The sequence below is a fragment of the Pedobacter sp. Leaf250 genome (genome assembly GCF_920984735.1).
Taxonomy (GTDB): Bacteria; Bacteroidota; Bacteroidia; order Sphingobacteriales; family Sphingobacteriaceae; genus Pedobacter.
In genome coordinates this window covers 1-57671 of sequence record NZ_CAKLBU010000019.1, presented here as the reverse complement: position 1 = coordinate 57671, position 57671 = coordinate 1, and the positions used below count along the sequence as shown (strand labels likewise).

The window sequence follows — 57671 nt, the reverse complement described above, 5'->3', positions numbered from 1 at the left end:
CGGGTAAACTGTTGATTCGTAAATTACAATATCACCCTTTTTTAAAACCTTTGACAGCATTTTACTTGCGGATAGTAATGGCTCGAGATTTGGCTGTTTTAATTGATCAATTGGGGTAGGAACAGTTACAATGTAAATTTGAGCATTCTTAATATCCTGAATGTCAGCACTAAGTTTTAACCCTTTGGAACGAAGAACAAAATCAAGATCAAGCAGGTTGGCTTCATTGGTTCCATCATATAAATCATTTAAGGCTTCAACACGTTTAGGATTATTATCATAACCAACAACAGGATATTTTTTCGCAAACTCAATGGCTAAAGGCAATCCAACATAGCCTAAACCAATCACCACGATTTGCTTTTCTAGGTACATAATTCTACTATAAGCTATAAAGATATAGAATGTTTTTTTTAGTCGTCGGATGAATATAGCAAAGCGTGATCGTTCATTCGAATACCCCAAAGGATTTACTACCCTAAAAGACTATGGTTAACAGCCAACCTATTTAGTAGCTTTGCAGAAATGAGTTTAACATCCATTATCTCGGTAAATTATAATCAGCCCAAAGTAACATTAGACTTTTTGGAATCTATTAAGCGAAATCTCAACCTGGATAAATTGGAGGTTATTATTGTTGATAATGCCAGTGTTGATGACCATGGCGAAGACTTTAAAGCATGTTTCCCAAATTTAATTTACGTTCGATCGGAAATTAATTTAGGCTTTGCGGGCGGGAATAACTTAGGCTTAAAATTTGCACAGGGCGATTACATTTTAATGCTCAACAATGATACCGAAGTAATTGATGGCATGGTTGATATACTCATAAAAGAAATGGAGGCCAATTCTCAAATTGGGATCATCTCTCCCCTTATTCTGTATTATGATCAGCCCGAAACCATTCAATACGCTGGTTTCACACCGATGAACTATATTACTTGCAGAAACAAAACAAATGGTTTATACGCACAAAACACCGGGCAATTTTCGGCAGCAAGCAATGAAACTGCATTTTGCCATGGTGCTGCAATGATGTGTAGAAGGGCAGACATTGTTAAAATTGGCATGATGCCTGAAGTTTATTTTTTGTATTACGAGGAACTTGATTGGTGCGAAATGTTCAAGAAAGCAGGAAAGAAAATTTGGTTTACCGGAAAAACCCATATTTTTCATAAGGAATCAATGAGTGTTGGGCGTGAGAGTGCCTTAAAAACATACTTTACAACGCGTAACAGAATTTTGTTTATCAGAAGAAATACAACCTTAGTAAATACCATGCTTTTTGGCCTGTATTTTATTTGCATCGCTACTCCAAAACAAATTTTTAAATATGTGAAAGAGCAGCGCACTGATTTAATTCCTTACTTGCGCAAAGCCATCTTTTGGCACTTAACCAACCCAAAACATAGCAGGGGGTCGATTTAATCGTTAATGAATAATGGAGAAAATCTGCGCCCCAATTGCTATAGCCACTAAACATTTTATTATTTCTTTATGATTGTTTTATTTTGGATGGCATTGGCCATTGTATTTTATACTTTTTTAGGATATGGAATGGTACTATATACCTTAACCAGAATAAAGAGATTATTTGTGAAATCAAAAGTATTTATGCAACCAAAACAGTTGCCAAAAGTAACCCTTTTGGTTGCAGCCTGGAATGAGGAAGACCTGATTGTTGAGAAGATAAAAAATACACTTCTACTCGATTACCCATCAGCACTTTTCCAAATTATTTTTATAACCGATGGATCTACAGACCGCACATTAGAACGTATTCTTCCTTATAAAGAAATTACTTCTTTAAACAATGGGGATCGGAATGGAAAAATGGCCGCTATAAAAAGGGCAATGCCTTATGTTGAAGGGGAAATTATAATATTTTCAGATGCAAACACCTTTTTGAACCGCGAAGCGGTGAAACAACTGGTAAAACATTATCAAAATGAAAAGGTTGGTGCAGTTGCCGGCGAGAAGCGAATTCTGGTAGAGAAACAGGCAGATGCCAGTTCGGCCGGAGAAGGTTTTTATTGGAAGTACGAATCGAAACTTAAAACATGGGATTACGAACTTTATTCTAACGTTGGGGCAGCTGGAGAATTGTTCAGCATCAGAGCATCGTTATACCAACCTGTAGAATCTGATACCATTATTGACGACCACATGATCGCTATGAGAATAGCTGAACAAGGCTACATTATTGCCTATGAACCAAATGCCTATGCATCAGAAACAGCATCGGCAAATACAAAGGAGGAACTCAAACGGAAGATCAGAATAGCAGCTGGAGGGATCCAATCTATTTTAAGACTAAAAAAGGCAGCTAACCCTTTTCGCAATCCGCTGCTTACTTTTCAATACATTTCTCATCGGGTACTCCGCTGGACAATTACGCCCTTTATGCTAATTGTTGCCTTCATTTTAAATATTTTTATTGTAGCAGGCAATCATCCTAAAATTTACACGATTTTATTGCTTGGTCAAATTCTTTTTTATGTTTGCAGCTATATCGGCCTCCTATTTGAGCAAAAAAACATCAAAATAAAATCTTTCTTTGTTCCCTATTATTTCTGTGTAATGAACTATGCAGTTATCGCCGGCCTATTCAGGTATATCAATAAAAACCAAAGTGCCGCTTGGGAACGCTCAAAAAGAAAGTAGCTGAAATACCTCATACTACATCACAATTAGTTTGACTGATATAGCCATTTCACTAAATATGGTTTGCAATCAGATGCATTTAATATATCCAACCTGCCAAGTATTTGGATAATATTTCAATCTCCTTAATAAAAGATCGACTGGTCCAACACATAATATTCCTTAAGCGCTAAACTGTAATTTCTATAAGTATTGCTTAATGACTAATAGCCCTTTTGCACTATTTCATTGATATGATTATTAGGGTACTTTAGTGAGTAAAAAACAAATGAAAAAAATCGCTATATATTGCTATTAAACAGCTGTTTATATTTTTTCTGACAATAAGAAATATTAACGATAATCTAAATTTTGTATGAATACTAATACCCTTAATGCGCTCCTCGCCAGTCAAGTCTATGTAAATCCCGATCGTATTGCTGTAACATATTATAATAAATCTATCAGTTATCAGGAACTTGATTTACAATCAAATCAGCTTGCCAACTATCTAATTTTACAGGGTGTAAAATCTAATTCATATGTTCCAATAATCTTGGAACGTTCTTTTGAAATGATAGTTGCCATTGTAGCGACGTTAAAATGTGGCGCCAGTTATGTGCCAATTGATCCTGCTTACCCAAAAGAGCGAATAAATTATATATTGAATGACATAAGCGCATCGTTTATTATTGCTGCTCATCAAAATACTTATGAGTTAAACGCATCAATCATTTGTTTGAAGCACGATGCAGCAATGATTGCAATCCAAAATACCGATTTACCTTCTGTTACTATTCAGGGACAAGATACTGCGTATATTATTTATACTTCAGGTTCTACCGGAAAACCAAAAGGGGTTGAGATTACGCATGCCGCTGTAAATAATTTTATTGCCGAACAGGGCAAATACTATGGTGTAGAAGCAACAGATAGAATTCTTCTTTTTTCGAGTTTTGCCTTTGATGCCTCAGTTGAACAAATATTTCTGGCATTAAGCACAGGCGCATGTTTAATACTATTATCAGAAGATTTATTGTTGGATACTGAAAAGTTTACAAATTATGTAACCGCTCAAAAAATAAATCATCTGGATGTTACACCAGGCTTTCTGGAAAACTTAAACCCAGTTAAATTTAAAAATTTAAAAAGGATCATTGTTGGTGGGGATGTTTGCCCAATATCACTATACTTAAAATGGCAGTTCTCAGGGACGTTTTACAACGTTTACGGACCAACAGAAGGCACTGTAACCGCAACTGCGCTTAAATGCGATGCTAATAACACCATTTACTCGCCATCGTTACCCATTGGTAAACCTTTAAAAGGAACTACAGTTTTTATTCTAGATGAAGCAAAAGAATTAGTAACCACTGGCTCCAAAGGAGAAATTTACTTAGGCGGTAATCATTTGGCAAAGGGTTATTTAAATAATCAGAAATTAACCGATGTAAACTTTACAAGTGCGCCTTCTATTCACCAAACACGTCTTTATAGAACTGGAGATATGGGCAGATGGTTGGAGGATGGAAACATAGAATACCTTGGAAGAATTGACGACCAGGTAAAAATCAGAGGTTATCGTGTGGAGCTTGGTGAGATTGAAAATGTACTACTAGATATACCCTATGTTAAGCAATGCGTGGTTAAGATCAATAGCAGCAGCGAAAAACAATTGGTTGCCTTTATAGTAGGCAAACCGGGTTTCAATAAAATAGCTGCCGAAAATTATTTAGCCAGCGCATTGCCTGAGTTTATGATCCCTAGAATATGGGTAAATTTATCACAAATGCCACTTACTGTAAATGGCAAAATAGATAAGAAAGCTCTAATTATACCAGATTACTCTGATTTATTACAAAACCCTTATGTAGCACCCAAAAACGACCAGGAAAAGCGGATTTCATCCATATGGAAGGAGGTTTTAGCGGTAAAACGTGTTGGCATAAACGATAATTTTTTCGACTTAGGCGGCGACTCTCTTTTATCACAAAAGCTGATTATTGCACTTGCAGCGCAAAAATTTATATTGCCCATTACAAAACTTTATCAGTACCCCACCATAGCGGGCGTTTTAAAATATTTAAATAAATCATCGGAATCTGTTCGCCAAAAAAATCATCAACATCAAACAGGCGATAGAGATATTGCAGTGATTGGAATGGCGGGTAGATTTCCGGGTGCTGAAACCATTTCGGCCTTATGGCAACTGCTATGCAAAGGCGAGGAAACCACTACTTTCTTTACAGATGAGGAATTGGATGAGCATATACCTGATCAGATTAAAAATGATCTTTTATATATTAAGGCTCGCGGCGTAATAAAAGATACCATGCTTTTTGATCCTGATTTTTTCGGCATTAATAAGAAGTTAGCCGAACTGATGGATCCACAGCAAAGAATATTTTTGGAAATCGCATACGAAGTGCTCGAAAAAACAGGGCACCTCCCATCCAAAGCAGATCATAAAACTGGCGTTTTTGCAGGCTGCGGACCTAATTTATATTATGAAAATAATGTTTTGGCACATCCTGATAAAATCGAAACCATGGGTAAACTTCAGGTAACCACGGTTAATGATAAGGATTACATAGCTTCTAGAACGGCTTACCATTTAAACCTTAAAGGACCTGCCATTAATATTAATTCGGCCTGCTCTACCTCACTGCTTGCAATCTTGGAAGCGGTTAACAGTTTAAGAGCAATGCAATGTGATGTAGCAATAGCAGGCGGAGCAAGCATAAATTCTTGTGCAAATAGTGGCCACATCTATCAGGAGGGAAGTATTTTAAGCAAAGATGGACATTGCCGCCCATTTGATGATGATTCGACCGGCACGGTTTTCAGCGATGGCGCCGGCGTGGTACTGTTAAAAAGACTGGAAGATGCCAAAGCAGATGGCGACCAAATATATGCCGTGATTAAAGGTGTGGGCGTAAGCAATGATGGAAATGATAAGGCCAGTTTCACAGCACCAAGCACTGAAGGGCAGGCCGATGCAGTTTTGGCAGCCATTGCAGATGCAGATGTTGAATCGAGCGATATTTCATACGTAGAAACACATGGTACAGGAACTCCTATTGGCGATCCTATAGAATTTGAAGGACTTGTACAGGCTTTTGGTCAGCAAAACATTAAACAATACTGTGCCATTGGATCTATCAAAAGTAATTTTGGCCACCTCACAGAAGCGGCAGGCGTAGCAAGTTTCATCAAAACCTGCTTATCACTGCACCATAAGAAATTGGTGCCCTCAATTGGTTTCAATACACCAAATAAACACATTGATTTTGATAACAGCCCGTTTTATGTAAACAACCATTTGCAAAATTGGAATGCAGAAACACGTTTAGCTGGTGTAAGCTCATTTGGCGTGGGCGGCACAAATGTTCATGTGGTGTTGGAAGGATATGAAAATACCATGCAAACACCTGTTACAAAAAGAGCGCATGAATTAATTTCGTGGTCGGCAAAATCAATGGAAAGCCTAAAAGATTATGGTAGCAAGCTTGAAGATTTTATCCAGCTGCATCCAGCCGTATTGGCAGAAGATTTAGCCTATTCGCTACACCAATCTCAAGCGGATTTTAATTACAGGGCATTTGGCATTGTAAACACCATGTCGAATTTAGCAGAGGAAATGGCAAATCAAAAGCAATCATTCGCAATCACGCACCAATTACATCAAAAAGCGAATAAGTTAGTGTTTTTATTTCCAGGTCAGGGTGCACAATATTTAAATATGGGTGCCAGCCTATATAAGCAGGAAGCTGTTTACAAGGATGCGATTGATGAATGTGCGGAGTTATTAAAAGAGATCATTCATTTAGATATCAAATCGATTATTTTTTCAGCAAACAATGAACCGAAGACTTTAAATGATACACAGTATGCACAACCAGCTATTTTTTGTACAGAATATGCTTTAGCAAAACTGTGGATGAGTTGGGGATGCAAGGCAGATATATTTTGTGGCCATAGTGTTGGAGAATATGTTGCTGCACACCTGGCTGGAGTGTTTTCATTAAACGATGCGCTTATATTAGTAGCTTTAAGGGGTAAACTAATAAGTAAACTTCCAGGCGGTGGCATGTTGTCAGTTCGTATAAAAAATACGGAGATTGCTGATCTATTGCCTGAAGATTTATCTATTGCGGCAGAAAACACCAAAAACTTATTCGTAATTTCTGGGAACGATCAATCATTATCTATTTTCAAAAAGAAACTGGACAATTTGGGCATGCCTAGTAAATTATTAGCAACAAGCCATGCATTTCACTCGGTAATGATGGATCCGGTTCTTCCTGATTTTAAAAAACTGGTTGAGTCCATCAACCTTCAGAAACCAAAAGTACCTATAGTTTCTTCGGTAACTGGCAAATTGCTTACCAATGAGCAAGCGCTTGATGTAAATTATTGGACAAATCATTTAAGAAATACTGTAAAATTTTCGACTGCAATAACATACATCATTAACCACCACGACCCTCTATTTTTAGAAGTTGGACCAGGGGAGGCTTTAAGTGTATTCACCAAACAAATTTTACTGGAACATGCACACAAAGGCATAGTAATATCCAGCATGATGAGTAGCGCAGTGGAAACACAAAAAATAATTCATTCGGTAGGTGCCTTAGTTTGTGCTGGCTTTCCAATCAACTGGGAACAATACTATTCCGATCAACAAAGAAATTTTGTCGAATTGCCCACTTACGCTTTCAATAAAAAGAAATTTTGGGTAGAACCTGCACAGCCAGCTATAGCCAATAACAATACATCCAAATCAATAACAAAAGCTAATACCCCTAATAATCAAGCTCAAATGAAAAGAAACGTTCTTATTAATCAAGTTAAAACTGTACTCGAGCTTTCATCAGGAATAGAGTTTGATGGGATAGACTTATGCAAAAACTTTTTAGAAATTGGATTTGATTCTTTATTGCTTACACAGGTAGCAACATCACTTAAAAAGGAATTTAAAGTGCCTATTACATTTAGACAATTAAATGAAGAATGCTCATCAATCGATGCTTTAGTTAATTATTTAGCGCCTTTAATCGTAACTGATCCTGTAGTGACGGATGTAATACAAGCATCTCCTATTTCATCACAACCAGTAGTTCCAGCGCAGGAAAACATTGCTTTGGCTTTACTTTCAGCACAATTGGAATTAATTGCTAAACAGATTCAGCTGATCACAAATACGCAGAACAATCCAATTGCTGCACCAGTAAACATTGTGCAAAATACAACGCAGACAAATCCAGTAAAAGACCTTACACCGCTAGCAGCCCTATCTAAAGAGGAACAAAACGAAGTACGCAAGCCATTTGGTGCCACACCAAAAATCGAATTTACCAAAACAGCACTCAGTGAAAAACAACAACAATTTTTATCAGACTTAATAAAAAGATACAATAAGAAAACTGCTAAAAGTAAGGCTTCAACAGCAGAGAGCAGAGGGTTTATGGCCGATCCACGTGTGGTAAATGGCTTTAAACCTGCAATAAAAGATTTAATATACCCTATAATAGTAAAAAAATCGGACGGTAGTAAACTATGGGATTTAGATGGCAACCAATATATAGACGCTTTAAATGGTTTTGGCTCTAATATGCTTGGTTATCAGCCTGATTTTATCAAAGAAGCACTTCACTATCAAATTGAAAAAGGGTTTGAGGTAGGTCCGCAACATGAATTAGCGGCAGAGGTGAGTCGTTTAGTTTGCGATTTCACTGATTTTGACAGAACAGGTTTATGTAGTACCGGATCTGAGGCCGTAATGGGCTGTATCCGTTTGGCTAGGACGGTAACGGCACGTTCTTTAATTGTTGCTTTCACTGGATCTTACCATGGCATTTTCGATGAAGTTCTGGTTCGTGGAACCAAAAAAATGAAATCTTTTCCTGCTGCTGCTGGCATTATGCCAGAGGCAGTAGAAAACATACTAGTGCTTGATTACGGAACAGATGAAACCCTGGCCATTATTAAAGATCGGGCAAGTGAAATTGCCGGCGTATTGGTAGAGCCCATTCAAAGCAGAAGGCCAGAATTCGTACCCATTTCTTTTTTGAAACAACTTCGTCAAATCACATCCGAAAATGGCGTTGCCTTAATTTTTGATGAAGTGATTACAGGTTTTCGAATGCATCCAGGGGGTGCTCAAGCCTTGTTAGGCGTAAAAGCAGATATTGCCGCTTATGGAAAAGTAGTTGGAGCAGGTATACCAATTGGTGTTATTGCTGGCACAAGAACCTTTATGGATGCACTTGATGGCGGAACATGGAATTATGGGGATGACTCTATTCCTGAAGTTGGTATCACCTACTTTGCCGGAACATTCGTTCGTCATCCGCTTGCGCTAGCATCAGCCAAAGCATCCTTAATCTACATGAAAGAACAAGGCCCTTCCTTGCAGCAGAAACTTAACGACAAAGGGAATTTCATCTCTAAATCATTAAATCGTGAAATTGCCTTTAGAAAATTACCCATGCAAGTGGTAAACTTTGGCTCGCTATGGAAACTTAAAATGGAACCGGAAATGATTTACAGTGAGCTTCTGTTTGTGCTGATGAGAGAGAAAGGAATTCATATTCTGGATGGCTTCCCATGCTTTATAACTGAGGCTACGAGTTACCCTGATATCGACAAAATGATCATCGCCTTTACTACTTCAATTGATGAAATGATTGCCAAAGGCTTTTTCCCGAATACGCATAATCAATCGCAAAAATTATTGAATTATAATCCTCATGCCGTTGTAATCGACAACAATCAACCGCCTATTTCGGGAGCAAGGTTAGGAAAGGATCGGTTTGGAAATCCGGCCTGGTTTATTGAGGATCCTGAAAATGATCAAATGTTCTTGCAGGTGCAAACCAATTAATCGATGATGAATACATTAAATTTAGAAACCGATTTAATTTCAATTGACTTCAATCCGTTTGAGCAGGATAGAAATATTGATAAACTTGTATCCATTAATAAAGCGCAACAAGAAATCTATCTATCCTGTTTGATGGGTGGCGATGAGGCAAATATCGCTTATAACGAGTCGGTGTCAATAGCGATTAAGGGGCACTTCGAGCTTGATTATTTCAAAAAAGCTTTTGACCAATTGGTTCAACGACATGAAGCCTTGCGGAGCCACATTAGTGGTAATGGTGAGAAGTTGATCATTTATGATTTTATTCCATACCAGATTATAGCAGAAGATCTCCAGGAATTGTCTCATGATATTAAAAAACAGCACATTGATTCATTTTTAAATACCCAAATGGCCCATCCTTTTGATTTAAATGAGGCACCTTTGTTTCGGGTTTTTATTCATCAACTGGAGGATGATCAAGTGTTGATTACGTTAATTTTGCACCACATTATCTGCGATGGCTGGTCATTAGGCATCATTTTGGAAGAACTCAGTAAACTGTACAGCTCGCATCTCCTGGGCAATTCATTAGTACTTCCTGAAGCTTTTCAAATTAGTCAGTTTGCAATTGCACAAGATAATTATCTTAATAGCGCTGAATTTAGATCTACTGAAAATTTTTGGTTAAAGGAATTTGCGCAGGCGGCTCCTCAAATCGATCTACCCACAGACTTTCCACGAGCAAATCAGCGTACGTATCAATCTAAGCGTATAGATCAGTTATTGCCCAAAAACAGTGTCGAAAATTTACGAAAAGGTGGAGCAAAAATTGGCTGTAGTCTCGTAACCACCATGTTATCCATTTTTGAAGTGTTAATTTTTAAAAAAACACGTCAAAATGAACTGGTAATTGGATTACCCTCAGCAGAACAAGCCGTAACTGCCTTTTATAATTTGGTTGGCCATTGTGTAAACATACTTCCCATTAGAAGTACTATTGATGCAAATTTATCATTAACTGATTATCTAAATGCAAAACGCAGTCATTTAATGGATGTTTATGACCATCAACAATACAGTTTTGGTCAGCTGCTTAACAAATTAAATCCTAAAAGAGATATTTCCAGAGTACCACTGGTTCCCATTGTATTTAATATTGATATGGGTATGGATAGCGACGTTTCGTTCTATGGCGTAGACCACCAAATTATATCAAATGTAAGGCAAAGTGAAACTTTTGAGCTTTTTGTAAATGCAACAGATACTGCTGATGGGCTAACTTTGGAATGGAATTACAATACCCAACTTTTTAAAGCGGCAACTATTAATGAAATGATCAGCGACTTTAAAAGTTTGATCGATATTTTTCTTGAAAACCCCGCTATTAAAATTGTCGATGCGGTAAGTGCAGGCGCCGTAAAGGCAATTGTAGAGGGAGATTCTTTCGTTAACACCAATAGTTTTGTCGATCTATTTAACGAATGTGCAAAGCCGTATTCCAATCGCAATGCATTATCTTTTAATGGTGAGCGACTAGATTACCAAACATTACATCAGCAGGCTGATGCATTGGCATTTTATCTTCAGAATAAAGGGATTGGTAAAGGCCAGACCATCGCGATTGCAGTAGAGAGATCAGCAAAAATGCTGGTTACAATGATCGCTGTTTTAAAAACAGGAGCTGCTTATTTACCCATTGACACCAATTTGCCTGTAGAGCGGATTAATTATATGTTGAAAGATTCTGGTGCTTCGAACATGGTTTCAAGTTCCACCATCCAAATAGATCCTGGAATCAAAAACATATCAATTAATGAAGCCTTTGCCTCCATCCACTTAAACATTAATAAATGGAAAAATATTGCAATTGACCTTAAGGATCCTGCCTATTTATTATACACATCAGGATCAACTGGTTTTCCTAAAGGCGTAAAAATCAGTCATGGTAATTTAGCCAATCTCCTTTTAAGTACGCAGCAAATGCCAGGTTTAACCGATATCGATCGATTGTTAGCGATAACCACAATTTCATTCGATATTGCTGCACTTGAGCTTTTCCTGCCACTAATTTGTGGTGCTGAAGTAGTTATTGCTGACTCAATCACTGCTAAAGATGGAAGATTAATTAACGATTTAATTTCGCTTGCAAATATTACAGCCCTTCAGGGCACTCCCTCCACCCTGTCTATGATTTTGGATGTTGGCCTCAAGACCAATCAATTGAAAGTTATAGTTGGGGGTGAGCAATTGGATATTCATTTGGCCAAAGCGATATTAAGCACCGGGGCCCGATTGTGGAACATGTATGGGCCAACTGAAACCACCATTTATTCCAGTGGAAAAGAGATTTTGCCCTCAGATGAATGGATTACAATTGGAAACCCCGTTCACAATACCCAGGTACACATAATGGATCAATCCCTGAACCCTGTATACAAAGGTGAAGTGGGTGAAATTTGTATCGGTGGCGATGGCGTAAGTTTAGGATATATTAACCAGGAAAAGCTTACCGATGATAAGTTTGTGCGCACAGATCCACATTCAAATTTAATCTTATACAAAACCGGTGATTTGGGTAAAATGTTGCCAAGCGGAGAAATTCTATGTTTGGGAAGAATAGACCACCAAATAAAGGTAAGGGGCCACAGGATAGAGCCTGGTGAAATCGAAAACCAATTGTTGAATAGGGAAGAGATTGCCCAAACATTGGTATTACAAAGAGATGATATCAATAAAAGTGAGGTATTGGTAGCCTATCTGGTGCTGAACCAGAAATTTAAAGATGACCCAAACTTACTGGATGTGAGCCAGCAACATCATGTTGCCAAGGATCAGATAAGTATCAGTAAAAATTATTTGAAATTCTTAAAAGACGATCTTGCCAAGCTATTGCCCTCTTATATGCTACCTCATTACATTGTTGTACTGGAGGCATTTCCAATCACCTCAAATGGGAAAGTTGATCGGGCATTACTTCCAAAGCCTATTTTCAATCCTACCGAAAAAAGCATCAAGGCAAATGGTACACTTACGCCTGCTGAAGAGTTATTAAAAGAGATTTGGTCAACATGTTTAGTGAAAGAAGATATTAATATTACAGATGACTTTTTTGAGCTAGGAGGAAACTCGTTAATAGCTGTAAGCATGATGCTTGCTCTAGAAAAAAAAATAGGCTTTCGTATGCCTCTTACAACATTGCTTAAATATGCTACCATTGAAACATTGGCCCAACAGCTTTCATTCGAGGTAAATGATAAAAAATCGCAGACCATTATTCCCATCCGTACTGGAGGAGACAAAAACCCGGTTTATCTAATTCATGGAAGCGGATTAAATGTATTGTTGTTTAAATCAATTATAGCCTCACTGAACGAAGACCAGCCAATATATGGTGTGCAGGCAATAGGCCTTGATCATGATGAACAAGTTCCAGATAGCATTGAACAAATAGCGGCCCGTTATATTGAAGAATTATTGCTAAGCAATCCAAACGGGCCTTACAACATTGTAGGCTACTCATTGGGCGGTTTTATTGCCTTTGAAATGGCGAAACAACTTAAAGTATTAGGTAAGGAAATTAACTTACTTGGCGTAGTGGATACCGATACTGGCAGAAATGTTTCGAAAGAAGAAAGTCAGAATAACTTAGGATATTTTATAAAAAGACAATTCAAAAAAATCCCGTTTATTGCGGCATCATTTACGAAAACGCCAATCAACACTTTAAAATATCAACTTGATATTACTAAAAAAAGACTGTTTAAAAATAGTGAAACAAAATTGGATTTAGATTGGGCATTGTTTTCAGATCGGGAGAAGGGAATATATATCAAATATGATGAAGCCTTGCAACGATATTTACTCACTGCAGCAAACCTGAAGATCACATTGTTCAGAGTATCTGAACGTCTTTATTTTCTGGATGACTTAACTTATTTGGGTTGGGATCGCTTTGCAAATAAAGGAGTGGAAGTGTGCGAAATACCAGGCGATCATAAAACTTTTATTTCAGCACCGCATCACACTGCTTTTGCTAAAATTTTACAGAACCAGCTCAACAAAAATGCAAACGCCTAGCAATGAGTTACTTATTGAAACCGAGATCAATTGGGACGATTTTGACCATGATCAGAAACTTGATTTACAATCAGACCATGTAATCAAAATTAAGGTTAGCCACTATTTTGAAGCCATTAAAGATAAAATACATCAAATTTTATCAGAGAATGAAATTAATAGATCAAAACGCTTTATGATGCAGCATGACCGCGAACGTTATCTATCTACACGCTATGCGTTAAGAAAAATCATTGCTTTGGGTATTGGTACACCAGCCAATGAATTGCTTTTTAGCGAAGGACATAATAAAAAACCGTTCATTCAAGGCATCGAATTTAACATCAGTCATAGCAGCGATCGCATTGTAATAGCGCTAAGCAAAGAATCTATTGGCATCGACGTAGAACTGATCAACAAAAATTTTGATTTTGAACCCCTTATTACCGAATGTTTTAATAAACAGGAAGAAAAGTTAATACGCGGTTCAATCAATAAAAGAATAGCTTTTTACGGCCTATGGACGCGTAAAGAAGGAATATTGAAAGCAACCGGTGAAGGTTTGCTAAACAATTTAAAAGAACTCGATTGCTTACCTCCTTTCCTTTCAAGAGCAAATCAGAATTATCATTTATCAACAATAAAAACTGACCATGATTATATCATTTCTCTCGTGAGAACCAAATTATCTGCTATTTTATATTGGAATTACGCTTAAAACCTAGCCAATCATGCCACAAATAGAAAAAAGAGATCAAATATCTTACGAGGAATTTATTAACCAATACTTAAAAAAAAGAAAACCTTTGGTGTTTAAGAATGCCTCAAAAGCATGGCCAAGCCACCAATTTGGTCCAGATTTTTTTAGTGATAAATTTGGTGATTATGTAATGGATTTTGAGGGAAAGAATTACAGCATCAACCAGATTCTTGAGTTGACCAAAAATAGTACTCCTGCAAATCCAGCTCCCTATCCAATCAGCTTTGAAATTCCACACGATTTACCCGAATTTATGGCTATGATTAAACCCATCCACATGAATTTTGCAACACCCAACTGGTTTGATTCTAAGATATTCCCTTTTGGTAAATTCGGAAAAAACGTGAATTTATTTTTTGGAGGCCAAGGAAATCAATACTCTTTACATAAAGATTTTTACCACACCAATGCCTGGATAACCCAACTATATGGCGAAAAGAAGTTTATTCTTTTCCCTGGGGATCAGGATGAGTATTTATATGCTGGTAGAAAAGGTTATGCAAACTTTCTATCGCCGGTAAACATTTTAAATCCAGATTTGGGTAAACATCCTAAGTTTAAATCAGCTCAATCCATCGAAGTTACGCTTGAACCTGGAGAAACCATTTTTGTACCCAATGGCATGTGGCATACCACAGTTGCTCTTGGTCAAAATATCTCCGTTATATATGATCAGCTAAATAGTACCAATTATAATGCTTGGCGAAAAGATATGTTTCACATTAAAAAAGAACAAAATTTTCCAAAGGCGGTTGCCAATTATGGCTTTGCGCTGATTGCAGGTACAATATGTAAAATTAGAGAATCAATCCAATAACATTTGTTAGTAATTTGACGGGCAATCCAAAATCATGATATAATAAGATGTAGGTTACTATAAATGATGGTCTTAAAGGGCTATTGGCTTAAAATAACGCATCATTTATCTTCGCGTTAATTCATTAACGAATTATAACCACAGATAAATTCACGTAAACTTATGAAAATAGCAGTAATTGGGACTGGCTATGTAGGCTTGGTAACGGGCACATGCTTAGCAGAAACGGGTAACGACGTAATATGCGTAGATATCAATGTTGCCAAGATAGAAAAAATGCAAAATGGTTTTTTACCCATATACGAGCCTGGCTTAGAACTGCTATTTAACCGCAATATTTCACAACAACGTCTAACATTTACTACTGATCTTGCTTCTGCAATTGAAAGTGCTCAAATTATCTTCATGGCTTTGCCAACGCCTCCAGGAGGTGATGGGGCTGCCGACCTTTCCTATATTTTAGGAGCTGCTAAAGATGTTGCAAACTTAATTACATCCTATAAAGTAATTGTAAATAAATCCACCGTACCTGTAGGTACTGCTGACAAGGTAAAAGCAATTTTTGAAAAACACACTAATATTGAAGTAGATGTGGTTTCAAACCCTGAATTTTTAAGGGAAGGTGTTGCGGTTGAAGATTTTATGAAACCAGATCGTGTAGTATTAGGGACTAGAAGCGAAAAGGCAAAAAAAATAATGACGGAATTGTATGCCCCATACGTTCGTCAGGGAAATCCAATTTTGTTTATGGATGAGAAATCATCAGAATTAACAAAATATGCAGCCAACTCATTTTTGGCAACCAAAATTACTTTTATGAACGAGATTGCAAACCTTTGTGAACTTGTTGGTGCTGATGTTGATTCGGTACGTAGAGGTATCGGTTCTGATGAGAGAATAGGAAAAAGATTTTTGTTTCCAGGTATTGGTTATGGTGGATCATGCTTCCCAAAAGATGTTCAAGCCTTGGTAAAAGCAGCTGATGAATATGTATATGATTTTGAAATACTAAAATCAGTGATGAACGTTAATGAACGCCAAAAGACAGTAATGGTAAATAAAGTTTTAAAGTACTACAACGGCGAGATTACAGGTAAACATTTCGCATTATGGGGCCTGGCTTTTAAACCAGAAACTGATGATATACGTGAAGCACCAGCATTATACATCATTGAAGCACTTTTAGAAAAAGGAGCTTCGGTGAGTGTATTTGATCCGGAAAGCATCGAAAATGTGAAAGCAATTTTTGGGGACCGAATTGTGTATGCACCTGACCAATATGAAGCCCTTCAAGCTGCCGACGCCTTATTGATTGCTACCGAATGGTCGTTATTCAGAAATCCAGACTTTAACAAAATTGCTTCTTTGATGAACGAAAGAGTCATATTCGATGGCAGAAACTTATTTGATCTTGAAAAAATGATCGACCTTGGTTATTATTACAATAGCATTGGTAGACAATTGATTACCAGGCCAAAAAACACGAATCAATTGCAAGCTCAAATTAATGAATTAGCATAATGACAAACGAAAGCAGCAGCGCTAAATCACCATCCATACAGCCGAAAAGAATATTAATTACAGGAGCAGCTGGCTTTTTAGGTTCCCATTTATGCGATCGTTTTATTCATGAAGGTTATCATGTTATTGGAATGGACAATCTCATCACTGGCGACCTTGCCAACATTGAGCATCTATTCGCCCGCGAAAACTTTGAGTTTTATCACCATGATGTTTCCAAGTTTGTTCATATCCCTGGAAATCTGGACTATATCCTGCATTTCGCTTCGCCGGCAAGTCCGATAGATTATCTGAAAATTCCTATCCAAACTTTAAAAGTTGGTTCTTTAGGCACTCATAATCTTTTAGGATTGGCAAGAGTGAAAAATGCCAGAATGCTGATTGCTTCAACTTCTGAAGTTTATGGCGATCCAAGTGTGAATCCGCAACCTGAGGAATATTGGGGAAATGTAAATCCTGTGGGGCCAAGAGGTGTTTATGATGAAGCCAAGCGTTTTCAAGAAGCCATTACCATGGCATATCATACTTTTCATGGTGTTGAAATCCGGATTATAAGAATTTTTAACACTTATGGCCCGCGTATGCGCCTGAATGATGGCAGGGTTTTACCTGCATTTATTGGGCAGGCATTACGAGGCGAAGATTTAACCATCTTCGGAGACGGTTCACAAACACGCTCATTTTGTTATGTAGATGATCTAATAGAAGGGATTTACAGATTGCTGCATAGCGATTATAGTCAGCCAATGAACATTGGTAATCCTGATGAAATTACGATCAAGCAATTTTGTGAAGAGATCATTAAACTGACCGGAACCACTCAAAAAATTGTTTATCACAATCTGCCGCAAGATGATCCAAAACAACGCAGACCAAATATTGAAAAGGCTAAATCAATTTTAGGCTGGGAGCCGAAGGTAAACCGGGTCGAAGGACTTAAACTTACTTATGCCTATTTCAAATCACTTTCTCAGGAATCTTTAGCGAAAATTGAACACAAGGATTTTGCAAATTATTATAAGTAAGGCCTGGCATGAACTTTAACATGGTTTTATATTTAATGAGGTGGTTCATAAGTAAATCTGGTAGAAAAGGGCTATTGGCCAACATTCCTCATATCGGTACTTTTACTTAAGGAAGTTTTTGACATTAAACCAAAAAATATTTATAATCTTTTTACCATAATCTATAAAATTGCATCTTTTCAATTTCTATTTTAGTTTCTTATTGTAATAAATAAACATTCATAGTGATAGCTCAAACTGAACTTATTGGTAAAAAAATTCTATACATTGGGGTTAAATTTTATTATTATCATGAACAATTAATTGATAAACTGGAAAAAAATTATGGTGCTGCCGTTACCTATTTTCCTGAACGAGACACGAGTATTATGTATGGTATTGTTAACCGATTAAAACCATCAAAATTAACGGCATATCAAGAACTTCATTATAAAAGAATTCTCAAACAAATTATCAATAAAAAATTTGACTATTTTCTTGTAATCAGAGGCTATAAAATGCCCACCTGGTTTGTAAAAAAGATAAAAGAAATCAATCCAGGAATAAAGACAATATATTATCAATGGGATTCGAACACGAATAGCCCATTCATGAACCAAGAACAAAAATATAATGTGCTGGCAGAATTTGACGCCAAATTTTCGTTCGATTATAAAGACGTACAGGATTATCCTGAACTAAGCTATTCGCCAACTTTCTATACAGATGAAATTATGGCAATGGGCGAACATCCTTCCAATACCATCAAATTCGATCTTTTTTACTTTGGATCATATTTACCTGAACGCTATACTGGCCTATTAAAATTCATGGAATTTGCGAAAGCAAATGATTACATACTGAAATCTCATTTCTATATGCCCATTCGATATTATATTATTGAGCGACTCAAGGGCACAAAAATCGATTTAAAATTGATCAAATTCAATAAGATGTCTCGTGAAGAATACATTTTAAATTTATCTCGATCCAAAACCATAATAGATGTAAGCAATGCTAAGCAAAGCGGAATGGCCATGCGTGTGCTTGATGCTTTAGGTTCAGGTAAAAAAGTAATTACCACTAATCAATGGGTAAAAAATGACCCGAGTTATGATCCCAATCAAATTGCAATAATTGATATAAGCGCCATAAAACTACCAATCAATTTTATTGAAGATAAAACTATCCTTTCTTTGAAAAAAGAATTTACAATGAATAAATGGATCGAACGTATATTTATCAAAAGTTTTAATTAGAGGGATGCATTCCATTATACAAATCAATTTATAAAATGAAATTATCCATTAAATGAAAATTCTACAAAAGCTAAGAAACATCCATTTTCTTTCCTTAATGGGAACTGGAGGCATGTCGGTGCTTACCTTTCTTTTAACGGCTATCCTTTATCGTTCGCTATCCATAAAAGAAATTGGCATCTGGTTCTTTTTTCAATCAATGCTATCATTTTTGGATACCTTTAGACAAGGTTTTTTATCAACTGCATTTGTTAAATTTTATGCTGGTTCATCTCCAGATCGAGGGCAGGAAGTGATAGGATCAACTTGGTTTATTGCGATCAATACAACTATTATTCTATTATTACTGAATATTCCCTTAATAGCCATCGTTTTCTATATAAAAGATGAAAGCTTACTATTTTTCGCTAAGTATTATTCATTAAATCTGATTTGCTCTTTACCAATGATTGTAACCATGTGCATTGCACAGGGCGATTTAAAATTTGGACGATTAATGTATATTAGGGTATTTCAGGTATCATTTTTAATTTTGTGTTTAGGTTTTTTAATACTAGCTAAGCATAACACACTAACCAACCTTATGTATATTAACATTTTAGCTGGTGGAATTACCAGTATGCTGTGTTTGATACTAGGTTGGTCTGGAATAAGGTATTTTGCAAACCGAACAAAAACATGCATCAAAGAAATATTTGATTTCGGTAAATATACGGTAGGTACATCGATAAGCTCGAGCCTTTTTGGTGTAACTGATACTTTTGTTATAAATTTTATGCTTGGACCATCATCATTGGCTGTTTACAATTTGGGGCGTAGGCTAATGGAGGTTGTAGAAATTCCTTTAAGAAGCTTTGTAGCTACAGCCATGCCAGCCTTATCTAGTGAATACAATCAAGGCAATAAACCTAAATTGATATCCACGATGGGGAAATACATTGGCATAATTACCATTGGTTTAATACCCTTTCTTATTGGAGCATTTATCTTTGCAGGTTATGCGTTAGCTATTATTGGTGGTGGTAAATATAATGGAACAGAAGCAGGTTCGATAGCCGTAAACATATTTAGAATCAGTGCTGTAGTAGCCTTATTATATCCTGCCGATCGGTTTTTAAGTGTAACATTAGATGCTATACACAAACCTCAAATAAATTTATATAAGGTTATTATTATGGTTGTTATAAACATAATAACAGATTTTGCAGGCATTTATATTTTCGGTAACATTTATGGATTGGTAGTTGGAACCTTTATACCCACATTGGTTGGTATTTTGATTTCATACTATTACATCAACAAAGGCTACCAAAACTTTTCAATTTTTAATAGTTATTTCATCAGTTTTATTGAAATCAAAAAATTTATTTCTAATGGATTTAAATCTCCTAAACCGATTTCAAATTGAACAAATTATACTTAAGCTATGACAACGATTTTTTCCGCACCTAAATGGGTTAGCCAATATGATTTTGCATTTAAAAGCATTAATGAGGTGCCACCAACATTTTTTTTGGAGATTAATCAAAAACTTACCGCACTACAAAGTCGCCCACCATTGGTTACTATATTAATTGCAGCTTGGAACGAGGAGCTTAATATCATTAGAAATATTGCTAGTTTAGCTGACTTAAAAACTCAATATGCAATTGAAATTATTGTTGTTAATAATAACTCTACAGATAAAACCCAACAAACACTTGATCAATTAAACATAACTACATTTTTTCAGAAGATTCAAGGTTGTGGACCTGCAAGACAATTGGGTATGGAAAATGCTAAGGGAAAATATATTTTACTCGCTGATGCAGACTGCGTTTATCCATCAAATTGGGTAGATAATATGATGTCAAAATTGGGCAAACCAGGTGTTGCTTGTGTATACGGAAGATATTCTTTTATTCCAGAGCCAGGCTTTCCACGCTGGAAGTTATATCTTTTAGAAAAAATGAAGGATGTGGCTGCAGAATTACGACAATTTAAACGTCCTTATCTGAATGCATTTGGAATCAGTATGGGTTATGTGAAAGAGTTTGGCTTGCAAGCTGGGTACATTATGCATAACACCCGAGGTGATGATGGCCGGTTATGTTTCGATTTAATGAAATTTGGGAAAGTTGAACCCATGCGTGTAAATGCAGCAAGAGCCTGGACTGCACCGCGTACATTGCAACGCGATGGTAATTTTACATCTGCTTTGATTTCTCGTTTAAGCTTAGAGGTGCGTAATTTAACAAGCCTATTTAAGCCCCACCCTGCACATGATACTAAAACCAGCAAAAACGAATAAAGCATGATTAACAATGACTTTTCAGCTATATCACTACTCATTACACATTATAACAGGCCTGGTTCTTTAGCGAATTTACTGCAAACACTAAAAAAGCATAATTGCAATTTTGGGGAAATTGTAGTTTCAGATGATGGTAGTAAGCCTATATTTCAAAACCAACTGCATCAGTTAAGACAAGAATATAATTTCAAATTAGTTGGTACAGAAATTAATCGTGGTTTAGGTAACAACTTAAATAAAGGCCAAGATGCGGTAACCCGACCATTTACCCTTTATTTGCAAGAGGATTTTGAACCGAGTGTGCTATTTCCTGATAAGCTACGTACGGCACTGGAAGCAATGGAGAAAGATTCAAGTCTTGATATTGTGAAGTTCTATGCTTATTTTGCCTTCCCCTACTTAAAACCCTATAGTAAAGATTTTGATGAAATGTATATTCCAACTTTAGCATTGGATTACGATAAGATCTATTTTTATACTGATCATCCTCATTTAAGACGATCCACATTCTTTTCAAAATTTGGCAGATATCCCGAAGGGATTAAAGGTGATATAACGGAATACAAAATGTGTATATCCTTTATCCAAAATAAAGGTAAAGGTATTTTCTATAAAGATTTCGCAAATTTACTTCATCAAAAAAATTCGGAAAATGAGCCGAGTACTATGCAGAGAGCAAACTGGAAGCAACGGCCAAACTTCTTAGTTAAAATACTGAGAGATACTTATCGCCAAGTAAAATATAATATGGACATTTTATTCATGCGCCCCTTAAAAAAATAATTACTTCACCTTTTTCGATCTGTATTGAAATCTCATCTCAATATTTTTGTAGGTCCATTGGGCAGCATAATAAATTACGATGAAATTAAGCGCAAACAGGTACCAATATGACGTTTCCGGCAATTTGAATATTCTAATAAAAATAACATTGAATATGCTGATAAATAAGGTATGTACCATGTAAATGGAATAAGAATATTTACCAAGCTTTTGGAATATCTCAATGCGACTAAAAACTTTTGATATCCAGCCCATTTCAAAAGAAAATACCAAAATTGAAACAAAAAACACAAGCTCGTATATAAATCCTATGAGTTTCAAGTAATCGCCTAGTGCAATAGAAATTGCAATTAATAAAAGCACTGTAATTTCAAGAACATTGAATAGCGATCGATTTAAGTTTAGGTATCTTGAATGCAAATATTTAAAACAGTATAGGCAAAAGGCACCGATGAAAAATCCAGTTAAACCGCGTAAAAATCCATAATCATATGTATAATCCAATTTTGATTTTCCTGTAATAAGATATATAAGCAAAGCTGATAGTAACGCAACAATCAAATATATTGTAGGCTTGATCCCCATTTTAACCTTGATGAATAAACAGACTATTCCAAACACTACATAACTAATTAATTCTGCACTTATTGACCAACTAACCATATTCCAACCAATATCACGAACATTTGGTAATTTGACGGAGTTGATTAAAAATAGAGAGGAGAAAAATGTAGTAATACTATTATCTAGTGAATTATTAATTTTCACATGATTTACTAAAACAAATTTGATTCCCTCAACTGCTAAAAACAGCAATAACATAAATAAATGCAAAGGATATATGCGTGCAATCCTTTTAAAAAGAAAAGATTTAAGAGCTGTACTGCTATTTATTTCCTGATAGGAATAACAAATAACAAAACCACTTAATACAAAGAAAAAATCAACAAACATATCCGCATTTTTGATAAAATCATTGTTCAATACGGGGGTATTAGAGAATGCACTCATGTGGTAAAATACAACCAAAGAGGCAAATATGCCTCTAAACATATCCAATACCAAAAAACGGTGCTTTATTTGTTCTTTCATTTTATACCAAGGTATTGGTTAAAAGCTTTTGATCAATTTCGATTAAGATTTCTCGATCTACAGCAATATCAAATTTCCTAGCAAAAAACATTTTCGATTCAGAAATGGCATCGAAATTTTTGGTTGTCAATATGATTGGATTAGGTAAGGAATCTTCCCAGGTAATCATTCTTAAATTATTATTTACTATATACTTTTGGTGTGGCGAGTTCATCAATAACGTTGCGATTAAAAACTCATCAGCAGCCCAGGTGTACTTCATGAAGCGCATTAACTTGTCGTTATTTTTAACATAATCATTCAGGTAAACTGCAGCATTTTTTGAAATAGACCACCAGCTAGAAACGCAGGTACCATACAATTTTGCAGAGATTGGAAATTTCCGTTTTGGCGTAACGTAATTGATCAAACGTTGAAGAAAATACTTTCCCCTAAACTTAAAATCGGTAAAATGATAGGTTTCATATCTTGATTTGGCATGTGCCCACCATTGCTCATTACCTTCCATATCATAGGATATAAAACTTTTGCCAATATTATCCTTAAAGAAATCTGCAATGATGTTCATTGGCTTTATTGGATAGTCTTGTGCACTTAACAAGTTATAAAATTCGTAGTTGATATTTTTTTGAATTACCTCATCTAAAGACTTAAAAATCGCTGTAACAAATTGAAATCCACCCCAATTGCACACTGTTCTATTGCTTATAAAATATACATTTGGCAGATCCTGAAGATATAGAAAATCCTTGATGTCAACTTTTTTATCAACATGAATATAAAAATCAAAATTAGGATATTCCATAGCATTTAACATCATCATGATCTGCTGCGGATTTTTATAGGCCATTATGATGTTAGCGATTTTCATATAAGGAGATTTTAGTTTTTTTTATAAATCTATACATCAGTGCTACCGAATTGCCCCAAGTGTGCGATCGGGCAAATGATTTTCTTTCGCTTGCGCTAACCTCACTATGCTCATTTAATAACTTTTGAATGCCATTAATATAACTTTCAACACCATCGGCCAGTACCACATGATGATTAAAAGGTTCCATAGCCTCTGTTTTAGTCGCAATTGTAGGTTTGCCTAAAGCTAAATATTCATCAATTTTTCGCGGGTAATTACCAATGGTTAAATCGTTCATTAATTGAGGATTAAAGCATACATCAAATTCATTGATGTAGTTCGGCAATTCAGTAACGGGTTGAGCGCCAATAAAATGAATATTAGCCTTTTGGTGAAGCTTACTTTCCTGAAAAGTAGCATCTTCTGGCCCTACTAAAACAATACTCCATTCTGGTTTTGCTTCAGCGATGTCATTAATGATCGAAATATCCAAGCGGGCAGATGTTAATACACCTACATAACCAATACGTGGATGTGGAATATTATCCAACTTAGCAACAACAGGGTTCAATTCAAAAGCATCGAACAAAGCAAAATCACAACCTTGGCCTACGTTAAATGAGTTGGCATTGTATTTTCTGCAATAGCTTTCTAAATACTTCGAATTGGTAAAACATAAATCGCTCTGCGCTATAATTTGAGGTTCGAGTTTCGAACCGTGCTTTTTATAATAACTTGTAGCGAGCATGTTATCACGAGAGTAATATATACTCAATTTTGGCTTGAGCAATGCTTTTAAATGAAAGCTTCTAAACATATCGCTATCATTGAATAAAACATCTACTTTGAAATTTATGTGCTCAATGGCACGATTGACAGCCGTAAAAATTCTTTTATTATTTAATTTATTAAGGCGATTGTAAAGCCAACCAGAAGGTAACCAGTTAATAGATTCGATTAAACAATCACAATCCAATACGTACAGATTATCTTTCACCTGGTTTAATACTGGTTTATCGCCAGAAATAACCGACATTTTACTTTTTACCAAATCGCTATCGGGTTCACGCCACCTAGTAATACGATCAAGAGGAGGATTAACATAGAGCACACGGTTGTTTTTTGAAAATTCTTCGGCTATGTTTTTGCAATTGCTTCCGATTTCAGTATCCCATCCTTGTTGCCCAACAATAATAATATCTAAATTTTCCATGTTTTGCTCGTTATGGATTAATGATATGTTTGGTAGCTACAGACCTTCTATTTGCGTTTTTAGAATGGATAAGCGAAATAATTTGGTAATAAATAAACTTAGGGATACCAATCAAAGATTTATAAATTCTTGCATCGATAGGTTGCCTTAATAGTGCAATAACAAAACCGATAATAAAAACAAGAATGGCTATAAACCATAATACTGCACCCATACTACCAATGGCTAGATTAATTAAAAAAAAGCAAACAGATAAGATTAAAAAAATAAATAAGGGTGGCCTTAACAAAATCAACCCAAATAAGAATTGATTTACACTCCAGTTTTTAAGACTTTGATTAATGATGGTGATACCAAATTTTGAGAAACGAAACCATGTATTAATCCATCGGGCCCTTTGATTTACCAATTGAGTTGAATTAGTAGTTTTTTCATCATAAACCATTGCATTCTCAGCAAAAGCTATGCGTTTATTTTTCACTAATATTTGTGCCTGAAGCACTTTATCAAAGCCAGCACCAGCAGGATCTATTTTTGCAATGCATTCTTGATATAGCCTAGATTCAAAAGCCATTCCTGATCCGGATAATGTTGCAGATGAGCCTAGTTTAAAAAGCAATTCGCCATCATAGAAATGATAATATAAGTCACGAGCAGCATCCAAACAGGCATAGGTGGTATTCAGATTTTTTGCTGCCCTTAACCCTTGAACAGCTTCATAACCTTGATCAAAAAAAACATTTAATTCATTTATATATTCAGAATGAGTAAGGTTATCGCTATCAATAATCGTAATGATATCATGATTTTTAATAAAATTATTGATTGCAAAATGGTGCGATTTAATATTACTTGCCAAAGTATGCGGTGGTTTAAGCAGAATTACTTTATCGGAAGGAAGTGCTAGGCCAGTAATATCACAATTATCTGCAACTACATATATTATATAATTCTCGTAATTTAATTGAAGTAATGAAGCCACAACTTGATTCAAAAATCCAGTTTGTTCATAAGCGGTAACAATAATTGCGTAATCAAATGATTTATTTGTGCTTATCAATTTTGATTTCTTAGCGACAAATAAAGAGAAGAATACCATGAACAATGGCAGCACTAAATTGTAGCCAATTAAAATTTGCAAAAAAATCCATAAAAAATTCAAAATACTAGTCATCATGATGAGGCTTTTGCGATTTTATATTATTAGTAGCCTTAAAAAAGGCATATATTAAACAGATAACACCTGGGAAAACAAATATTTCAAAAGGCATATTAAATAGTTAAATGTTCTTTAAGTGGCAGAAGATTTCTTTCCATATCCATTTGAGGGGATCTATAAATAAATGCCCAAGACAAGTACACAACAATGGCCGAAGGCATGGTATTCATTACCTCATTACCATAACTACAAAATAAAATCCCTCCAAAACCTGCAGTTAAGGCGATAAGTTTTATTCTGAGTTGCTTGTTTTGTATCATCCAGGTAATACCACAACACTTTCCTAAAATGAACATCATAATGGCGAACCAAATGGTTAGGCCTACCACACCGTACATCGCCCAAATTTTTACGAATAAACTGTCTGGCGGAAAAGAAGAAAGATAGGTTCCGCCGTTGTAAAGCATACCATTGTATCCTAAACTACCTAAACCACCACCAAATGGGCGGCTTTCCATATATTTTCTTAAATTTTGCTGGTTTATCAATCTTACATTTAGCGAGGCATCTTCGGGGTTAAGTGCTGTTCGTAACCTATAAATCTGATAGTTATTATCGCCAATATGCGTGAACATTAAAATACCTACAAAAAATGCTGCCAATGCACTTCCAAGCAGCATTGCCTTAAAATTCTTGCTTAAAAAGATAGCAAAAACTCCTCCAGCCAGTAAAGCGAAAAGCGCTCCTCTTGTTCCTGAAATAAGCATTCCGTAAATGCAAAAAGCAGAAGCGCTTAATAAGGCTAATCTTTTCCAAGCTTTCATTTCTCCAAAAGATAGAATAAGTGCCACTAAACCAATATGTGCCTGAGATGCCCCAAACTGTCCTGCATCAGTATAAAAAGAGAAAACTCTTAATCTACCCCACAGTAAGTGTGTCGCAGCATTTGCCTGCAAAAATTCATTTTCGCCAGCCGAGAGTCCAAAAAACAATTGTTTGATTCCATTTAGAGTTGCCAAAACTGAAAACGAAATGATTATAACCAGGAAAAGATTTAAATCTTTCTGTGATTTGAATATAATCAAACTAAGCCAAGTGATGATAAATGGATATAAAGCAATACTCCTTAATTCTGCTACCCAACCTATTATACTCGCTTCAGGGTTAAGGGCTTCCAGTAAACTTACACCAAACCAAATTAACAAACAGTAAAATAAATCATTATTAATACCCTTAAAAAAGGATTGTGGTGCATTAATTGCCACCGTAATAATAACCAAAACTATTAAACCTTCTACAAAAAATCCGTACGGTAAGCTTCCAATTTCACGAAATAGAAATCCGAATATAAAGCAATAAACTAAAAGAACGAATAATAAGCTTTTCTGCATGTTTGGCTTTGTGTTAAGAAGCTGCTAAAGCCTGATAAAATACCCAACCTGCAAATGTTTCTTGATGTTTAATATAAGTAATAAGCTTAAGTTGATCAGCCGAAATGGTATTTCCTGATTTAAAAACCAATACACTTTTGTCTACAAAAGTTAACCACTCCTTCGTGATATTCAAATCTTGCAAACTGTTAATATCGATAACAATATTATCAAATTGTAATTTCAGTTCTTCAAATGCACTTTTTAAATTATTTAAACTTTGTGTCTCTAATAAGGATCCTTTAGCTGCATTCTTAGTCATAATCGTAATCAAGTCTTCCGTTTGCAACTCTCTTTTAGCAATAAAATTTTGAAAACTTTGAGGATGTGCGATTTGCTTTTGGGACGATGTTACCAAAGGAAGTTCATCAGCAATTAACAAAGTTTTTCTGCCTACCATAGCAAATGAGTAAGCCAAATTATAAGCCAATTGAGTTTTTCCTTCTTTAGGAGATAAGCTGGAGATTCCTAATATTTGTTGATTATCATCATCTAATTTTTTGAGCAATTCAAAGCGAAGAGATCGAATATCATTTTTATACTTTTCATGAGCGTTTCCGCTACTTTCCTTATTCCAAATGAAACTTGGGTTTCGCTCATCATTGGTAATCTTACCAAAACCTCCTACAACTTCTGATTTGGTGAGTAAGCGTAAGTGATCAGCATCAGTAATTTTTTTGTCTAACAACACCAATAAAAATAAAATTCCAAAACAAAATGCAAAACCTCCAAAGCTAGATCCTATCACATAAAGTGCTTTTTTAGATTTTTCAGGCTTGCCTGGTAATCCAGCCTGCTCTACTTTCAAGTGCAATCCCAAAGTTTTGTTTGTTTTACTTTGATTGTATTGATCTAATGCAGCCATATACTCTTTGGTTGCAATGTCAGCATCACGCTCATAATTTTGAATATCTGCATCGTAAGGTACCATGCTTGCATACCTGCTCCTTAACGTACTTAAAGCCCTATCAATAGTACTTATACTACTTTTTGCTTGTTGTAAGGCAATTTCTAAATCTAATTTTTGCTGCACCAATGTTTGTTTGGATGTTCGAGGATCCAGCAAATTATCGTCAGAGTTGGCATTGCTTTTTGCTGATATTAATCTATTTAATGAATCTATCTTTTTTTGTCCAGAAGCTTTAAATCCCCCATCAATAAATGCATTATTAGCAGCCTCTAATTGCCGCTTTAAACCAACAATTATTCTGTTATCGACATTACTGCTACCCGCAATAAAAGCATCATTACCATTTAACTTACCAATAATAATTCTGATAGCTGCCTGGTTCGAAGCAATTGTTCTTGCTACATCAGCTCGTTGACTTTCGTATTTAGTAATTTCATTATAGACCGTAGCAGATTGCTCATTAAGATTAAGCACCCCTTTAGTTTTCTTAAAAGATGATAGAGAGGCATTTTTAGTATTCATATCGAACTCTTTAACCTTTAGTAGAGAATCTAATAGAGCTGCGGCATTACTTTGGTTTGTTGATACATCAGCACTATAAGTATTGATGCAAACTGCACTCAAACAATTAACCACAAAAGCAGATAGATTTGGATTCTCCGATATAAATGCAATGGTGATCAAATCGCTATTGCCAGCATGTGATATTTCCAATTTATTTCTCAGAGCCTCTTCGCCATAACCCATGCTTTCTGCCAAATCATAAATCTTATATTTACCATTATTATCTGCTAATGTTAGCAATGATTGGGTTGCTAATTTTTCCTTTAATAAGCGAATAATTTCACCACGACTGGCTTTATCAGAAGGTATTAATTGACTAGAATGATCTCTAAAAGAACGTTTCAGATTACTTAAATCATGTATTATCAAGTTATAGCTTAAGGTATTGATCATTCTTTTCATGCCAAACTTTTCAATAATATTAGCAAACTGTTGATTGACAGCAAAAAAATCTACAGTTTGATTACTGATTACTTTTTTGGATGGATCTAGTAATCCTGTTGAAATTTGCGACTCTGAATAGTATTGCTTAGGCATTCTTTTAACCAAAAGAAATGCAATTATTCCCACTAAAATTGGTGTACCAATGAGTATCCACTTATAATTTTTAATAAGCTTAAAAAATGATTTAATATCCATTAATTATATAAGTTATTTAACATCAGCCAACTCTTGGCCAATAATTTCCTCAAATAAATCTTTCGCCTTTAAAAAGTCAGACTCGGTTTGTATTTGTAAAGACATAGCCGAAGTTTGTGCAATACGTGATTCATTGTATACATCTAACGTTACCTGCCCTTTTTCAAACCTATATCTTGCACTCTCGGCAACACCTTTACTATCCTGAGCGCTTTTAGTGTACACTTTAAGTAGGCTCTTTTGCTGCAGATAATCATAATATCTTTTCTTTACTTCTACCACCAACTCGTTATCGAAATCTAATTGCTGAAACTTTGCAATCATATAATTGGCTTTAGCCTTTTTAACATTAAAGGGTTTCTGTAAAAACGAACCAAGATTGAAGTTCACACCTAACTGAAATCCATTAACATTATATGGATTGATTGGATCAATTACAGTTTTTCCTGGTGGACGATAAATGTAGGAAGCTCCAAATAAGTCTAAGTAAGACATTTTTGCTACATTAATGTCTTGCTTAAAACTTTCACTTGTAGCTTCTTGAACTTTTCGCTTAGCGTAGTTTTTTTTTGCCAAGGCGATGTATTTTTCTACATCGCTTTGATTAACTGAAGCAATAACTGTTTCTTGAGCGTTTACTTTGCTATTTAGAAAAAGTATGCAGATTATTATTGGGAAAAGATAGGATTTCATACTGAATATATTTAATAAATACTACACATCTTCTTTCTGGATTAGTGCAGGTAATGTTTTGAGAATAATTTTAAAATCTAATAAAATAGAATAGTTATTGGCGTAATAGTTATCCAATTCTTTGCGTTCACTTTCCGACATGTCTTTCTTTCCTCGGCGACTAATTTGCCATAGGCCAGTTAATCCAGCAGGACCATTAAAACGGGTAGACCATTTATTTGTAGTTAGTTGTTCGGCCTCATAAAGCGGTAAGGGCCTGTTGCCTACAAGAGACATATCACCCATTAAAACATTAACAAGCTGAGGCAACTCATCAATACTCGTTTTTCTTAAAAACTTTCCTACCCGGGTAATTCGCGGATCATTTGAAAATTTAACAAAAGCCGATTTTCCATTCTTTCCACCTTCATTTGCATATTGATTAAGGCCAGATAGCTGATCGATCATTTTATCAGCATCACTACGCATGGATCTAAACTTGTAAAAATCAAAAATTCGGTAACCAGCACCCACTCTTTTGCTTTTATAAACAACCGGACCTTTCGACTCCAATTTAACAAGTATGGCTACGAGGATAAAAAACGGAGATAAGAAGAATAGTGCAGTTCCTGAAACTACAATATCAAAAATACGCTTCGATAAAGGCATTTGATACCTATCTTCCATTACAGTGCTAAGCTCCAGCATACTGGGCTGAATAGACTTAAATTTTAATAAGAAATTGATCCTGTATATAAAATCCTGCTTGGGAAAAGGAAAGATATAATAATCATTTACTTTGAGCATCAACGATTTTCTCCTGTAAATGCTGCTCTCAACAGTCCCGATTAATACAATAATTAATCTTTTCAATACAGGATGATTGCGGATAAGAGATACCTGCTCGAAACACTTATCATTTCCATCCACCTCAATCATGATCATATCTGGCAAGCTTAAAAAGGTTTGCGCTTGAATATAACTATCAAAATCAGCAATAAAATCTAGATTTTTGAAATGATCGCCAATGTGATCGGCTACCTGTTGAGACAACAAATTACCATAATAGACCACCTTTACATTCGTAGGCTGTGGGTCAATTGCTGTAGGAGACATTAGGCAATTAGAGTGTTAATTTGGCTTTTTAATTTAGTAGGATTAAATGGCTTTTCCATATAACTATCTACCTTAAAAGTCATGTTCTTTACTTTCTCTTCCAGGTTTTCTTCTCCTGACAATAGCATTACAGGTGTATTTCTATACAGACCGCTTAGCTTTAGAATTTGTATAAACAAACTTCCATCAAAATAAGGCATTCTCAAACTTGATATGACCAAGTCCGGATCATTACCTTCTTCAAGCCAACTTAAGGCTTCAATACCATTTGTTTTGATGGTTAAATGATATTCAGAGGCCAAAATAAAATGAAGTAATTTGCCTAGATTTAAGCCGCCATCCACAATTAGTATGTGTTTCTTGCTTATACTTTTCCTAAAACTTTTTAATAATAGTTTTTTCATAAAATGAATGCTTAAAAATTAAAATTAACTGGTTTATAGATTAGCAACCTTTAGTAATTTTCAACCTGTGTAAAGTTGCGGTTAAGGACGATTTTGGACAATAGCCCAATAGGGCTAATATTGTAAAATGAGGTAAAAAAAGAAATAAAAAGCCCTAATAATGAGCATATTAATTACAAAATGAGAAACTATAAAATGAAGAGATATCGTCGAAACTCAGAATGAACCGGAAAGCTGAATCCGATTATAACAAGATCGATTTTAAGATCAAATGTGATCAGGGAAAATGTATTTTTTTTTTAATAAAGTGGCTGGGTTACCAACCATTACCGAATTATCTTCCACATCTTTAGTGATTACAGACCCTGCTCCGATAATTACATTATTACCAATTTTAATATCACCTATAATTACAACATTAACACCGATATCTACATTATTACCAATAACTGGTGCAGCACTACATGTGCCCGTTTCTGTTATTTTACAGCTGATGTTGGTTAATTGTCTCAGGTTACAATTCTCACCGATAATAGTTTTGCTTCCAATGACGGTTCCAAAACCATATTGTATCTTAAGCCCCTTGCCAATTCTTGCACCCGAATTCAGACCAATGTTAAATACCCATCCAATTAGAAATTTATAGAGGAGCAAATACCAAAAGAATATATACCTCAAGATTTGATGCTGATAAACCAATGATGATATTCTGAACAAAATCATAATCATCCTCGATTTAAAATTTCCTCTATTCTCCTGCCAATCTTGAAATATACCAGCCTTAAAAATGAGCCGATTATCTAACCACATTATTTTTTTTGTAAATCATATATATTGAAATGATTACTACCAAACGCAGTACCTTGCGAAGATGATTTAAATCATATACAAAAATAGAATTTGCAAAAAGGGTTTTCAATAGCCCTTAAATACCAAATAATGCGGTGTTTGAATATACTATACAGAAATTTATAGTTTATTTAGCTTCTACGAAAATCGGTGTTTCAGTAACCTCAAGTTGTATGATCCCATTTTTGGTATCAACAATTCTACTATTCATTTGAGTTTGACCAACTGCAAGTGTATATATGACAGCTTGTTTTGCTGAGCCTAAATTCAAATTGTAACCTGCAGTACGACCAATTTCATCTGGAATAGTAAGTACATACATCTTTTTATCATTTAAAGCATAAACATCTACAATAGGATCACTTTTAAGTGAAGATTGATAGTGATACTCTCCTAATAACTTATTGCTTTGTAATATGTAATCAGCAGACGGCCGCTTGGTACGGTCTGGATTGATAAAACCTGATGAGGAATACTGCGTCCAACTATTTACGTCAACATTATCTAACATATAAAAAATACATTTAGAAATTCCCGTTCGTGCATAAAGTAAGGATGTACGTAAATTCCAGTCTGCTTGTGTTATTAAGGAACTTTTATTTCCGATTTTGATAGCGCGTTGAGGCGTATGTTCTCCTATATCATAGCCAGTTTCAGTTACCCAAACTGGAATATTTGCTGCAGATTTTTTAGCCATAGCTGAAAATTGATTGGCTACTGATTTTAGATTGGAAAGCTCAGGAGCCATTCCTTTGGTTGCATTACCACTATTTTTAAAAGCATCATTAGAATAGAGATGATAGTTGATTACATCAAAACATAGATTAATTTCACCATTAGGTTTTTTTCCACGATTAGCGGCGCACCAGTTGATCATTTTCTCAACAAAGCCTGGGTTAGCCTCTGCCAAACCGCCCATTACCACGATCATGTTCGGATCGGCATTTTTAATGCCTATACCTTTACCCAACTTACCTAAATGACCATCATAAAAGGCTGATAGGTTAGCGGCATATTCCTCAGGAGATTGTTTTGCTAAATCACCCTTCCACCACTTATCCCGTTCATTATCACATTCTATATATTTTACTAAATTTAAACCAACCTTTTTAATATTTCTAGTATCGTCTCTCCAACGAAGAGTTGGATCAATTAAGAGTAAAGTAGTATCGACTTTAGTATTTGATCCATACCTAGCAGCCAACTGAAAGCCAACCCTCGCCTGTTTGATATAGCTTTCTGGTTTGCTCCTATCTAAACCGTAAGGAGCAGGTACATTTTCTGGATCTCTTTGGTTTGCTGGATATGAAGAAAGTAACCAACTTGGGCATGTTTTAAGATCTATTAAAACATATTTACCAGCTTTTTTCATTTCAGCATAAATAGCATCATAGTCCCAACCTCCATTGTGTGCCGGACTAAATGAAAACACACCATCTTTTAATTCAATTCTTTCCCAATCTAAATAATGTCTTATCCCGCCAAATGCCTTAACTGTTTTTATTTTTGCCTGATCTATTCGCTCGTGTGCAACGTCTGAAGATACATCCCATTCAAAAGCATTGACACCTAAATATTCTTTAAACGCAATACCGGTGCTGGGAAGATTTGATGATCTAACCCAATTCAGCGACTGATCTTCTACAGCGATTGATCTTTTACAGGAATTTGATATAACCACTGTAGATAAACAGGTAATAATTAGAACAGATTTAAACATTTCGGGAGATTTGCGTCTAAAATAGCAAATTTGATCGTCTTATTAACAAATTTCTAAAAAGATTTAGCTACTAAACAGCCTCACCGAGAACAAAAATGGTTTGTTTATTATCTAATAGGAAGATAAATTCTGTTACACCTTTAATCTTGATGTTCTTTATGATTTTAACAACACGACCTTTAGATTCATATTCATCAATTATTTCATCACCAACTTGTATTCTATTTAATTTAATTACGCAAGTATAGAAATCTAATTGAATCATAATAAAACACTTAAGTAAAGTTCCTAATAACGAAGACTGTCGGCATTTACTAACAAGCTGTTTTCGAATAAGGAAAGATACAATACCATTCACAATATTTATACCAAATATTTGCTAGCTTGATAGATACTTGCCATTTTTAAGAGTAGCATTCTGCACGGTCGCAATGATCAAAAGTATAAATGATGAAAAAATGCATATTAATTATAGTTATATTCTTTAAATTTATTTAACGCTTCAATTTTATTTTGAACATGCAATCTCCTATATATATTTTTACAATGATTTTTAACTGTATTTGGACTGATAAAAAGTTGATCCGAAATTTCTTTATACAACAGACCTTTACTTAAAAGTGATAATACTTCCAATTCCCTTACACTCAAACCCAAGTCAACTTTTTTATTGCAAGCATCTTTATTTTGAAGCAAGCCAATAACTTTACGAGCGATGAATGGGCTCATGGGAGAACCTCCTTCATATAAATCAATCAATGCATCATGGATTTCAGCAGTGGTAGACCCTTTAATTATGTACCCTGCAGCACCTGCCTTAAGTGCACTAAATATTTTTTCATCATTTTGAAAACCAGTGCACATTAAAAACTGTGTGTTTAAATGATTGTTTCTAGTTTCCAAAATAACATCAATGCCTGATTTATTTTTAAGCTTAATATCAACAATAACAATGTCGGGAGTATTTCCTGGTAGGCATTCTATTGCCTCTTCTGCCGTAGCATAAATACCTTTGATTTGGAAAGAATCATTTTCCTTGATGGCATTTACCAGACTGGCACGATAATAATCGTGATCTTCAATTATTGAAATCGAAATCATACAGTTAGCTATTTTAATTTTTATATTCCTAAGCCACCGACGTTAAAAAATCTTCATTACCATGAACATTTAAAATCTTATAAGACAGATTATAACATTTTCTAAAAATAACGAAAAAAAAATATAGGGGCGACAAAAATTCATTATCGTAATAATAAACTAACGCAAAAATATACAATAATTATTCACCGTCAAGGTTTACTTAGGTACTTTTAAATCAACATTTTATAATTTAGTGTACTACTTTTTTATCATGTGAATACTTACAAAAAATTACATAAATACTACTACAAAATAGTAAATTTACAGTTTGTATTCGCATTATTAATACTACAATATTTTATTATTTTGTTCAATTTAGTTGATTGACTTACATATACTTATTATGAATCTAGCCTACACCGCTTTATACGAAATCAATATTTACTCTATTTTTTTAGTTATAATTCTGTTCATTTTGTTCATTTATTTGACCATTCAATTTTATTTTAGTTCAAACCTTTACAAGAAAAACCTTCGAAATCAGCGTAATTTGATCAATCTGGAGCGTGAAAGAATCAGTAGCGAGATTCATGATGAAATAGGATCAGGCTTAACAGCTATTAAATTATATGCAGAACATGCAAGTAAATCTAAATCAGATGTCAAAGAAATTCAAATTTTAAAAGGAATGATAGATGAAATTTCTCAAAAAATAAATGAGATTATATGGAGCACAAATTCGGAAAACGACCATTTAGAAAGCTTAGTTTATTTTATTGAAGATCAAGTGCGTCAATTATTTAAGCACAGTAAAATCTATTTTCAATCCGAGATAGAACAAAATATCCCCGAAACTAAAATTGATAACCAAGGAAAAAGAGAGTGTTACCTGCTTATTAAAGAAATAGCGCATAATGCGCTAAAACACTCAAAAGCATCTAAGTTTAAACTCACCATTTATTTTAATGCCAATGACATGATTATTACTGTAAAGGATAATGGTATAGGATTTGATTTTAAGCAGAACACAGGAAAGGGAATGGGACTGGAAAATATTCGAAACAGGGCAGAACGGATCAACGGCACAATAACCATCGAACAATATAAGGGCACCATGATTAGTGTAAAAATTCCATTAAAAGCAGACTTCGTGATTGGTTAAATAATATTAAAAATACTTCGACCTGTGCTATCCGTATCGATATGACTCATAATTAAATTTTGAAGAGCAGACTAATCCTAAATAAAATTTTTAAGATTAGTCGCTATAATTGCAAATTCTATTGTCACATCTTAAGAGTATGCAAACCTTAATGTATCGTTGTATTTATTTAACCAATTTAAGCAGATAACTGCCATAACCGCTCTTTACAAGCGGCGTTGCTATTGCCGTTAACTGTTCTCCATTGATGAAACCCATACGATAAGCAATTTCTTCTATACAGCCAATTTTCAATCCCTGGCGTTCTTCAATAATTTGAACAAATTCTCCAGCTTGCATTAGGGAAGCAAAAGTACCTGTATCTAACCAGGCAGTTCCACGACTTAATACCCCAACTTTTAATTTACCACGTTCTAAATAAACACGGTTTACATCTGTAATTTCATATTCTCCACGAGGCGATGGTTTTATGTTTTTGGCAATTTCTACCACTTCATTATCATAAAAATATAAACCAGGAACGGCATAGTCCGATTTAGGCGTTACAGGTTTTTCTTCGATAGAAATTGCTTTTTTATTTTCATCAAATTCTACTACGCCATAACGTTCTGGATCTGAAACCTGATAAGCAAATACAACCCCACCGTCAGGATCAGAACTGGCCTGTAAAAGCTTTGCCATCCCATCGCCATGGAATATATTATCTCCTAAAACAAGTGCTACCTTATCATGGCCGATAAAGTCTGCACCAATAACAAAGGCCTGTGCCAAACCATTTGGTTCTACCTGAACAGCATAGCTGAACTTACAGCCCAATGAAGCTCCATCACCTAAGAGTTTTTCAAAATTTGGCAGATCGTGAGGTGTGGAAATAATCAGGATTTCTTTTATGCCAGCCAACATTAATGTTGATAATGGATAGTAAATCATCGGCTTATCATAAACCGGCATCATTTGTTTGCTACAAGCAAGTGTTAAAGGATGCAAGCGAGTTCCACTTCCACCAGCTAATATTATACCTTTCATCAGATTTTAGATTTTAGATTTTAGATTTTAGACTGAAGCCGACAAATCTTTTATCTATGTATTTCATTAAATGAATTATTGTTGATTTCATTAATACATTTTATTAAACTATCCCTCCAATAGGGAATATCAATATTAAATGTATTTTTTATTTTTGATTTGTCCATCACTGAAAATGCCGGACGAATGGCTCTTGTTGGATAGGCTGAGCCTGGAATAGGGTTGGCCATTACCGATGTGCCACTAATATCGAATATGGCTTTAGCAAAATCGAACCACGATGTAACGCCTTCATTGCTGTAATGATAAACACCATATTCTTTTGATTCGGATTCAATAATATCAAATATTGCATTAGCGAGATCAATGGCATAAGTTGGTGTTCCTATCTGATCAGCGATGATATTCAATTCATCACGCTCTGCACCCAATTTCAACATCGTCTTTACAAAGTTTTTGGCATATTCTGAATACAACCAACTGGTACGAAGAATAAAATATTCTTTCAACAATGCAACAACAGCTTTTTCGCCATCCAATTTGGTTTGTCCGTATACATTGATCGGCTGTGCATCATCACTTTCTAACAGGAGCTTTACCACATTCCCTTCAAATACAAAATCTGTTGATAAATGAATTAAGGTAGATTGATTGGATGCACAAGCCAAGGCAAGGTTTGCTGCTCCGGTTTCATTTACTGCTTTCGCCAATTCTAACTCATCTTCAGCCTTATCAACAGCAGTATATGCAGCGCAATTGATTACAAAAGCAGGCTTTTCTTTTTTCAATAAAGATTTCAAACCAGTTTGGTCTAAAATATTAGCATCTGCTTCTGCTGGAAAAACAATATCAGAAATACCTCTACGCTCTGCTACGGTTTTGAGGCATTGCCCCAACTGACCGCCGGCACCTATAATTAATGTTTTACCCATGATGTAATTCAGCGAAAGGTTTTAATAAAAGATCTTTATCAGAAACTGATGCCTGACCAGCAGGAACTAACCAATCAATATTCAAATCAGCATCATTGTAAATTACACCCGTTTCGGATGCTTTATTGAAAAAGTTATCACATTTATAAAGAAATTCAGCAGTTTCACTTAATACTGAAAAACCATGTACAAAACCTCTGGGAATATACAGTTGCAGTTTATTTTCTGCACTCAAACGAACTGCTACATGTTTGCCATAAGTAGGCGAACCCGGACGGGCATCAACGGCAACATCCAAAACTTCACCTTTGGTTACACGAACCAATTTAGCTTGAGCAAAGGCACCTGTTTGGGCATGTAAACCCCTGATCACACCATAAGATGAATACGATTGATTGTCTTGAATAAAATCGCCAGAAAATCCTGTCTTTTCTTCAAAGGTCTCTTTATTAAAACTCTCGAAAAAATATCCACGGGGATCATCAAAAACTCGTGGTTTGATAATGATACAATCTTTTAAACCCGTTTGCTCGATCTCCATTATTTATTGCTGTATTGTTTATCGTAATAAGATTGATAATTACCTGAAGTGACATTGCTTAACCAATCTTCATTTTGAAGATACCAATCAACTGTTTTGGCTAAGCCTTCCTCAAATTGTAAACTAGGCACCCAATCCAATTGATTCTGTAATTTGGAGGAATCGATCGCATAGCGTAAATCATGACCAGCACGATCAGTAACATAGGTGATCAGTTTTGCCGATTCACCAGTTTCACGTCCCAGCTTTTTGTCCATGATGTTGCATAACAGATTGATCAGATCAATATTCTTCCACTCATTGTGGCCACCAATGTTATAGGTATCACCAGTTTTCGAATTGTGGAAAATTACATCAATAGCACGGGCATGATCCTCAACCCATAACCAATCGCGAACATTTTCGCCCTTTCCATAAACAGGTACAGGTTTATTATTTTTGATATTATTAATGGCTAATGGAATCAATTTTTCAGGAAAGTGATGTGAGCCATAATTGTTAGAACAGTTCGAGATCACACAATCCATACCATAGGTATCATGATATGCCCTTACGAAATGATCAGAACTTGCTTTTGAAGCAGAGTATGGACTATGAGGATCATAAGAAGTAGTTTCTGTAAACATACCTTCCTCGCCAAGTGCACCATAAACTTCATCGGTACTTATATGGTAAAAGCGTTTTTTATTATAATCACCTTTCCAATATTCGCGAGCTGAATTGAGTAAATTTACGGTTCCAATTACATTGGTCATCACAAATGCCGTAGGGTCTGCAATCGAACGATCAACATGACTTTCTGCAGCAAGATGAATTACAGCATCAAAATTTTCCGCCTTAAACAAATTCAAAATTGCAACCGCATCAGTAATATCAACCTTAACAAATTTATAATTTGGTTTGTTCTCGATATCAGTTAAATTGGCCAAATTGCCAGCATAAGTTAAGGCATCAAGGTTAACAATTTCGTAATTAGGATAATTATTTACGAAGCGGCGGACTACGTGAGAGCCAATAAAGCCTGCCCCACCAGTGATTAGAATTTTTTTCACAGTTATTTAAATGATTTTCAGTCGGCTAAAATAAGATAGTTATTACAATTAAACAACTAACTAGTCCTTAAAGACTATTTATGAATGATGGATATTTCAAGTATTTTCTTAAAGTTTTGATCGTATCGAGAGGATTTATTTAAGCACTATAGATAGCTGGCTCATTGGCATCAAAGTCATAGTCTGGCCGTAGATAATTTCATTTTAAGGCATTTCTTATGCAAGCATAAAAAACATCTACTCATGATTATAAATTGATCTAAAAGGTTTGAAAAAGGTAACGACCTATGAACTCAATTGATTAATAGAAACTAGGATTTTACCTACATCGCTGCTACTGAACTTTCCAGTCCCTTATACCAATCTTCACCATATTTTCTGATTAGTGGTCCTTTTAAAAAGCTGTAAACGGGCACTTTCAATTCTCTTCCAAAGGTACAGGCATCATGGCAAATATGCCAACGGTCATAGTTCAATACATCGAATTCCGGATACTTGGTAATACGAATCGGATACAGGTGACAAGAAATAGGTTTTTGCCATTCTACTAACCCTTGCTCATAAGCTTTTTCGATGGCACATTTGGTAATACCGCCTTCAAATAACACATAAGCACACTCTTTATTTTTATCAACACATGGTGTAGTTAAGTCGCCATCTTCATCCACCACATAAACTCCTTGATCTTCAATGGCTTGAATACCTTTTTCATTTAGCAAATGTTTAATCTTTGGATAAATTTCTTCCAAAACAGCAGTTTCATCATGATCCAAAGGCGCTCCGGAATCTCCCTCTACACAGCAAATACCTTTGCATTTACTCAAATTGCAAACAAAGTTTTCTTTTAAAACATCTTCGTGCACCAGCACTTGTTCCACTTCTATCATCATTATTCTTTTGCTAAAGCGTATTTTAAGCCTGCGGCTGATTTTAACTCCATCGTAACGGCACCAACCAATATCTCTACTTGTGCTTTCACAGGAACTCTATTTCCATCGTCGGTAACCCAAAGATACAAACGACTGTCTTTTTTAAAGATTCGCCCTGGCTTAATAGATGGACTGAATTTTAAACAACGTATATTCCCCAGTTTACATTTTATAGTTTCTTTTCCAACATATTCGATTTCCAAGGCGGAAACTTCGTCCTGCAGAAAATAATTTAGCTTGAAACTATCGCCTATTTTGAGTTTAGAAATATCCAAACTTCTGGCGAAGTAATAAGCGGAGACTAAATCAAAGGTCTGCGTAGTAGGCGTATTAAAATTACCCCTATTGGAAACTATCTTTTTAGCATCCTGATTAAACCTCGCCTTATCCTGCCTCTTATAGTTCGCTTCACGAATGTTTTCCTGATAAAAATAAGGCAGTAAATCCTTTTTATCGATGTAAGAATCGTAGTGATCTCTGATCTTATAAAATACATCGAAAGTACCCGAGGTTTGAGCATCAACAGTAAGCTTATAGGTCGGTTTGTTATCAAACACCAAATCTGAATTGGTCACCTTAATGGTAGCCTCTGCAGCAGTGATAAATCCATACCTCAATTTATACTGTAAAATCTCTCCCTCCTGAAAAACCGGGTCCTTCTTGAGTGGCAACTCTTGTGCCTGCAGCCGGAATGCTCCAAGAGCGATCGTAAATAATAAGATTAATTTTTTCATTTGCTTGTGCGTATCGTTTGTGTGTTGTGATTATAACGACTAAGAATGTAATGCCATATAATCATTACGAAATATATACAAAAAGCCAACCAAAACTAAAATTATTAAACGATCTCAATATCGTTCGCTATAACGTTCCTTAAATTGCAGAAGAAATTCAGAGCGTAACATCCTTCCTTTTAAACACCGGAACCGTGGAACAAGGCTCACCAAACATGATACTCTTCACCACTGGTGTAAGCAGATTGGTAACTTCCACATAAGCTGCAACCGGAATATCAATGTCGCCACAACCTTTAACCACCACACGTTCATTGGCAAAATCATCAGGGTTGATTTTAGCCAGGGCTTTGGTAAAAAGCACTGCATCCAGGGTTTCTAGACCACCAAAAACCACCTCATTTGCATAAGGCTGTAATTTATTCGCTAAAAGCATATAAGCCCAGGTGGGTACAATTGCATCTGCTGAGCAAATAATCCCCACGTTCTTATCTTGATATTGCGTCCAATCGTGATCTTTGATAAACGCTCTGAAATCTTTTTCTTTCAACATCAATCCATGAAAAAGATTATCCTTGATATCGTAGATTACCCTTTCACCTTTATGGTAAAAATCTTCTAGATTTAAAGTGATTAATCCACTATTGGCAACCTTATTAATGATGTTTTCTTGAATTTCCATGGCTTATAAATAAAAAAACCGTTCCAGCTTTAAGCTGGAACGGTAGCAAATTTACGGAATTTCTAATTAATAGAATTTCACACGATTGTCTTTTATAGTAGCCTGATCAATTAAAGCCTGGAAGGCAGCCTGACCTGAACGTTGTCCTAAACTCAACAACATACTTTCTTTTTGTTTGAACATATTTGCAATTGGAGCTGGATTTGTAAATCCATCAACAGCGAAAACATAAACACCACGATCTCCAGCAACTGGAGCCGAAACTTTACCTGGTTGAGCACCAAATACGCTACCCACCAATTTATTTTCTTGAGCAACTCCAGGAATTACAGGATTTGCAAAAACGATATTTTGAACTGGATTAACCGGAGCGCCAACTTTAGATGCAATTTGATCTAAACTTGCTTTACCAGCTCCATTAAATTTCTCTTTTAATAATTTCGCTTTTACTTCGTTTAATACCAAAGGCTGAATTTCTTTTTTAACCGCTTCTAATGGAAGGATACCTTTAGGATTAACTGCCGTTAAGTGAGCGACAACATATTCATTGGTCATGGTGTAGATTTCAGGTAAAACATCACCTTTATCTGCAGCATAAGCATCTTGAATTAATTTACGAGGATTATCTAAACCAGCTGCGAAACCTTGAGTAGCACCAATTTTATCAGCAACAGCAACTTTTAAACCTTTCTCTTGCGCATACTTAGCAAAATCTTTTCCCTTAACATCGTTTAAGAAATTACTTGCTGCTTTATAAGCTGCCTGTTGTGTTTTGCTACTTGCACCTAAAGCTTTCTCAATGTAAGCCAATTTAGCTACTTTAGAATTCCCCATCTGTCTTTCGATGCTCATGATGTGGTAACCAAACTGTGATTTAACCACTTTCAAATCGCCAGCTTTACCATCAAATGCAGCATTTTCAAATTCTGGAACCATTTGGCCACGGCTGAAAGAAGGCAGTGAACCACCTTGATCTTTAGAACCATCAACACTATAGGTTTTTGCCAGTTCGGCAAAGTTACCGCCTTTAGCAATTAAGCCTTTTAATGAATCAGCCAATTTAGCCGCTTGAACATCGCCGCCGACTTTAGCTGGATCAATTAGAATATGTTTTACTTTAACTGAATCCGGAGAGAAACGTGTATCGATAACTTTCACCAATTTATAAGCATTCCCAGTTAATGTTGGTCCGTAGAAACTTCCTGCTGGCAAAGCAAATACTGCTGAATCTAAAGCGGCATCACCCAATTTACCTTTCGACAAATAAGTATAAGGAACTTTAACATCAGAATTGATTGCCGCAAAAAGTGAATCATTTTTAGAAGCCCTGAAATCAGCAGCAATTTTTTTAACCTGTGCTTTTACTGTTGCCGAATCTGCTGCAGTTGGGCGAATGCTGAATGACACATAATCAAAAGAACGAGATTCTTGTGGATTATTGAAACGTGCTTTGTTTTCATCATAATAAGCTGAATAATCTGCATCAGTTAGTTTTACTGAAGCATCGGCAATAGTGCTGTAATCTAAACCGATATATTTGAAATTAGCCAATTTATTACGGTTGGTGTATTCATCTGTTGCTTCTAATGAAGTTACATAAACCGAATTGCGGATTAAGTTCGAATATTTTGCCTGTAAAGATTGCTCTTTGATTTGCTCTTGCAACATGTTTGATTGCTGTAAAGCCTGTGCATCTTTTGATTTTAAAAAGTTCATCAAGGTAGCACGATCAATTTGTCCGGTTTGAGGATTTGAAAAATATTGTTTGATAATCGGGCTTGGGTTTTGACCTTGCAATAAATCGAACAACTCATCTTCAGAAACCGTTAAACCTAAACGCTCATATTCTTTATTCAATAGGACACCCGCCAATTCTGCATTCCAAGCCTGATCAACAGCCATAGCTGTCATTTGAGGATTCAAACTTCCACCGAATTGTTGTTTGTATTGATTTAAACTCTGATCTACTTTTGGTTGAAAATCATCAATACTGATATCGTTCCCATCAACCGTACCCACTACCTTTTGATTTGCCGACCAAAAAGGCTTACCCACGTTAATTGCATCGCCTACTAAAAATGCAACAATTGCAAAACCGATAGCAAAGACCAAGATATAGCCAGCACGGTTACGCAAAAATGTCATTAATCCCATATTGTACTTTATAAATTTATTTAGTTTTTTTTAAGAGGGCGCAAGATACAAATTTGCCTTAAAAAAGAAAACACAAAATTTTATTTATCAAGTGTTTAATTTTTAAGCAAATAGATTAGGTTTTTAAGGATTAATGGAAGACTTAAAATCAAAGATAGAATCGAGACAAAACACCTTATTATGAAAAATTAAATCGGCATAAATATATTTGAATGGATGAGTGGTACATTTTTGATTTTACCTGATCCATATCACATCACTTATGGCGTAATGCCTTCTTTCATATTTAAATCGCCACTCCCGGTTTCCATAGAATAAGTGCTGAAATCTTGTGGAGCCTGAAAATTAATACCATTTCCTTCACTTCCATCAGCACCTTTTACATATACCCTTTGCGTTGAATAGAAAATCTTTTTTATTTCATCCCAGATCAATTCCTGGGAAGAAAAAGTATCGCCCTTATTATTCTTCACCACCACATTTTTCCTGAATTCGGTTTTTTTATCCTGATCTTTCCTGATGGCATAATCACAAACCAGGTTACCATCTATTGTTCCGTTGGGATTGAAGAAATTGATGTTAACGCCTTTGGGCATTTCCTGATAAATGGCACCCTCTGATGGGGTAATCTTATCCATGATGGGTGCATTACCTTTTGCCTTAACCCTGGCCGAGTCGCTGTAAACAACTTCAACGCCAATGGTTCTATCTCTGGTAAACGTGATCTTATTAATGGCTACCGGATTTGCTTTTTTCAGATCGTCATCGCCACATGATGCCAAAAATAATGGCAACCCAAGCATCAAACCAAAGAAAAAAGTTTGCGGTTTCATTAATCAACTCTATATCTACGGAACCAAGTATCGTTAAGCGTAAACCCTAAATGAAAGTTAATGAATTGTTCTTTTACCAGATTATTATTTAAAGTTCCACGTTGCCCAACTTCGGTTGTGAAGTTGATTTTATAGAATGCCGACCCTGCATTGGCGCTAGGCAATGGAAATCCAAATCCTAAAGAAGCACCCATTTGTTTAATATCCTGATTATTGATTTGAATATAGGTTTTATCATAATTGAAACCTAGACGATAATCAATACGTTTCATATAACTGTTATATGATGTTGCATCTGGCGTCCATTGGCCGCCTAATGATGCGCCCCAGCTATCTTGCAATCCAGAATTTATATTATTGATGCTTGTAGCAGCCCATTTGCTCATTCTAAAATCAGCACCAATTAACCATTTATCACTCTTTTTAATGGAAACACCAAAATTGTGCGATAGTGGCAAAGTTAAATTCGACTTACCATTATCAACTGAATTTAAAGTATCAATGGCCGTACTCTCATTACCAGCAGCATCTCTGGTGTATTGGGTAGCATAAAAAGTTTGGTTGGAATTTAATTTACCTGAGTTGCTTCCTGAATAACCCAAAGTAACAGATGTTGTTCTGCCCACATTGAAATCATACTGAATGCCGTACGAATAGTTTAAACCACCTACACTATTTTTATTTTGAAGTTTTGCATTAATGGCACCTGCAAGTGCGTATTCAGTTGCTCTTGTGGTTTGAAGATTACCAAAGATGTATTCTGCATTGGCTCCAATTCTTAAATGATCACCGATGCGGTAACCATAACCAATGTAAGCTTTTGACAAACCACCCTCACCTTCGTAAAGTTGATCAACACTTGTCGTGTCGATTTTAACTGTATTTCTGTAAGAGTAACCTAAATCAGAATAAGGAAGAATACCAAAACTCAAAGCGGATTTTCTGTTTACAGGAATAGCGAAAGCCAAATGGCTGAATGTAGCATTAAAACTGGTTTCGCTTAAATTATTGCGACTTAAACTGGTTAAACCTGCACTCATCCCAACATCAATTGTAGTTAAAGTTATAGAGGAATAAGATGCAGGATTTTGCATATTGATATTATTAAATCCTGTAATGGAATTTACTGCAGTGGAAATACCACCCATTGCTCTCAATTGTGGCAACAATGAACCTTTGATATTTCCAAGTCCATATCTTGAATATGGCGATGAAGTGGTAACCTGTGCCTGAACACCTAAACCACAAACTAGAACGAATATGGCTGCAATATAATTTATTCTTTTGTACATTTTAATCTGCAATAGCTTCATTTAATCCTTTTAATACGATATAGGGATCTTGTATAATTTGAGGGGCAAAGATGCTGTTTTGTAATTGCTTATACAAAAAATTAGCGTCGCCACCTGTTATAATCACCTTTAAAGCACTTTCCTTTATATTATTTATGGCAATAAAGCCTTCAATTTCATTTATAATCCCTTGCAATACACCATTTTTTATGGCCGATTGCGTATCCTTACCTTCCGGGATGGATTCTTTTGCATTCCAATCTACCAAAGGTAATCTACCTGTAAAATCATGCACAGCTTTAAAACGCATGGCTATCCCCGGGCTTATACTCCCACCGAAATATTCTTTTTTGCTGGTAAGTAAATCATAGGTGATACAGGTACCCGCATCAACTACCAGACAAGCGTTTTTGGCAAACAAACTATTAGCGCCTAAAATGCCTGCCCATCTATCTAACCCAAGCGTAACAGGCGTTTCATATTTGTTATTTACACCATTTGTTAATGATGCTGAAAATCTAATGTATGTGGTATGCTTTTTTAAATATTCTTCCAGCGGGCCAATTTCTTGATTTACACTGCTAATGATTGATTTTTTAGGCGAAAATTTATCAATTAATTGACCCAAATCCAATATGCCCAATTTAGTTAGCCGTTGATGATGTACAATTTCTTTCCCAGTAAAAACAGCCACCTTCGCCGATGAATTACCTATATCAATACTTAAGCTATGCATTTATGTTTTTAACACGAAAATTTGTTTGATACACTACTTATCTCCTATCAAGCGAATTACAATCCAAAAAGCATTTATCGCAAAATCCTGCCACAAAGCTATCAATCTTTGTTAAGTTTTGGCCTAGTATTTTGTTAAAAAAGGTTAAACAAAAAGAAAATATTGTATGGAGAGCACAAATAAAACAAAGAGCGTTTCGTAAAACCAACGCTTTTTTGCATTGCTAAAATAGTAGGCCAATAATACCGACCCTGGTGGTACGCAGAGCAGAAAATGCCATGTACGGAAATTCGGTTTAAGGTAAAAACTCGCACCAGCAACAATAAACATAAAAAACAGCAATTGAAATCCTTTACGTGTACTGATGAAGCTTCTGAAAAAGTTTTCTCGCAGCTGCAAGGATGCCAACACGATAATAATAGCTACCGGAATGAGGACCAAATAATCATTATAATTAACAGTGAATACCGATGGAAACTTATTGCCTAAAGGTTTCCAAATTTGATAAAAGGAGGATAAATTATCACGCCAGTAATAAAAAACAGCCAAAAAGAAAAATACCGTAATAAATCCTACAAGTCCGGCAATCCACTCCCGCCAATCGAACGATCTGAAAAGCAATAGCGCCAAGAAAATCATCAGCAACATGGCCATGAACGGGAAATATATCAATGTTCCGATACCGATGATCATTCCGATATCAAAAACCGTAGTAATGGAATTTGCACTCTTGCCCAGTTTTAAAAATTTATCAATTACCCAAATCAAGAAAAAATTGCTAATCAAAGCCGGACTTAAAATCATGAACGGCATAAACAAGCTCATGCCCGTAATATACATTAAGGCCGGCAAGAAACTTGGTTTAGCCAATAAATTGTGGTTACTGATGATGCTGTTAAAGATTAACGCCTGAACAAAAATGATTACAGCAGCAATAAAAATATTGGTTGATGCTGAAAACGCATTGTCCAAATCGATATTGATCAATAACCTGGCGAAAGGCTCCAGAAAATCAAAGTTCAGCTGATTTGGCATCTCATAAAAAATGGCAATACGCATAAAAAATGTGTAAGCCAATAGAAATAAGAGGTTAATTGGATTTAGCTGTCGAAACTGATTAATCATGCCTTTTTAAAGAGTAGGCAAAGTAAAGATAAAAAGCTGAAAATAAATAGTCATCGGATGAATATCTGCAACATGCCAATATTCATCTGATTAATAAAATAAAGCTAAACCCTTGTATACCTTTTCACCATATCATCGATAATTTTTTCTGTCTCATCAGGAAAATCGAATTCATGTTTCTGCGGATTATTTACCCATTCTTTCACAATTGGCAACCAATTTCTGGTGCTGCCCCAAATAACAGGCAAACCGAATTGCTTTAAGGCATAGGCATTACATTGTTGCTCAAACTGAAAGCGCATTGGCGCCACTAACAATTTTTTCTTTAAATAAAGGGCTTCGGCAGGGCCTTCAAAACCACCACCGGTAAATAATCCTTCACAAGTGGCTAGGCTTTTATTAAACTTTTCATTGTTAACCGGCTCAACATAAATGTTTTCGTAAGTGTAAGCTTCTTTACTATGTTTAGAGAAAACTTCCCATTTTATTTCTGGAATCTGTGAAAGCAATTTTACCAATCTTTTATCATCAACTGCCGGCAAATAAACTGTATAGTGACCAAGATTTTCGCTTCTCATCGCTCTTATTTCAGCTCGGATTACTGGTGTATGAATGAACGTATCATATCGATCGAAATGAAACCCTATGTGGTATTTTGTTGGCGCATACCTGCTCAAAATCAGCTTGCCCCAATCCAACGTTCGCGGACGCGGTACTTTTTTCGATTTAAAAGCAGCCTGGTGACTTAGCGAAACACAATCAATTCCTTGCAATTTACAGGCCCAGGCACTTACGGGTTCGAAGTCGTTGACAATAAGATCGTAATCTTTGAGCGGTAATTGTTTCATGTCTTTTCTAAAACGAAAAAGATTCATGCTTAACCAAGTTGCAAAATGATCTACCCCACCCTTTTTTCCAAAAATGAAACTAAAGCCATGTAACTGATACTTTACTGGTTGGCTCAGTTTAACATCTGCTTGTGTGCCGCTAACTAAAATATCAAGTTCTCCATATTTTTGGAGTAAGGGAATAATTTCTCGTGCCCTACTAATGTGACCATTACCTGTTCCCTGAATTGCGTAAAGTATTTTCATTTGTGCCGAATATCCAAAAATTATTGAGCAATTTCATACTTAATGTGTTGTAAAAGTATGTTTACATCCAGCTTACTTTTTAAATCTTCGGCATCTGATAGAATTCCTTCATCCAATTCATCTTTAACGAAATCTTCGTGATTGTATTTAAAAACGGTCCAGTTTTGATCTTGATACTCCAATGCAGTTAAACTTTCTACCCAATCGCCACTGTTCAAATAAGTTACCTGACCTTCTTCAGTAGCTATTTTTCTTTTTTCTCCCTGGTGAATGTGTCCACAAACCACATATTGATATCCTTTTTCGATAGCAAGTTCGGCAGCAGTTTGCTCAAAACTATTGATAAACTTTACCGCATCTTTAAATTTTGCCTTAATCTTTTTCGAAAAACTCATTTTTTCGCGGCCAAAGGCGGCAAGTACCCAATTCACAAAACTGTTAATCAATATTAAAGTGTCGTAGCCAACAGCGCCCATTTTTGCTAACCATTTAGAATGTTGCATGGTAACATCAAACACATCGCCATGAAAAAACCACGCTTTTTTTCCGTCGAGCTCTAAAATTAACTTATTTTGAAGATGAAAACTACCCATTTCCATACCATCAAACTTCCTTAACATCTCATCGTGATTTCCAGTAAGATAATATACCTGAACACCTTCGGAAACGAACTTCATCAATTTACGGATAACCTTCATGTGCGATTCCGGCCAATAGCTTTTACTAAATTGCCAGATATCAATAATGTCGCCATTTAAAATAAGCGTTTTAGGCTTAATGCTTTTTAAATATTTAAGGAGTTCTTTGGCATGGCAGCCATAGGTGCCTAAATGCACATCAGAAATTACGACTACATCAATAGTTCTTTTATCCATAACCGGGAAATTTAGGGGAGAAGAATTTATTACCGCCCGAAGAAAGCAGTTTAAAAATATTGAAGATTATTCTACCACTCCTCTTCCTCATCAAGTTTAACCTCAAAAGGGCTGAAGAAATAAAGTACAATAATCAATAAACAAATGGCAAAGAATGACTCTAACATATCATTTGATTTTACACTACAAATGTAAGACACTGTTTATCAACCAAATGTTACGAGACTGTTAAATTATTCTTCGAAATGATAAAGGATGTTAAATTGGGTGTTAGGATTGGTTTATTATGGAGTCAGTAACATTCAAATCACCTTAAACCAAAAAAGTCATTCGATGAAAAGGCGTTATACCTTAATCATCAAATGACTTTTAATATTATTTCGGTTAAGCAGTTTAAACAGTTAACCAGTTTAAACGAAAATTTACGCTTTAACAGCCTTCTTTTTCTTCTTATTTTCTGAATAAAAACCGAATCCTAAACCAGCAAGCAATAAAATTGATCCAGCTAATGAGATTTTTTCGCCTGCGTAATAAGAAGTTGGGTGGAAGATAAATTCCACTTTGTGGTTTCCACCTTCTAGCTGTGCAGCACGTAGAATATAATCCGCCCTGAAGTAAGGTTTTTCCTTTCCATCTACATACATTTTCCAGCCTTTGTTATAATAAATTTCCGAGAAAACAGCAATAACATCCTTCGCTGAAGAGTATTCATAAGTTAAATGGTCTGGCGTATAATTGATAAGTTTAATAAATCCTTCTACTCCTGTGCCCAAGCGTTTCGTATCAATTAACGATTTATATTGCTCATCAACAATTGCTTCTTTTTTGGCATCGAAGCTACTGATGGCTTTCATTTCCTCATCAGCATTTTTAGCATACTGAACACTTTGAACAAACCATGCATTACCCGCAGCTGTAGCATTACGTTGCATTTTATAAGAGCCATTCTGAGGATCTTGCGTAATGATATACTTGGTGTTTAACATATCCAAAACATCTTGATTGATGCTTTTTGTTAACTGATGATCTACCAGTTCCTGAAAACGTTTTAACCTTGCCGAGTGGAAACCTCCAACAGTTTTGTGGAAATAAGATGTTTCAGCACTTTTGAAAGGATCACCCAATGATAAATCGAAAACCCTAAAATTTGGATCTTTGTCTGCAGAAATGAATGTATCAACATCTCTTGCCTGATAATGATTCGCTAAATCAGATTTGCTTACAAAGTTTTGGTTATTCAAATACCTACGATCTACTTGCCATAAATCAATCAATATGAACAATGCCAATAAGCCAAAGGCCAATTGCATATTCATTTTCTTAGTAATGAATGCCCATGTTAAACCAAAACCAATTGTGATGAAAAGTAATGTGCGTAAAGCATCAGTTCTGGCTAAACTTATTCTATCAGCTTTTACTGCCTCTAAAATCTGTGCAGTTAATGAAGTATTATTTTGAGTAATTTGATTTAACCATGTGGTTAGCTCTGGCTGTGTAGCACTGGTAAAGCTAAAGAAAGCTGTTGGCGCTATCGCGATCAAAAGCGCAAAACCTCCTGTAATCCCAGCCGACCAAGTTAAACGTTGAACTAAATATTTCTGATCATATTTTCCATCCTGTGCTTCTTTAACAGCCAATATTGCCAATAATGGAACCAATAAACCTACGACCGCCAATATGGATTCTACTGCTCTGAACTTATTGTATCCTGGCAGATAATTAAAGAATAAATCAGATATGAAAGGAAGATTTTGTCCGAAAGAAAGGAATAACAATAGTACACTACTTCCTAAAATCCACCATTTCCAGCGATGTTTAACGATAAATAATCCGAAAACAAACAAGAAGCAAATAATTGCCCCAAAATAATATGGGCCAGATGTACCGGGTTTATCGCCCCAATAATTCGAGCCTGCATTTTGAGCGATGGCGTTTAGCGCCTTCTCTGTATCCTGACCATATACCGGACCTAAAACATTGGAAACCGTACCATCCTGTAAAATTTTAATAAACTTTCCTTCAGGATTCAATTGTCCACCACTTGCCCCGCCATATAAGTTTGGAATTAAAAATGTAAAGCTCTCTCCAACACCTTGGCTCCATTGATAAGCATAAGCTTTATCCAAGCCATTCGAAGCTTCTGCTTTATCGGTAGTTAAATTTGATTTTCCGCGTATGGTTTCTTTTCCATATTCATAAGTTGTCCATAATGTACCTGCGTTTACCATTACAGCCAACACAATACCCGCAGCGATGAAACCAATTGATTTGCCGAAAATATTTAATTGTTTTGCTTTGAAGGCATGATAAAATTCAATACAAGCCAAAATAAACAGAGCGATGAATAAATAGTACGTCATTTGGATGTGATTGGAACGAATTTCCAATGCCATAAATAAAGCAAGCAAACTTGCCCCCACCAAATATCTTCCCCTTAAAACCAATATGATGGAAGCTAAAATTGGGGCAAAGAAACCAATGGCCAATGCTTTATTACTGTGCCCTGCGGCAATAATAATAAAGTTATATGAAGTGAAAGCAACCGCAATTGCACCCGCAGCAGCAAGCCATGGGTTAATTTTGAGTACACAGAATAACAGATAAGCACCCAATAAATATAAAATCACTGTTCCAACAGGATCGGGAAATACCCCTTTAATAACATCGATACCGTATGTAGTTATGTTTAATGGATACTGTACCCAAATCTGATATGCAGGCATTCCACCGAACATCTGGTTAGTCCAAAGCGGACCTTTACCAGTTGCAGCCTTTACATCCATAATTTCTTTCTGCATGGCTTTTGCCTGCAAAACATCGCCTTGTTGTGGCGCTTTACCCTGCAAAACAGGACTGAAGTAGGCAAACGTAATGACTACAAAAAATGCAATAATGGCCAGATGGATGCCATTTTTATTAAACCAGTTATTCATTAAGGTTTGTTTAAGTTTAAACGAACGTCAAAAATAAAAAATTGAGCGGTATAAAAAAGGAATAAATGAAATGTGAGCAGAATAAAAAATTAGATTTGATAAATGAAATCCCAACTTAACCCTTTTATGATGAGAAAGTTTCTTATGACTGGAATTTTTCTGGCGTTTGCATCTTCCACCTTTAGCCAAATAATTAGCCTGAATTCGAATGAGATTGCTTCACTTCGATCTATAGTAAAAAAAGATCCAACAATTAAAAAGCAATATGAGTTATTAGTAAAACAGGCCAACAGCAATCTGAATGATCAACCCCATCCGATTGATACAATAAGAACGGAAGGGCTTTTAAAGGGAAACCCTCAAAAGGTAAAAACACAGGAGGCATTAGCTGATATGAGCAAAATGTACACATTGGCGCTTCAATATCGGATCACTGGCGATGAAAAATACCTCACCAAATGTATATCCTTTTTAGTTCCATGGGCATCAGTCAATCATCCCAATGGCAATCCAATTGATGATACCAACCTGGATAAAGCGGTGGAAACTTACGATTTAATTAAGGATGATCTTCCTGCTAAGGATAAAATATTAATCCAAAAATGGTTGAAGGAGACTGCCTTAGCCGAAATCGGCAGCAAGCGCATGAAACCCGGAAGGGCAACAGCGATTAATAACTGGAATGCACACCGGCTTAAAGTGGTAGGTGAAATTGGCTATGCGTTACATGATCAGCAGCTAATCGATTGGACGATAGAAAACTTAAAAAGCCACATTTATATCAATCTCTATCCTGACGGTACCAGCTTGGATTTCAAAGAACGCGATGCCATGCACTACCATATTTACGATTTGGAACCTTTGTTAAAACTGGCCATTATGATCGATCGGGCAAAAGGTCAAAACTTCTACATTTACGAATCTGCCAAAGGCTCGTCGATAAAAAAATCTGTCAACTGGTTGATGCCCTACATAACCGGGCAAAAACAACATGAGGAATATGTTAATACCACTGTTAAATTTGATCGCGACAGGGCGAAAAATAACGAACCTGGCTTTGCCCCTGGAACCATGTTTGAGCCCATACTTGCACTGCCTGTTTTAAAGTTATCGGTCTATTTTGATGCCCAACAATTGAAATTACTAAATCAACTTAGTAAAGGCAATAATAATCTTTCAATGATGGTTGACCAGATTAAGAGAGAATCACAAGAAACTTTCAAATAACATAAACTTTCAATAATTTTTGAAAGTTTAAAAATGTTACTATATTTGTTTATGGAATTAGCAGCAGCAAAACTGAAATTTATCGAAGCTTGGGGCAAGTTAGGCTCTGAATGGGGAATTAACCGCACCATGGCTCAAGTACATGCTTTGTTATTAATTTCTCCGGAAGCGTTAACTACCGAAGAAATTATGGAAACATTAAGTATCTCTCGTGGCAATGCAAATATGACCCTTCGTGATTTAATTGGTTGGGGATTAATAGAAAAACAACATAAAGCCGGTGAAAGAAAAGAATACTTTTTCGCTGATAAAGATGTTTGGAATATTGCCCGTCAGGTTGCGAAAGAGCGTAAAAAAAGGGAATTGGAACCAGTATTAAAGGTATTAAACGAACTCTCTACGGTAACTGGCGATGAAAAAGATCCTGAATTTAAAACATTTAAAAAATCAGTTACCGATATCAACAAGTTGGCAATCAATGTAGATAAAACTCTTGAAACAATGCTTAAAGCTGAGGAAAGTTGGTTTTGGGGTTCCGTTTTGAAAGTATTTAAATAATATCAAGATTTGAGTATCAAGTACTAGAACTGTTTGCCATAACCCTAAGCCTTAACCGGCTTAATTTTTTAATTTTAACTTTCATTTTTTACTGAAAGTATAAAAATATAAATAAAATGAAAACGTTAAACAACCACGTAATTTTATTCGATGATGAATGTCCGATGTGTTTTGTTTACACCAAAGCATTTGTAAAAACAGGCATGCTGGCTGTAGATGGTAGAGAATCTTATCAAAATGCATCAGCTCATTTGTGCCCATTGATTGATCAGCAACGGGCTGCAAATGAAATTGCATTGGTAAATACAGAAACCGGCGAAGTAACTTATGGCATTAGAAGCCTGTTTAAAATAATAGGAAACGCGATTCCATTATTCCAGCCGCTATTTCAGTTTAAGCCATTCATTCTTCTGATGTCTAAAATTTATGCTTTTGTTTCTTACAATCGGAAAGTCATAATTCCTTCTGAGGTAAAAATAAATGCCATTCAGCCTAGTTTTAAATTACATTACCGCATTGCTTATTTGTTATTGACTTGGTTTTTTACTGCTCTCATCTTAACAAATTATGCACAACTGTTAACTGACTTTGTGCCTTTAGGCGGTAAATACAGAGAGTACTTTATTTGTGGTGGACAAATTCTTTTTCAGGGAATGATCATCAGTTTTTACAAAAAAGAAAAACTTTGGGATTATTTGGGCAATATGATGACAATTTCTTTCGCTGGATCTATCTTGTTAATCTTCGGTTTGATGACTCATCATTTTTTTGAAGTAAATTCAATATTTTATATTCTTTATTTTATGCTGGTTGCCGGGTTAATGCTTTTAGAACACATCCGCAGAAGTAAAATTTTAAAATTGGGCTGGGCAATGAGTATTACCTGGGTACTTTATCGCTTAATTATTTTGGTGTTAATCTTTAGTTTATAGCAATCATGACTTACAAAAAAATCATCCTCGCTGGAGGAAACGGATATTTAGGAGGATTACTGGCAAAACATTTTACAAACCTGGCAGAAGAAATAATCATTTTAGCAAGAAAACCGCAGCCACAAAATGGAAACATTAAAACCATTGTATGGGACGGAAAAACAGAAGATGCCTGGATTAAGGAATTAGAAAATGCTGATTTATTGGTTAATCTTTGTGGAAAAAATGTAAACTGCAGGTACACTAAAAAGAATCAGAAGGAGATTATAAATTCTAGAGTGGTTCCAACAAGGTTACTCGGAAAAGTAATTGGTAATTTAGTTAACCCACCAAAATTGTGGATCAATATTACCTCTGCAACCATTTATCGCCATGCGGAAGACAAACCGCAAGATGAGTACACTGGAGAAATTGGTTACGGCTTTTCTATCGATGTTTGCAAAGCCTGGGAAACCAGTTTTTTTGAAAATGATACACCTAAAACTCGAAAAGTTGCCTTACGCATGGGTATTGTTCTGGGAAGAAGCGATGGCGCATTTCCAAGACTTTTGAATCTGGTAAAATTTGGTTTGGGCGGTAAGCAAGGAGATGGTAAGCAATATGTTAATTGGGTACATGAGCAAGATGCCGTCAACAGTATTGAATGGTTGCTAAAAAATCAGGAGATAAAAGGCATAGTAAATTGCGTGGCACCAAATGCGGTAACCAATAGTAATTTGATGCAAACCATCAGAAAAACTTATGGCATCCCATTTGGCATACCAACGCCTGCCTGGCTTTTGATTATCGGGGCCAGAATAATCGGCACCGAAACCGAATTGATTTTAAAAAGCAGGTGGGTTAAACCTGCAGTTTTATTAGAAAATGGATTTGAATTTCAATACGGGAAAATTGAGGAGGCCGTACATGACATTGTGAGTTTGAGAATTTAAATATAAGTTGAACTTATGGGTTGCCGCGAAACGAAGAAAAATCGTCTGAGGTCTAGACGCGACAGGCAGGTAATGACGAATGCAAAAAAAAGGTACTGTTATAAATTCCAAATATTTAGACAAAAAAGTATTTTTGTATTCTAAAGAAGTTCAGCCACTGAACTATCTTGCGTAGTCTCGATTTTCGGATCGAGGCTACTACTTTTGTGGTTTT

46 protein-coding genes (1 of these 46 running past the window's edge) are annotated in these 57671 nt (G+C 35.6%); 17 read left to right on the top strand and 29 right to left on the bottom strand.

All coding sequences use genetic code 11. From position 1 onward, the window contains the following. Positions 1 to 375, bottom strand: partial view of a nucleotide sugar dehydrogenase gene (locus LUA91_RS16285; RefSeq protein ID WP_231427177.1) — the 5' portion only. 897 nt of this gene lie to the left of the window's left edge; 375 of the gene's 1272 nt are visible here — the first part of the coding sequence; its start codon is at positions 373 to 375; its stop codon lies beyond the left edge, outside the window. A gap of 150 nt (positions 376 to 525) precedes the next feature. Between LUA91_RS16285 and LUA91_RS16280 the strand changes: the two genes are divergently transcribed. The 12 genes from LUA91_RS16280 (at position 526) to LUA91_RS16225 (ending at position 22004) form a co-directional block, all read left to right on the top strand. After that, positions 526 to 1428 (top strand): glycosyltransferase family 2 protein, encoded by a 903-nt coding sequence (locus tag LUA91_RS16280; RefSeq protein WP_231427176.1) that lies wholly within the window; start codon positions 526 to 528, stop codon positions 1426 to 1428. Between the two features lie 69 nt (positions 1429 to 1497). Beyond that, on the top strand, positions 1498 to 2664 hold the full coding sequence (locus tag LUA91_RS16275) for a glycosyltransferase family 2 protein (RefSeq protein WP_231427175.1): 1167 nt from the start codon (positions 1498 to 1500) through the stop codon (positions 2662 to 2664). Positions 2665 to 3019: 355 nt separating this feature from the next. Further along, positions 3020 to 9529 (top strand): polyketide synthase, encoded by a 6510-nt coding sequence (locus LUA91_RS16270; protein ID WP_231427174.1) that lies wholly within the window; start codon positions 3020 to 3022, stop codon positions 9527 to 9529. A gap of 3 nt (positions 9530 to 9532) precedes the next feature. Further along, a complete protein-coding gene (locus LUA91_RS16265; RefSeq protein ID WP_231427173.1) occupies positions 9533 to 13588 on the top strand; it encodes an amino acid adenylation domain-containing protein in 4056 nt (1351 codons plus the stop codon). Beyond that, positions 13575 to 14285 (top strand): 4'-phosphopantetheinyl transferase superfamily protein, encoded by a 711-nt coding sequence (locus tag LUA91_RS16260; RefSeq protein WP_231427172.1) that lies wholly within the window; start codon positions 13575 to 13577, stop codon positions 14283 to 14285. Before LUA91_RS16265 ends, LUA91_RS16260 begins: the two co-directional genes overlap by 14 nt. A gap of 13 nt (positions 14286 to 14298) precedes the next feature. Continuing rightward, positions 14299 to 15144 (top strand): cupin-like domain-containing protein, encoded by an 846-nt coding sequence (locus tag LUA91_RS16255; RefSeq protein WP_231427171.1) that lies wholly within the window; start codon positions 14299 to 14301, stop codon positions 15142 to 15144. A 162-nt stretch (positions 15145 to 15306) separates the two neighbouring features. Then, positions 15307 to 16665 (top strand): UDP-glucose/GDP-mannose dehydrogenase family protein, encoded by a 1359-nt coding sequence (locus LUA91_RS16250; RefSeq protein WP_231427170.1) that lies wholly within the window; start codon positions 15307 to 15309, stop codon positions 16663 to 16665. Between the two features lie 35 nt (positions 16666 to 16700). After that, on the top strand, positions 16701 to 17690 hold the full coding sequence (locus tag LUA91_RS16245) for a UDP-glucuronic acid decarboxylase family protein (RefSeq protein WP_231427212.1): 990 nt from the start codon (positions 16701 to 16703) through the stop codon (positions 17688 to 17690). Positions 17691 to 17914: 224 nt separating this feature from the next. Then, a complete protein-coding gene (locus tag LUA91_RS16240) occupies positions 17915 to 18928 on the top strand; it encodes a hypothetical protein (RefSeq protein WP_231427169.1) in 1014 nt (337 codons plus the stop codon). A 52-nt stretch (positions 18929 to 18980) separates the two neighbouring features. Then, entirely contained in the window at positions 18981 to 20336 is a 1356-nt protein-coding gene (locus LUA91_RS16235) for a lipopolysaccharide biosynthesis protein (protein ID WP_231427168.1), read from the top strand. Between the two features lie 18 nt (positions 20337 to 20354). Further along, a complete protein-coding gene (locus LUA91_RS16230; RefSeq protein ID WP_231427167.1) occupies positions 20355 to 21218 on the top strand; it encodes a glycosyltransferase family A protein in 864 nt (287 codons plus the stop codon). A 3-nt stretch (positions 21219 to 21221) separates the two neighbouring features. Beyond that, the gene (locus tag LUA91_RS16225; protein ID WP_231427166.1) at positions 21222 to 22004 is read left to right on the top strand and encodes a glycosyltransferase; all 783 of its coding nucleotides are present in this window, start codon (positions 21222 to 21224) and stop codon (positions 22002 to 22004) included. Here LUA91_RS16225 and LUA91_RS16220 read toward each other — a convergent pair whose 3' ends face one another. The 13 genes from LUA91_RS16220 to LUA91_RS16160 form a co-directional block, all read right to left on the bottom strand. Beyond that, complete coding sequence (locus tag LUA91_RS16220; RefSeq protein ID WP_231427165.1) at positions 22005 to 23096, bottom strand: acyltransferase; 1092 nt, start codon at positions 23094 to 23096, stop codon at positions 22005 to 22007. It abuts the gene before it with no gap. Position 23097: 1 nt separating this feature from the next. Beyond that, positions 23098 to 23967 carry a beta-1,6-N-acetylglucosaminyltransferase gene (locus LUA91_RS16215; RefSeq protein ID WP_231427164.1) on the bottom strand — a complete coding sequence of 290 codons (870 nt, stop codon included), beginning with the start codon at positions 23965 to 23967 and terminating at the stop codon, positions 23098 to 23100. Further along, positions 23954 to 25162 (bottom strand): glycosyltransferase, encoded by a 1209-nt coding sequence (locus tag LUA91_RS16210; RefSeq protein WP_231427163.1) that lies wholly within the window; start codon positions 25160 to 25162, stop codon positions 23954 to 23956. Before LUA91_RS16210 ends, LUA91_RS16215 begins: the two co-directional genes overlap by 14 nt. A 10-nt stretch (positions 25163 to 25172) precedes the next feature. After that, a complete protein-coding gene (locus LUA91_RS16205; protein WP_231427162.1) occupies positions 25173 to 26339 on the bottom strand; it encodes a glycosyltransferase in 1167 nt (388 codons plus the stop codon). 95 nt (positions 26340 to 26434) lie between these two features. Then, positions 26435 to 27712, bottom strand: a complete 1278-nt coding sequence (locus tag LUA91_RS16200; RefSeq protein WP_231427161.1) for an O-antigen ligase — start codon at positions 27710 to 27712, stop codon at positions 26435 to 26437. Between the two features lie 13 nt (positions 27713 to 27725). Continuing rightward, positions 27726 to 29864, bottom strand: a complete 2139-nt coding sequence (locus LUA91_RS16195) for a lipopolysaccharide biosynthesis protein (protein WP_231427160.1) — start codon at positions 29862 to 29864, stop codon at positions 27726 to 27728. A 12-nt stretch (positions 29865 to 29876) separates the two neighbouring features. Then, entirely contained in the window at positions 29877 to 30557 is a 681-nt protein-coding gene (locus LUA91_RS16190) for a TolC family protein (RefSeq protein WP_231427159.1), read from the bottom strand. A 21-nt stretch (positions 30558 to 30578) separates the two neighbouring features. Then, a complete protein-coding gene (locus tag LUA91_RS16185) occupies positions 30579 to 31652 on the bottom strand; it encodes a sugar transferase (RefSeq protein WP_231427158.1) in 1074 nt (357 codons plus the stop codon). Beyond that, entirely contained in the window at positions 31652 to 32056 is a 405-nt protein-coding gene (locus tag LUA91_RS16180) for a PleD family two-component system response regulator (protein WP_231427157.1), read from the bottom strand. Before LUA91_RS16180 ends, LUA91_RS16185 begins: the two co-directional genes overlap by 1 nt. Positions 32057 to 32323: 267 nt before the next feature. After that, positions 32324 to 32866: a serine O-acetyltransferase gene (locus LUA91_RS16175; RefSeq protein WP_231427156.1), complete on the bottom strand. Its 543-nt coding sequence runs from the start codon at positions 32864 to 32866 to the stop codon at positions 32324 to 32326. Between the two features lie 166 nt (positions 32867 to 33032). After that, positions 33033 to 34625, bottom strand: a complete 1593-nt coding sequence (locus tag LUA91_RS16170; protein WP_231427155.1) for a hypothetical protein — start codon at positions 34623 to 34625, stop codon at positions 33033 to 33035. 70 nt (positions 34626 to 34695) lie between these two features. After that, entirely contained in the window at positions 34696 to 34890 is a 195-nt protein-coding gene (locus LUA91_RS16165; RefSeq protein WP_231427154.1) for a hypothetical protein, read from the bottom strand. 200 nt (positions 34891 to 35090) lie between these two features. Next, positions 35091 to 35726, bottom strand: coding sequence for a response regulator (locus tag LUA91_RS16160; protein WP_231427153.1), 636 nt, complete (start codon positions 35724 to 35726; stop codon positions 35091 to 35093). A gap of 457 nt (positions 35727 to 36183) precedes the next feature. Between LUA91_RS16160 and LUA91_RS16155 the strand changes: the two genes are divergently transcribed. Next, positions 36184 to 36870, top strand: a complete 687-nt coding sequence (locus LUA91_RS16155) for a sensor histidine kinase (protein ID WP_231427152.1) — start codon at positions 36184 to 36186, stop codon at positions 36868 to 36870. Between the two features lie 165 nt (positions 36871 to 37035). On the opposite strand, the gene rfbA is transcribed toward LUA91_RS16155, so the two are convergent. The 15 genes from rfbA to LUA91_RS16080 form a co-directional block, all read right to left on the bottom strand. Next, positions 37036 to 37896, bottom strand: a complete 861-nt coding sequence (gene rfbA / locus LUA91_RS16150) for a glucose-1-phosphate thymidylyltransferase RfbA (protein WP_231427151.1) — start codon at positions 37894 to 37896, stop codon at positions 37036 to 37038. Positions 37897 to 37946: 50 nt separating this feature from the next. Next, positions 37947 to 38828 carry a dTDP-4-dehydrorhamnose reductase gene (gene rfbD / locus LUA91_RS16145; RefSeq protein ID WP_231427150.1) on the bottom strand — a complete coding sequence of 294 codons (882 nt, stop codon included), beginning with the start codon at positions 38826 to 38828 and terminating at the stop codon, positions 37947 to 37949. Further along, complete coding sequence (gene rfbC, locus LUA91_RS16140; RefSeq protein WP_231427149.1) at positions 38821 to 39369, bottom strand: dTDP-4-dehydrorhamnose 3,5-epimerase; 549 nt, start codon at positions 39367 to 39369, stop codon at positions 38821 to 38823. Before rfbC ends, rfbD begins: the two co-directional genes overlap by 8 nt. Then, positions 39369 to 40421, bottom strand: a complete 1053-nt coding sequence (gene rfbB / locus LUA91_RS16135; RefSeq protein WP_231427148.1) for a dTDP-glucose 4,6-dehydratase — start codon at positions 40419 to 40421, stop codon at positions 39369 to 39371. Before rfbB ends, rfbC begins: the two co-directional genes overlap by 1 nt. Before the next feature lie 323 nt (positions 40422 to 40744). After that, positions 40745 to 41308 (bottom strand): DUF3109 family protein, encoded by a 564-nt coding sequence (locus LUA91_RS16130; protein ID WP_231427211.1) that lies wholly within the window; start codon positions 41306 to 41308, stop codon positions 40745 to 40747. A 2-nt stretch (positions 41309 to 41310) separates the two neighbouring features. Further along, positions 41311 to 42084, bottom strand: a complete 774-nt coding sequence (locus tag LUA91_RS16125) for a DUF3108 domain-containing protein (protein ID WP_231427147.1) — start codon at positions 42082 to 42084, stop codon at positions 41311 to 41313. A gap of 157 nt (positions 42085 to 42241) precedes the next feature. After that, positions 42242 to 42766, bottom strand: a complete 525-nt coding sequence (locus LUA91_RS16120; RefSeq protein ID WP_231427146.1) for a DUF2480 family protein — start codon at positions 42764 to 42766, stop codon at positions 42242 to 42244. A 66-nt stretch (positions 42767 to 42832) separates the two neighbouring features. Further along, positions 42833 to 44911, bottom strand: a complete 2079-nt coding sequence (locus tag LUA91_RS16115) for a SurA N-terminal domain-containing protein (protein ID WP_370633658.1) — start codon at positions 44909 to 44911, stop codon at positions 42833 to 42835. Between the two features lie 269 nt (positions 44912 to 45180). Further along, complete coding sequence (lptC, locus tag LUA91_RS16110) at positions 45181 to 45753, bottom strand: LPS export ABC transporter periplasmic protein LptC (RefSeq protein WP_231427144.1); 573 nt, start codon at positions 45751 to 45753, stop codon at positions 45181 to 45183. Beyond that, positions 45753 to 47066, bottom strand: coding sequence for an outer membrane protein transport protein (locus LUA91_RS16105; protein ID WP_231427143.1), 1314 nt, complete (start codon positions 47064 to 47066; stop codon positions 45753 to 45755). The genes lptC and LUA91_RS16105 overlap by 1 nt, the downstream gene beginning before the upstream one ends. Next, on the bottom strand, positions 47047 to 47781 hold the full coding sequence (locus LUA91_RS16100; RefSeq protein ID WP_231427142.1) for a type III pantothenate kinase: 735 nt from the start codon (positions 47779 to 47781) through the stop codon (positions 47047 to 47049). The genes LUA91_RS16105 and LUA91_RS16100 overlap by 20 nt, the downstream gene beginning before the upstream one ends. A 144-nt stretch (positions 47782 to 47925) precedes the next feature. Further along, complete coding sequence (locus tag LUA91_RS16095) at positions 47926 to 48906, bottom strand: DUF6427 family protein (protein WP_231427141.1); 981 nt, start codon at positions 48904 to 48906, stop codon at positions 47926 to 47928. A 104-nt stretch (positions 48907 to 49010) separates the two neighbouring features. Next, a complete protein-coding gene (locus LUA91_RS16090; RefSeq protein ID WP_231427140.1) occupies positions 49011 to 50000 on the bottom strand; it encodes a glycosyltransferase family protein in 990 nt (329 codons plus the stop codon). A 20-nt stretch (positions 50001 to 50020) separates the two neighbouring features. After that, positions 50021 to 50875, bottom strand: a complete 855-nt coding sequence (locus LUA91_RS16085; RefSeq protein ID WP_231427139.1) for a UDP-2,3-diacylglucosamine diphosphatase — start codon at positions 50873 to 50875, stop codon at positions 50021 to 50023. Positions 50876 to 51297: 422 nt separating this feature from the next. After that, positions 51298 to 53808: a YfhO family protein gene (locus LUA91_RS16080; protein ID WP_231427138.1), complete on the bottom strand. Its 2511-nt coding sequence runs from the start codon at positions 53806 to 53808 to the stop codon at positions 51298 to 51300. Between the two features lie 129 nt (positions 53809 to 53937). Between LUA91_RS16080 and LUA91_RS16075 the strand changes: the two genes are divergently transcribed. The 4 genes from LUA91_RS16075 to LUA91_RS16060 all read left to right on the top strand — a co-directional run bounded on the left by LUA91_RS16075 (position 53938) and on the right by LUA91_RS16060 (position 57457). Beyond that, the gene (locus LUA91_RS16075) at positions 53938 to 55035 is read left to right on the top strand and encodes an alginate lyase family protein (RefSeq protein WP_231427137.1); all 1098 of its coding nucleotides are present in this window, start codon (positions 53938 to 53940) and stop codon (positions 55033 to 55035) included. Positions 55036 to 55068: 33 nt separating this feature from the next. Then, positions 55069 to 55593: a GbsR/MarR family transcriptional regulator gene (locus LUA91_RS16070; RefSeq protein ID WP_231427136.1), complete on the top strand. Its 525-nt coding sequence runs from the start codon at positions 55069 to 55071 to the stop codon at positions 55591 to 55593. A 116-nt stretch (positions 55594 to 55709) separates the two neighbouring features. After that, on the top strand, positions 55710 to 56525 hold the full coding sequence (locus LUA91_RS16065) for a DUF393 domain-containing protein (RefSeq protein ID WP_231427135.1): 816 nt from the start codon (positions 55710 to 55712) through the stop codon (positions 56523 to 56525). A 5-nt stretch (positions 56526 to 56530) separates the two neighbouring features. Beyond that, positions 56531 to 57457: a TIGR01777 family oxidoreductase gene (locus tag LUA91_RS16060; RefSeq protein WP_231427134.1), complete on the top strand. Its 927-nt coding sequence runs from the start codon at positions 56531 to 56533 to the stop codon at positions 57455 to 57457. The last annotated feature ends 214 nt before the right edge of the window (positions 57458 to 57671 follow it).

Excerpts from the sequence above, each read along its gene's own strand:
- LUA91_RS16065 (WP_231427135.1), top strand. The coding sequence starts at position 55,710 with ATGAAAACGTTAAACAACCACGTAATTTTATTCGATGATGAATGTCCG.
- LUA91_RS16120 (WP_231427146.1), bottom strand. The coding sequence starts at position 42,766 with ATGGAAATTCAAGAAAACATCATTAATAAGGTTGCCAATAGTGGATTA.
- LUA91_RS16265 (WP_231427173.1), top strand. The coding sequence starts at position 9,533 with ATGATGAATACATTAAATTTAGAAACCGATTTAATTTCAATTGACTTC.
- LUA91_RS16160 (WP_231427153.1), bottom strand. The coding sequence starts at position 35,726 with ATGATTTCGATTTCAATAATTGAAGATCACGATTATTATCGTGCCAGT.
- LUA91_RS16250 (WP_231427170.1), top strand. The coding sequence starts at position 15,307 with ATGAAAATAGCAGTAATTGGGACTGGCTATGTAGGCTTGGTAACGGGC.
- LUA91_RS16080 (WP_231427138.1), bottom strand. The coding sequence starts at position 53,808 with ATGAATAACTGGTTTAATAAAAATGGCATCCATCTGGCCATTATTGCA.
- LUA91_RS16195 (WP_231427160.1), bottom strand. The coding sequence starts at position 29,864 with ATGGATATTAAATCATTTTTTAAGCTTATTAAAAATTATAAGTGGATA.
- rfbA (WP_231427151.1), bottom strand. The coding sequence starts at position 37,896 with ATGAAAGGTATAATATTAGCTGGTGGAAGTGGAACTCGCTTGCATCCT.
- lptC (WP_231427144.1), bottom strand. The coding sequence starts at position 45,753 with ATGAAACCGCAAACTTTTTTCTTTGGTTTGATGCTTGGGTTGCCATTA.
- LUA91_RS16270 (WP_231427174.1), top strand. The coding sequence starts at position 3,020 with ATGAATACTAATACCCTTAATGCGCTCCTCGCCAGTCAAGTCTATGTA.
- LUA91_RS16085 (WP_231427139.1), bottom strand. The coding sequence starts at position 50,875 with ATGGATAAAAGAACTATTGATGTAGTCGTAATTTCTGATGTGCATTTA.
- LUA91_RS16235 (WP_231427168.1), top strand. The coding sequence starts at position 18,981 with ATGAAAATTCTACAAAAGCTAAGAAACATCCATTTTCTTTCCTTAATG.
- rfbD (WP_231427150.1), bottom strand. The coding sequence starts at position 38,828 with ATGGGTAAAACATTAATTATAGGTGCCGGCGGTCAGTTGGGGCAATGC.
- LUA91_RS16170 (WP_231427155.1), bottom strand. The coding sequence starts at position 34,625 with ATGTTTAAATCTGTTCTAATTATTACCTGTTTATCTACAGTGGTTATA.
- LUA91_RS16100 (WP_231427142.1), bottom strand. The coding sequence starts at position 47,781 with ATGCATAGCTTAAGTATTGATATAGGTAATTCATCGGCGAAGGTGGCT.
- LUA91_RS16095 (WP_231427141.1), bottom strand. The coding sequence starts at position 48,906 with ATGATTAATCAGTTTCGACAGCTAAATCCAATTAACCTCTTATTTCTA.
- LUA91_RS16070 (WP_231427136.1), top strand. The coding sequence starts at position 55,069 with ATGTTACTATATTTGTTTATGGAATTAGCAGCAGCAAAACTGAAATTT.
- LUA91_RS16105 (WP_231427143.1), bottom strand. The coding sequence starts at position 47,066 with ATGAAGCTATTGCAGATTAAAATGTACAAAAGAATAAATTATATTGCA.
- LUA91_RS16220 (WP_231427165.1), bottom strand. The coding sequence starts at position 23,096 with ATGAAAGAACAAATAAAGCACCGTTTTTTGGTATTGGATATGTTTAGA.
- LUA91_RS16275 (WP_231427175.1), top strand. The coding sequence starts at position 1,498 with ATGATTGTTTTATTTTGGATGGCATTGGCCATTGTATTTTATACTTTT.
- LUA91_RS16260 (WP_231427172.1), top strand. The coding sequence starts at position 13,575 with ATGCAAACGCCTAGCAATGAGTTACTTATTGAAACCGAGATCAATTGG.
- LUA91_RS16200 (WP_231427161.1), bottom strand. The coding sequence starts at position 27,712 with ATGCAGAAAAGCTTATTATTCGTTCTTTTAGTTTATTGCTTTATATTC.
- LUA91_RS16165 (WP_231427154.1), bottom strand. The coding sequence starts at position 34,890 with ATGATTCAATTAGATTTCTATACTTGCGTAATTAAATTAAATAGAATA.
- LUA91_RS16280 (WP_231427176.1), top strand. The coding sequence starts at position 526 with ATGAGTTTAACATCCATTATCTCGGTAAATTATAATCAGCCCAAAGTA.
- LUA91_RS16060 (WP_231427134.1), top strand. The coding sequence starts at position 56,531 with ATGACTTACAAAAAAATCATCCTCGCTGGAGGAAACGGATATTTAGGA.
- LUA91_RS16230 (WP_231427167.1), top strand. The coding sequence starts at position 20,355 with ATGACAACGATTTTTTCCGCACCTAAATGGGTTAGCCAATATGATTTT.
- LUA91_RS16185 (WP_231427158.1), bottom strand. The coding sequence starts at position 31,652 with ATGTCTCCTACAGCAATTGACCCACAGCCTACGAATGTAAAGGTGGTC.
- rfbC (WP_231427149.1), bottom strand. The coding sequence starts at position 39,369 with ATGGAGATCGAGCAAACGGGTTTAAAAGATTGTATCATTATCAAACCA.
- LUA91_RS16210 (WP_231427163.1), bottom strand. The coding sequence starts at position 25,162 with ATGGAAAATTTAGATATTATTATTGTTGGGCAACAAGGATGGGATACT.
- LUA91_RS16115 (WP_370633658.1), bottom strand. The coding sequence starts at position 44,911 with ATGACATTTTTGCGTAACCGTGCTGGCTATATCTTGGTCTTTGCTATC.
- LUA91_RS16225 (WP_231427166.1), top strand. The coding sequence starts at position 21,222 with ATGATTAACAATGACTTTTCAGCTATATCACTACTCATTACACATTAT.
- LUA91_RS16090 (WP_231427140.1), bottom strand. The coding sequence starts at position 50,000 with ATGAAAATACTTTACGCAATTCAGGGAACAGGTAATGGTCACATTAGT.
- LUA91_RS16255 (WP_231427171.1), top strand. The coding sequence starts at position 14,299 with ATGCCACAAATAGAAAAAAGAGATCAAATATCTTACGAGGAATTTATT.
- LUA91_RS16205 (WP_231427162.1), bottom strand. The coding sequence starts at position 26,339 with ATGATGACTAGTATTTTGAATTTTTTATGGATTTTTTTGCAAATTTTA.
- LUA91_RS16215 (WP_231427164.1), bottom strand. The coding sequence starts at position 23,967 with ATGAAAATCGCTAACATCATAATGGCCTATAAAAATCCGCAGCAGATC.
- LUA91_RS16075 (WP_231427137.1), top strand. The coding sequence starts at position 53,938 with ATGAGAAAGTTTCTTATGACTGGAATTTTTCTGGCGTTTGCATCTTCC.
- LUA91_RS16190 (WP_231427159.1), bottom strand. The coding sequence starts at position 30,557 with ATGAAATCCTATCTTTTCCCAATAATAATCTGCATACTTTTTCTAAAT.
- LUA91_RS16130 (WP_231427211.1), bottom strand. The coding sequence starts at position 41,308 with ATGATAGAAGTGGAACAAGTGCTGGTGCACGAAGATGTTTTAAAAGAA.
- LUA91_RS16125 (WP_231427147.1), bottom strand. The coding sequence starts at position 42,084 with ATGAAAAAATTAATCTTATTATTTACGATCGCTCTTGGAGCATTCCGG.
- LUA91_RS16180 (WP_231427157.1), bottom strand. The coding sequence starts at position 32,056 with ATGAAAAAACTATTATTAAAAAGTTTTAGGAAAAGTATAAGCAAGAAA.
- LUA91_RS16175 (WP_231427156.1), bottom strand. The coding sequence starts at position 32,866 with ATGTGGTTAGATAATCGGCTCATTTTTAAGGCTGGTATATTTCAAGAT.